Annotated in this window: 79 protein-coding genes and 1 tRNA gene (2 of these 80 only partly in view); 18 read left to right on the forward strand and 62 right to left on the reverse strand. The window is 70.5% G+C overall.

The features are described from left to right. The 3 genes in view from BMX65_RS17260 to BMX65_RS17265 are tightly spaced (each overlapping or abutting the next) and all read right to left on the reverse strand, a layout consistent with a single transcriptional unit that may run on beyond the window. Positions 1 to 93, reverse strand: the beginning of a protein-coding gene (locus tag BMX65_RS17260) for a hypothetical protein (RefSeq protein WP_075001191.1). Its footprint begins 108 nt before the window's first position; the window shows 93 of its 201 coding nt (coding positions 1-93); it begins with the start codon at positions 91 to 93; its stop codon lies off the left edge, out of view. Then, complete coding sequence (locus BMX65_RS32935; protein WP_162637679.1) at positions 93 to 266, reverse strand: hypothetical protein; 174 nt, start codon at positions 264 to 266, stop codon at positions 93 to 95. Before BMX65_RS32935 ends, BMX65_RS17260 begins: the two co-directional genes overlap by 1 nt. After that, positions 263 to 565: a hypothetical protein gene (locus BMX65_RS17265; RefSeq protein ID WP_143081859.1), complete on the reverse strand. Its 303-nt coding sequence runs from the start codon at positions 563 to 565 to the stop codon at positions 263 to 265. The genes BMX65_RS32935 and BMX65_RS17265 overlap by 4 nt, the downstream gene beginning before the upstream one ends. Positions 566 to 797: 232 nt before the next feature. Here BMX65_RS17265 and BMX65_RS17270 point away from each other — a divergent pair, with 232 nt between their 5' ends. From BMX65_RS17270 to BMX65_RS17280, 4 genes are read left to right on the forward strand one after another with little or no spacing between them, the layout of a single operon-like run. Beyond that, a complete protein-coding gene (locus tag BMX65_RS17270) occupies positions 798 to 1,109 on the forward strand; it encodes a helix-turn-helix domain-containing protein (protein ID WP_075001193.1) in 312 nt (103 codons plus the stop codon). Between the two features lie 42 nt (positions 1,110 to 1,151). After that, positions 1,152 to 1,688, forward strand: a complete 537-nt coding sequence (locus BMX65_RS17275) for a GIY-YIG nuclease family protein (RefSeq protein ID WP_075001194.1) — start codon at positions 1,152 to 1,154, stop codon at positions 1,686 to 1,688. Next, positions 1,678 to 1,809 (forward strand): hypothetical protein, encoded by a 132-nt coding sequence (locus BMX65_RS33970; protein ID WP_275435222.1) that lies wholly within the window; start codon positions 1,678 to 1,680, stop codon positions 1,807 to 1,809. Before BMX65_RS17275 ends, BMX65_RS33970 begins: the two co-directional genes overlap by 11 nt. A 37-nt stretch (positions 1,810 to 1,846) precedes the next feature. Next, positions 1,847 to 2,140: a hypothetical protein gene (locus tag BMX65_RS17280; RefSeq protein ID WP_075001195.1), complete on the forward strand. Its 294-nt coding sequence runs from the start codon at positions 1,847 to 1,849 to the stop codon at positions 2,138 to 2,140. Positions 2,141 to 2,506: 366 nt separating this feature from the next. Here BMX65_RS17280 and BMX65_RS17290 read toward each other — a convergent pair whose 3' ends face one another. The 27 genes from BMX65_RS17290 to BMX65_RS17415 form a co-directional block, all read right to left on the reverse strand. Continuing rightward, positions 2,507 to 2,758 carry a hypothetical protein gene (locus BMX65_RS17290; RefSeq protein WP_143081860.1) on the reverse strand — a complete coding sequence of 84 codons (252 nt, stop codon included), beginning with the start codon at positions 2,756 to 2,758 and terminating at the stop codon, positions 2,507 to 2,509. A gap of 100 nt (positions 2,759 to 2,858) precedes the next feature. Beyond that, entirely contained in the window at positions 2,859 to 3,053 is a 195-nt protein-coding gene (locus BMX65_RS17295) for a hypothetical protein (protein WP_075001198.1), read from the reverse strand. After that, on the reverse strand, positions 3,050 to 3,247 hold the full coding sequence (locus BMX65_RS17300; RefSeq protein WP_075001199.1) for a hypothetical protein: 198 nt from the start codon (positions 3,245 to 3,247) through the stop codon (positions 3,050 to 3,052). Before BMX65_RS17300 ends, BMX65_RS17295 begins: the two co-directional genes overlap by 4 nt. After that, positions 3,244 to 3,639 carry an ead/Ea22-like family protein gene (locus BMX65_RS17305; protein ID WP_075001200.1) on the reverse strand — a complete coding sequence of 132 codons (396 nt, stop codon included), beginning with the start codon at positions 3,637 to 3,639 and terminating at the stop codon, positions 3,244 to 3,246. The genes BMX65_RS17300 and BMX65_RS17305 overlap by 4 nt, the downstream gene beginning before the upstream one ends. Then, positions 3,636 to 4,616, reverse strand: a complete 981-nt coding sequence (locus tag BMX65_RS17310; RefSeq protein WP_075001201.1) for a hypothetical protein — start codon at positions 4,614 to 4,616, stop codon at positions 3,636 to 3,638. Before BMX65_RS17310 ends, BMX65_RS17305 begins: the two co-directional genes overlap by 4 nt. Before the next feature lie 28 nt (positions 4,617 to 4,644). Then, a tRNA-Leu gene (locus BMX65_RS17315) sits at positions 4,645 to 4,718 on the reverse strand. Positions 4,719 to 4,726: 8 nt separating this feature from the next. Further along, positions 4,727 to 5,842: a hypothetical protein gene (locus BMX65_RS17320; protein WP_075001202.1), complete on the reverse strand. Its 1,116-nt coding sequence runs from the start codon at positions 5,840 to 5,842 to the stop codon at positions 4,727 to 4,729. After that, on the reverse strand, positions 5,839 to 6,288 hold the full coding sequence (locus BMX65_RS32940) for a helix-turn-helix domain-containing protein (protein WP_075001203.1): 450 nt from the start codon (positions 6,286 to 6,288) through the stop codon (positions 5,839 to 5,841). Before BMX65_RS32940 ends, BMX65_RS17320 begins: the two co-directional genes overlap by 4 nt. After that, on the reverse strand, positions 6,285 to 6,551 hold the full coding sequence (locus BMX65_RS32945; RefSeq protein ID WP_075001204.1) for a helix-turn-helix domain-containing protein: 267 nt from the start codon (positions 6,549 to 6,551) through the stop codon (positions 6,285 to 6,287). Before BMX65_RS32945 ends, BMX65_RS32940 begins: the two co-directional genes overlap by 4 nt. Then, positions 6,545 to 7,498 (reverse strand): hypothetical protein, encoded by a 954-nt coding sequence (locus BMX65_RS17335; RefSeq protein WP_075001205.1) that lies wholly within the window; start codon positions 7,496 to 7,498, stop codon positions 6,545 to 6,547. The genes BMX65_RS32945 and BMX65_RS17335 overlap by 7 nt, the downstream gene beginning before the upstream one ends. Then, positions 7,495 to 8,118, reverse strand: a complete 624-nt coding sequence (locus tag BMX65_RS32135) for an HNH endonuclease (protein ID WP_075001206.1) — start codon at positions 8,116 to 8,118, stop codon at positions 7,495 to 7,497. The genes BMX65_RS17335 and BMX65_RS32135 overlap by 4 nt, the downstream gene beginning before the upstream one ends. A 217-nt stretch (positions 8,119 to 8,335) precedes the next feature. After that, positions 8,336 to 8,737: a hypothetical protein gene (locus BMX65_RS17345; RefSeq protein WP_143081861.1), complete on the reverse strand. Its 402-nt coding sequence runs from the start codon at positions 8,735 to 8,737 to the stop codon at positions 8,336 to 8,338. Between the two features lie 57 nt (positions 8,738 to 8,794). Next, positions 8,795 to 9,076: a hypothetical protein gene (locus BMX65_RS17350; protein WP_075001208.1), complete on the reverse strand. Its 282-nt coding sequence runs from the start codon at positions 9,074 to 9,076 to the stop codon at positions 8,795 to 8,797. Next, positions 9,073 to 9,354, reverse strand: coding sequence for a DUF6011 domain-containing protein (locus tag BMX65_RS34310; RefSeq protein WP_420856832.1), 282 nt, complete (start codon positions 9,352 to 9,354; stop codon positions 9,073 to 9,075). Before BMX65_RS34310 ends, BMX65_RS17350 begins: the two co-directional genes overlap by 4 nt. A 19-nt stretch (positions 9,355 to 9,373) precedes the next feature. Beyond that, a complete protein-coding gene (locus BMX65_RS33565; protein WP_239502175.1) occupies positions 9,374 to 9,592 on the reverse strand; it encodes a hypothetical protein in 219 nt (72 codons plus the stop codon). A 134-nt stretch (positions 9,593 to 9,726) separates the two neighbouring features. Continuing rightward, positions 9,727 to 9,939, reverse strand: coding sequence for a hypothetical protein (locus BMX65_RS17360; RefSeq protein WP_075001210.1), 213 nt, complete (start codon positions 9,937 to 9,939; stop codon positions 9,727 to 9,729). Continuing rightward, on the reverse strand, positions 9,936 to 10,328 hold the full coding sequence (locus BMX65_RS17365; protein WP_075001211.1) for an SLOG family protein: 393 nt from the start codon (positions 10,326 to 10,328) through the stop codon (positions 9,936 to 9,938). Before BMX65_RS17365 ends, BMX65_RS17360 begins: the two co-directional genes overlap by 4 nt. Then, the gene (locus BMX65_RS17370) at positions 10,325 to 10,684 is read right to left on the reverse strand and encodes a DUF4326 domain-containing protein (RefSeq protein ID WP_075001212.1); all 360 of its coding nucleotides are present in this window, start codon (positions 10,682 to 10,684) and stop codon (positions 10,325 to 10,327) included. The genes BMX65_RS17365 and BMX65_RS17370 overlap by 4 nt, the downstream gene beginning before the upstream one ends. Next, complete coding sequence (locus BMX65_RS17375) at positions 10,681 to 10,965, reverse strand: zinc finger domain-containing protein (protein WP_075001213.1); 285 nt, start codon at positions 10,963 to 10,965, stop codon at positions 10,681 to 10,683. The genes BMX65_RS17370 and BMX65_RS17375 overlap by 4 nt, the downstream gene beginning before the upstream one ends. Before the next feature lie 17 nt (positions 10,966 to 10,982). Then, positions 10,983 to 11,855 (reverse strand): deazapurine DNA modification protein DpdA family protein, encoded by an 873-nt coding sequence (locus BMX65_RS17380; RefSeq protein WP_075001214.1) that lies wholly within the window; start codon positions 11,853 to 11,855, stop codon positions 10,983 to 10,985. Then, on the reverse strand, positions 11,852 to 12,364 hold the full coding sequence (locus BMX65_RS17385; protein ID WP_075001215.1) for a VUT family protein: 513 nt from the start codon (positions 12,362 to 12,364) through the stop codon (positions 11,852 to 11,854). Before BMX65_RS17385 ends, BMX65_RS17380 begins: the two co-directional genes overlap by 4 nt. Further along, a complete protein-coding gene (locus BMX65_RS17390) occupies positions 12,361 to 12,720 on the reverse strand; it encodes a hypothetical protein (RefSeq protein ID WP_075001216.1) in 360 nt (119 codons plus the stop codon). Before BMX65_RS17390 ends, BMX65_RS17385 begins: the two co-directional genes overlap by 4 nt. Then, positions 12,717 to 12,920 (reverse strand): hypothetical protein, encoded by a 204-nt coding sequence (locus tag BMX65_RS17395; protein WP_075001217.1) that lies wholly within the window; start codon positions 12,918 to 12,920, stop codon positions 12,717 to 12,719. The genes BMX65_RS17390 and BMX65_RS17395 overlap by 4 nt, the downstream gene beginning before the upstream one ends. Then, the gene (locus BMX65_RS17400) at positions 12,917 to 13,189 is read right to left on the reverse strand and encodes a hypothetical protein (protein WP_075001218.1); all 273 of its coding nucleotides are present in this window, start codon (positions 13,187 to 13,189) and stop codon (positions 12,917 to 12,919) included. Before BMX65_RS17400 ends, BMX65_RS17395 begins: the two co-directional genes overlap by 4 nt. Further along, the gene (locus BMX65_RS17405) at positions 13,186 to 13,587 is read right to left on the reverse strand and encodes an ASCH domain-containing protein (protein ID WP_075001219.1); all 402 of its coding nucleotides are present in this window, start codon (positions 13,585 to 13,587) and stop codon (positions 13,186 to 13,188) included. Before BMX65_RS17405 ends, BMX65_RS17400 begins: the two co-directional genes overlap by 4 nt. Then, the gene (locus tag BMX65_RS17410) at positions 13,584 to 14,312 is read right to left on the reverse strand and encodes a hypothetical protein (RefSeq protein WP_075001220.1); all 729 of its coding nucleotides are present in this window, start codon (positions 14,310 to 14,312) and stop codon (positions 13,584 to 13,586) included. Before BMX65_RS17410 ends, BMX65_RS17405 begins: the two co-directional genes overlap by 4 nt. Beyond that, positions 14,309 to 14,851, reverse strand: a complete 543-nt coding sequence (locus tag BMX65_RS17415; protein ID WP_075001221.1) for a hypothetical protein — start codon at positions 14,849 to 14,851, stop codon at positions 14,309 to 14,311. The genes BMX65_RS17410 and BMX65_RS17415 overlap by 4 nt, the downstream gene beginning before the upstream one ends. Positions 14,852 to 15,573: 722 nt before the next feature. Here BMX65_RS17415 and BMX65_RS34315 point away from each other — a divergent pair. Both BMX65_RS34315 and BMX65_RS17425 read left to right on the forward strand, forming a co-directional pair. Next, complete coding sequence (locus BMX65_RS34315) at positions 15,574 to 15,771, forward strand: type II toxin-antitoxin system prevent-host-death family antitoxin (RefSeq protein ID WP_075001222.1); 198 nt, start codon at positions 15,574 to 15,576, stop codon at positions 15,769 to 15,771. Between the two features lie 15 nt (positions 15,772 to 15,786). Continuing rightward, positions 15,787 to 16,242, forward strand: coding sequence for a GIY-YIG nuclease family protein (locus BMX65_RS17425; protein ID WP_075001223.1), 456 nt, complete (start codon positions 15,787 to 15,789; stop codon positions 16,240 to 16,242). A 93-nt stretch (positions 16,243 to 16,335) separates the two neighbouring features. Here BMX65_RS17425 and BMX65_RS17430 read toward each other — a convergent pair whose 3' ends face one another. The 25 genes from BMX65_RS17430 to BMX65_RS34320 all read right to left on the reverse strand — a co-directional run bounded on the left by BMX65_RS17430 (position 16,336) and on the right by BMX65_RS34320 (position 28,727). Continuing rightward, positions 16,336 to 17,181 carry a hypothetical protein gene (locus BMX65_RS17430; protein ID WP_075001224.1) on the reverse strand — a complete coding sequence of 282 codons (846 nt, stop codon included), beginning with the start codon at positions 17,179 to 17,181 and terminating at the stop codon, positions 16,336 to 16,338. 106 nt (positions 17,182 to 17,287) lie between these two features. Then, on the reverse strand, positions 17,288 to 17,728 hold the full coding sequence (locus BMX65_RS34155) for a WhiB family transcriptional regulator (RefSeq protein ID WP_075001225.1): 441 nt from the start codon (positions 17,726 to 17,728) through the stop codon (positions 17,288 to 17,290). After that, entirely contained in the window at positions 17,725 to 18,174 is a 450-nt protein-coding gene (locus tag BMX65_RS17440; protein ID WP_075001226.1) for a WhiB family transcriptional regulator, read from the reverse strand. The genes BMX65_RS34155 and BMX65_RS17440 overlap by 4 nt, the downstream gene beginning before the upstream one ends. Continuing rightward, positions 18,171 to 18,965 carry a hypothetical protein gene (locus BMX65_RS17445; protein ID WP_075001227.1) on the reverse strand — a complete coding sequence of 265 codons (795 nt, stop codon included), beginning with the start codon at positions 18,963 to 18,965 and terminating at the stop codon, positions 18,171 to 18,173. Before BMX65_RS17445 ends, BMX65_RS17440 begins: the two co-directional genes overlap by 4 nt. After that, positions 18,962 to 19,180, reverse strand: a complete 219-nt coding sequence (locus BMX65_RS17450) for a hypothetical protein (protein ID WP_075001228.1) — start codon at positions 19,178 to 19,180, stop codon at positions 18,962 to 18,964. Before BMX65_RS17450 ends, BMX65_RS17445 begins: the two co-directional genes overlap by 4 nt. A gap of 100 nt (positions 19,181 to 19,280) precedes the next feature. Further along, positions 19,281 to 19,646 carry a hypothetical protein gene (locus tag BMX65_RS17455; RefSeq protein WP_075001229.1) on the reverse strand — a complete coding sequence of 122 codons (366 nt, stop codon included), beginning with the start codon at positions 19,644 to 19,646 and terminating at the stop codon, positions 19,281 to 19,283. Then, positions 19,646 to 20,047, reverse strand: coding sequence for a hypothetical protein (locus BMX65_RS17460; protein ID WP_075001230.1), 402 nt, complete (start codon positions 20,045 to 20,047; stop codon positions 19,646 to 19,648). The genes BMX65_RS17455 and BMX65_RS17460 overlap by 1 nt, the downstream gene beginning before the upstream one ends. Next, positions 20,044 to 20,457 (reverse strand): hypothetical protein, encoded by a 414-nt coding sequence (locus tag BMX65_RS17465; protein WP_075001231.1) that lies wholly within the window; start codon positions 20,455 to 20,457, stop codon positions 20,044 to 20,046. Before BMX65_RS17465 ends, BMX65_RS17460 begins: the two co-directional genes overlap by 4 nt. Further along, the gene (locus BMX65_RS17470) at positions 20,457 to 21,065 is read right to left on the reverse strand and encodes a hypothetical protein (protein WP_075001232.1); all 609 of its coding nucleotides are present in this window, start codon (positions 21,063 to 21,065) and stop codon (positions 20,457 to 20,459) included. Before BMX65_RS17470 ends, BMX65_RS17465 begins: the two co-directional genes overlap by 1 nt. Beyond that, complete coding sequence (locus BMX65_RS17475) at positions 21,065 to 21,418, reverse strand: hypothetical protein (protein WP_075001233.1); 354 nt, start codon at positions 21,416 to 21,418, stop codon at positions 21,065 to 21,067. The genes BMX65_RS17470 and BMX65_RS17475 overlap by 1 nt, the downstream gene beginning before the upstream one ends. Then, positions 21,415 to 21,612 carry a hypothetical protein gene (locus BMX65_RS17480; RefSeq protein ID WP_075001234.1) on the reverse strand — a complete coding sequence of 66 codons (198 nt, stop codon included), beginning with the start codon at positions 21,610 to 21,612 and terminating at the stop codon, positions 21,415 to 21,417. The genes BMX65_RS17475 and BMX65_RS17480 overlap by 4 nt, the downstream gene beginning before the upstream one ends. After that, positions 21,605 to 21,892, reverse strand: coding sequence for a hypothetical protein (locus tag BMX65_RS17485; RefSeq protein WP_075001235.1), 288 nt, complete (start codon positions 21,890 to 21,892; stop codon positions 21,605 to 21,607). Before BMX65_RS17485 ends, BMX65_RS17480 begins: the two co-directional genes overlap by 8 nt. Then, a complete protein-coding gene (locus BMX65_RS17490) occupies positions 21,889 to 22,479 on the reverse strand; it encodes a 3'-5' exonuclease family protein (protein WP_075001236.1) in 591 nt (196 codons plus the stop codon). Before BMX65_RS17490 ends, BMX65_RS17485 begins: the two co-directional genes overlap by 4 nt. Beyond that, complete coding sequence (locus BMX65_RS17495) at positions 22,476 to 23,345, reverse strand: hypothetical protein (RefSeq protein WP_239502174.1); 870 nt, start codon at positions 23,343 to 23,345, stop codon at positions 22,476 to 22,478. The genes BMX65_RS17490 and BMX65_RS17495 overlap by 4 nt, the downstream gene beginning before the upstream one ends. Continuing rightward, on the reverse strand, positions 23,342 to 24,247 hold the full coding sequence (locus tag BMX65_RS17500; protein WP_075001238.1) for a PD-(D/E)XK nuclease-like domain-containing protein: 906 nt from the start codon (positions 24,245 to 24,247) through the stop codon (positions 23,342 to 23,344). Before BMX65_RS17500 ends, BMX65_RS17495 begins: the two co-directional genes overlap by 4 nt. Next, entirely contained in the window at positions 24,244 to 24,753 is a 510-nt protein-coding gene (locus BMX65_RS32950) for a hypothetical protein (RefSeq protein ID WP_075001239.1), read from the reverse strand. Before BMX65_RS32950 ends, BMX65_RS17500 begins: the two co-directional genes overlap by 4 nt. Continuing rightward, on the reverse strand, positions 24,750 to 24,962 hold the full coding sequence (locus BMX65_RS17510; protein ID WP_075001240.1) for a hypothetical protein: 213 nt from the start codon (positions 24,960 to 24,962) through the stop codon (positions 24,750 to 24,752). The genes BMX65_RS32950 and BMX65_RS17510 overlap by 4 nt, the downstream gene beginning before the upstream one ends. Continuing rightward, complete coding sequence (locus tag BMX65_RS17515) at positions 24,959 to 25,267, reverse strand: hypothetical protein (protein WP_075001241.1); 309 nt, start codon at positions 25,265 to 25,267, stop codon at positions 24,959 to 24,961. The genes BMX65_RS17510 and BMX65_RS17515 overlap by 4 nt, the downstream gene beginning before the upstream one ends. Beyond that, on the reverse strand, positions 25,264 to 26,307 hold the full coding sequence (locus tag BMX65_RS17520) for a hypothetical protein (protein ID WP_143081862.1): 1,044 nt from the start codon (positions 26,305 to 26,307) through the stop codon (positions 25,264 to 25,266). Before BMX65_RS17520 ends, BMX65_RS17515 begins: the two co-directional genes overlap by 4 nt. Continuing rightward, positions 26,304 to 27,053 (reverse strand): hypothetical protein, encoded by a 750-nt coding sequence (locus BMX65_RS17525; protein WP_143081863.1) that lies wholly within the window; start codon positions 27,051 to 27,053, stop codon positions 26,304 to 26,306. The genes BMX65_RS17520 and BMX65_RS17525 overlap by 4 nt, the downstream gene beginning before the upstream one ends. Next, complete coding sequence (locus tag BMX65_RS32955; protein WP_075001244.1) at positions 27,053 to 27,499, reverse strand: helix-turn-helix transcriptional regulator; 447 nt, start codon at positions 27,497 to 27,499, stop codon at positions 27,053 to 27,055. Before BMX65_RS32955 ends, BMX65_RS17525 begins: the two co-directional genes overlap by 1 nt. Next, complete coding sequence (locus BMX65_RS32960) at positions 27,496 to 27,918, reverse strand: hypothetical protein (RefSeq protein WP_075001245.1); 423 nt, start codon at positions 27,916 to 27,918, stop codon at positions 27,496 to 27,498. The genes BMX65_RS32955 and BMX65_RS32960 overlap by 4 nt, the downstream gene beginning before the upstream one ends. Then, positions 27,915 to 28,169: a hypothetical protein gene (locus tag BMX65_RS17540; protein ID WP_075001246.1), complete on the reverse strand. Its 255-nt coding sequence runs from the start codon at positions 28,167 to 28,169 to the stop codon at positions 27,915 to 27,917. The genes BMX65_RS32960 and BMX65_RS17540 overlap by 4 nt, the downstream gene beginning before the upstream one ends. Before the next feature lie 86 nt (positions 28,170 to 28,255). Beyond that, entirely contained in the window at positions 28,256 to 28,501 is a 246-nt protein-coding gene (locus BMX65_RS17545) for a hypothetical protein (RefSeq protein ID WP_075001247.1), read from the reverse strand. Then, complete coding sequence (locus BMX65_RS34320) at positions 28,479 to 28,727, reverse strand: helix-turn-helix domain-containing protein (protein ID WP_075001248.1); 249 nt, start codon at positions 28,725 to 28,727, stop codon at positions 28,479 to 28,481. Before BMX65_RS34320 ends, BMX65_RS17545 begins: the two co-directional genes overlap by 23 nt. 176 nt (positions 28,728 to 28,903) lie before the next feature. On the opposite strand from BMX65_RS34320, the gene BMX65_RS17555 reads away from it, so the two are divergent. After that, positions 28,904 to 29,491, forward strand: coding sequence for a hypothetical protein (locus BMX65_RS17555; RefSeq protein ID WP_075001249.1), 588 nt, complete (start codon positions 28,904 to 28,906; stop codon positions 29,489 to 29,491). A gap of 228 nt (positions 29,492 to 29,719) precedes the next feature. Then, complete coding sequence (locus tag BMX65_RS17560) at positions 29,720 to 30,169, forward strand: ImmA/IrrE family metallo-endopeptidase (protein ID WP_075001250.1); 450 nt, start codon at positions 29,720 to 29,722, stop codon at positions 30,167 to 30,169. A 694-nt stretch (positions 30,170 to 30,863) separates the two neighbouring features. On the opposite strand, the gene BMX65_RS17565 is transcribed toward BMX65_RS17560, so the two are convergent. Further along, complete coding sequence (locus BMX65_RS17565) at positions 30,864 to 31,859, reverse strand: LacI family DNA-binding transcriptional regulator (RefSeq protein WP_075001332.1); 996 nt, start codon at positions 31,857 to 31,859, stop codon at positions 30,864 to 30,866. 708 nt (positions 31,860 to 32,567) lie between these two features. Here BMX65_RS17565 and iolC point away from each other — a divergent pair. The 9 genes from iolC to BMX65_RS17610 all read left to right on the forward strand — a co-directional run bounded on the left by iolC (position 32,568) and on the right by BMX65_RS17610 (position 43,205). Beyond that, complete coding sequence (iolC, locus tag BMX65_RS17570; RefSeq protein WP_075001251.1) at positions 32,568 to 33,551, forward strand: 5-dehydro-2-deoxygluconokinase; 984 nt, start codon at positions 32,568 to 32,570, stop codon at positions 33,549 to 33,551. After that, positions 33,541 to 34,422: a Cgl0159 family (beta/alpha)8-fold protein gene (locus BMX65_RS17575; protein WP_075001252.1), complete on the forward strand. Its 882-nt coding sequence runs from the start codon at positions 33,541 to 33,543 to the stop codon at positions 34,420 to 34,422. The genes iolC and BMX65_RS17575 overlap by 11 nt, the downstream gene beginning before the upstream one ends. After that, positions 34,419 to 35,312, forward strand: a complete 894-nt coding sequence (gene iolB, locus BMX65_RS17580; RefSeq protein ID WP_075001253.1) for a 5-deoxy-glucuronate isomerase — start codon at positions 34,419 to 34,421, stop codon at positions 35,310 to 35,312. The genes BMX65_RS17575 and iolB overlap by 4 nt, the downstream gene beginning before the upstream one ends. Further along, entirely contained in the window at positions 35,309 to 37,192 is a 1,884-nt protein-coding gene (iolD, locus tag BMX65_RS17585; RefSeq protein ID WP_075001254.1) for a 3D-(3,5/4)-trihydroxycyclohexane-1,2-dione acylhydrolase (decyclizing), read from the forward strand. The genes iolB and iolD overlap by 4 nt, the downstream gene beginning before the upstream one ends. 34 nt (positions 37,193 to 37,226) lie before the next feature. Next, positions 37,227 to 38,732 carry a CoA-acylating methylmalonate-semialdehyde dehydrogenase gene (locus BMX65_RS17590; protein WP_075001255.1) on the forward strand — a complete coding sequence of 502 codons (1,506 nt, stop codon included), beginning with the start codon at positions 37,227 to 37,229 and terminating at the stop codon, positions 38,730 to 38,732. A gap of 82 nt (positions 38,733 to 38,814) precedes the next feature. Continuing rightward, complete coding sequence (locus BMX65_RS17595; RefSeq protein WP_075001256.1) at positions 38,815 to 39,765, forward strand: TIM barrel protein; 951 nt, start codon at positions 38,815 to 38,817, stop codon at positions 39,763 to 39,765. Positions 39,766 to 39,774: 9 nt separating this feature from the next. Next, positions 39,775 to 41,229 (forward strand): sugar porter family MFS transporter, encoded by a 1,455-nt coding sequence (locus tag BMX65_RS17600; RefSeq protein WP_075001257.1) that lies wholly within the window; start codon positions 39,775 to 39,777, stop codon positions 41,227 to 41,229. 90 nt (positions 41,230 to 41,319) lie between these two features. Continuing rightward, positions 41,320 to 42,339, forward strand: coding sequence for a Gfo/Idh/MocA family protein (locus BMX65_RS17605; RefSeq protein ID WP_075001258.1), 1,020 nt, complete (start codon positions 41,320 to 41,322; stop codon positions 42,337 to 42,339). Further along, positions 42,336 to 43,205 carry a sugar phosphate isomerase/epimerase family protein gene (locus BMX65_RS17610; RefSeq protein WP_075001259.1) on the forward strand — a complete coding sequence of 290 codons (870 nt, stop codon included), beginning with the start codon at positions 42,336 to 42,338 and terminating at the stop codon, positions 43,203 to 43,205. Before BMX65_RS17605 ends, BMX65_RS17610 begins: the two co-directional genes overlap by 4 nt. A 175-nt stretch (positions 43,206 to 43,380) precedes the next feature. On the opposite strand, the gene rbsD is transcribed toward BMX65_RS17610, so the two are convergent. From rbsD to BMX65_RS17640, 6 genes are all read right to left on the reverse strand, one after another. After that, a complete protein-coding gene (gene rbsD / locus BMX65_RS17615; RefSeq protein WP_075001260.1) occupies positions 43,381 to 43,776 on the reverse strand; it encodes a D-ribose pyranase in 396 nt (131 codons plus the stop codon). A 4-nt stretch (positions 43,777 to 43,780) separates the two neighbouring features. Further along, positions 43,781 to 44,722 carry a ribokinase gene (locus BMX65_RS17620; protein ID WP_075001261.1) on the reverse strand — a complete coding sequence of 314 codons (942 nt, stop codon included), beginning with the start codon at positions 44,720 to 44,722 and terminating at the stop codon, positions 43,781 to 43,783. Then, entirely contained in the window at positions 44,715 to 45,533 is an 819-nt protein-coding gene (locus BMX65_RS17625) for an ATP-binding cassette domain-containing protein (RefSeq protein ID WP_075001262.1), read from the reverse strand. The genes BMX65_RS17620 and BMX65_RS17625 overlap by 8 nt, the downstream gene beginning before the upstream one ends. 8 nt (positions 45,534 to 45,541) lie before the next feature. Continuing rightward, positions 45,542 to 46,501, reverse strand: a complete 960-nt coding sequence (locus BMX65_RS17630) for an ABC transporter permease (RefSeq protein WP_075001333.1) — start codon at positions 46,499 to 46,501, stop codon at positions 45,542 to 45,544. 7 nt (positions 46,502 to 46,508) lie between these two features. Further along, entirely contained in the window at positions 46,509 to 47,549 is a 1,041-nt protein-coding gene (locus BMX65_RS17635) for a sugar ABC transporter substrate-binding protein (RefSeq protein WP_075001263.1), read from the reverse strand. Between the two features lie 264 nt (positions 47,550 to 47,813). Further along, positions 47,814 to 48,854 (reverse strand): LacI family DNA-binding transcriptional regulator, encoded by a 1,041-nt coding sequence (locus BMX65_RS17640; RefSeq protein ID WP_075001264.1) that lies wholly within the window; start codon positions 48,852 to 48,854, stop codon positions 47,814 to 47,816. Between the two features lie 843 nt (positions 48,855 to 49,697). On the opposite strand from BMX65_RS17640, the gene BMX65_RS17645 reads away from it, so the two are divergent. After that, positions 49,698 to 50,024: the 5' portion of a MepB family protein gene (locus tag BMX65_RS17645; protein ID WP_075001265.1), read on the forward strand. 204 nt of this gene lie beyond the right edge of the window; only the first 327 of its 531 coding nucleotides appear in the window; it begins with the start codon at positions 49,698 to 49,700; the stop codon falls past the right edge of the window.

The following is a 50,024-nucleotide window of genomic DNA, read 5'->3' on the forward strand; positions in this document are numbered from 1 at the left end:
GGCGCGGCGCCTGGCGGAGGCCCGGTCGGAGGCGGACTGCTTGCCGCTGTACTTGGTGTCGGCGAGTTCGCGGTCACTGCGGAAGAGAGCCATCAGCCGGCCCGCCCCACGTGCTGACGCTGCTGCCCGTCGGTGCGGGGGTGGGCGCAGCAGTTGCGCCACGTTTGCCGGACGATGCCGTCTCCGGAGGTGTCCTCGACATAGCCGCCGCTGCCGTCGCACTGCTGCTCTTGGGTACCGGGCTCGGCCGGCTCGACGGCGGTCACAGCGTCACTCCCTCGTCGAGGGCGATCTGGATGCGGCGGTGGAGCAGGCGCGGCGGGGTCGGCTCGTGCGGGTTGCCGATCACCTTGAGGGCGGCCTCCACGTCGTCGCTCACGGCGGGCCCGTTGCTGCCGTGGATGCGGCGGGCGTGGAGGCCGAGGAGCAGCGGCACGTCGAGAACGCCGGGCCCACCGGCGCGGCTGATCGTGCCGTCGAGCCCGGTGAGGGTAGCGGTGAGGAGCTGGACGACGCGTTGCGTCGGACTGTCGGGGTCGGCGTGGGTGCCGATAGCATCCGGCATGGTCATTCCTCCTGGTAGCGCAGGTAGGGGTGACTCCCGCGCCCGTGTGCGACCACGGGCCGGGGCTTGACGGTGCCCGGTGTGCGACCACCGGGCACCGTCGGTTTGGTGCGGCCCTGGTTCGTGTGCGACCACGAACCAGGGCCTTGTGCATTGGCAGCGTGGGCTGCTTGTCACCAATGTATGGGCACCCATACAATTAGGCAAGCGGCTCCCGAAGATGAGGAACGGGATGACCGAAGAACCCATCGACCAGGAGGCGCAGCGTGTGTTCGACGCTCTCGACGAAGTGGAAGCGATGACCGACCCGCTGGCCCGGGCGCGCGTGATCGGCTTGCTCCTGAAGGACCAAGCGAAGCGCAACAAGAAGTTCCACGAGTACCGGCGGCAGGTCGTCCTCGAACTGCGCGAGCAGAAGGTGCCCTACCGCAAGATCGCCGAACAGTTGGGCGTGTCACTCGGCACGGTCCAAGACATCGAGCGTGGGGCAGGCCGCTGGACACAACGCCCGAGGAAGGACTCGCCGCAGGATGCACCCGAGTAGCAGCGGCCGGTTGGTTCGGCCTCGCCTCCGAGGAGACCACCGATGAGCGCGTCAAGCGACTCCGCCGCCAAGCCCCGCCGTGCCGCTGTGTACCGCCTGTGGGACTCCGAGGGCAACCTCTTGTACATCGGCTCGGCCTACGACCCGGACCACCGTTGCCAGGCCCACAGGCAACAACCTTGGTGGCCGGCAGTCACACGCCGCACCGAAGAGTGGCACGCGGGGCGCCGCAACGCATACATCGCTGAGCTCGAAGCCATAGCGAAAGAACGTCCCACGCACAACTTGATGGGCACGCTGGAGTACCAGACGCCCAGCACCGAAAAGGTTCAGCGCCGGAACGAGCTCGCACCTCTCCGAGGGCGTCTCACCCGAGAAGCTGACCTGCTGGCAGCGAGGGTGACTCGCGAGTCGCGAGCCGCGGGCGCCTCCAGTTACGAAGCAGAGCGGGCTGGCAAGCTGGCAGCGATCGACTTTCTGGAAGACACGGGCCTATTCGATGGAGCGGTCAAATGGCGGCGAAGGCAGGTGGCTTACGATGCGCGCCGCCACGAAGAGGAGCAGCGTGATGACAGCTGAGGAGTCGGAGCCGGTCTACTGGTGGTGCAACTCGTGCGGCGAGGAGGTCCAGGACGAGACCGTCGAGTGCTGCGGTGACGGCGAGATCGTCCCCTCCTACGACGAGAGCGGTGCCCGATGACGGCGGACCACCCCGACTACCGCGAGGAGTGGCGGCCGTGAGCGTGCAGGAGCTGACAGCCGAGCAGATGGCCGAGCTGCGCTGGCAGTTGAACAGCCGCCCCGTGCGGGCCCTCGGCACCATTGCGCGGGGTGAGCCTCTGCCGCCTCTGCCGCGCTGCCCTGGGTGTGGTGCGGTAGCCGAGCGCGTGGATGAGCGGCTTGAGGACCCGCAGTTCGGTGTGTATGAGACGGCGCTGCTGGCCCGGTGGCTGCCATGCGGCCACCGGTTCCGTGGGATCGTCGACCCGTTCGCGGAATCGGTGCGCCCGGGCGGGAGGTGGCGGCCGTGACTGCCCGGCCGCCGCTGGTCACGGACCACTGGTTCCGTGAAGGCCCGGTCCAGCCCGACGGCTCGGACGGCTATTGGATCTGCGGCCGCTGTGGCCAGCACCGGGGCGACCATCTGCAAGTCGAAGGTGACTGGCTGCTGCCCCTGCACGCAGTCGTCCCCATGCGGATTCGGCCGAGGCACTGCAAGGCATGTGGCAGGGAGCGACGCCATACGACGCACACCCCGTGGAGGTGGGAGTCCTTGGGGGCCGCGGAGTGACCGGTCTCGTTCCGCGCCCGTCGGCGGAGTCGTCGGCCGGCTGGCCCGACCCCGGCGACGTGTGAGCGCCCCGCCCGGTTGGGCGGGGCGTCGTCGTGTGCGGCGGTCAGGCCATTGGCTCGCCCGCCTGAGTCGTCGCTTCGATGGCGCGGACTTCCAGCGCGTCAGCGTTTCGGTCCAGGATCCGCGCGAACATCCCGATCGACACGTCTGGGTCGTCTTCGTTTCCGCGCATCACGATCGCCACGGAGCGGAGCAGGTCTACGACTGCCCATGTCGGGAGGAACGTCTCCCCCTGTTCGTTCAGGACGATGTCCATGTGGCTGGCTGTCGTCTCTGTCTGCTCTCCGTCGTCCATGTGCGCCCCCCTGTGTTGTGTTGGTACACGGTATGTGCGGTTCGTTGGGTTGGTGCGGGAGTTGCGCCAGCCCGGCCGGAGGGGGACGGCCGGGCGGGGGTCAGTGGTGGCGGCGGATGCGTGCGGCTTTGAGGGCGGCGAGTTCGGCTCGTGCCCGGTGGCCGGCGGCTTCCCGGTGAGCGGCTTGGGCGCGGCGGGCGTGCCGGCTGGTGTCGACCGCGCACCAGACAGCAGCCGCGGCCAGGGCGAGGGCGACGAAGGCGAGAACGATGTCGGTCACGGTGGGGTCGGTCATGGCTGGCTCCTGTCGAGGTGGTGTGCGAGGTGTCCGCCGTACATGGCGAGAGCGGAGGCGATCTGCTGGCCCCAGCCGTCGGGGTCGATGGGGCGGCCGGCAGCGTCCCATTCGGCGCCGAGGTCTTGGAGGGTGTTCCAGTAGGCGCGGCAGGAGTCACAGGCTGTGGTGATCTCCTGCCGCTCCCACGTCACGGCTGCTCCTGGTTGATGGTGCGGGCGACGGCGAGGGCGTGGGGGCCGCCACCGCCGCGGTGGCCCCACTCGGCGAGGGTGTACGCCTCTTGCTGGGCCGCGTGCTCCAGCCAGTCGGCGAGGGCGAGGCCGATGCCGGGGTGCATGGCGGCGATGTAGGCGGCGTCGGCCCACACGTTGCGGGTCTCGTCCCACGATTCCTGGCTCATCGTCGGCAACCAGGCGCGGAGTTCGGTGTCGTTGCGCTCGCCGGACAGGACGGTCGCGGTGTGCCCGTACTGGCCGAGGTGGGTGTCGTGCTGGCGCCACGGGCCGGGGGTGGCGGCGGTGGCGAGCGCCCGCAGGCGTGCGGCGGCGGTGCGGAGTTCGTCGGCGGGGCTGGGGTCGGTCACGGCTGCTCCTCGATGCCGTGGCAGTCGCATCCGCAGGGGACACCGGTGAACTTGTTGTTGCGGCGACACCTGTCGTGGAGGTGGTCGGCCGCCGCCCGGAGTTCCTCGGCGTGTTCGGTGTGGACGTCGACTACGCGCTCGCACTCGCGGGCCGTCTCACATGCGGTGCTGGTGTACGGCGGCACGTCGATCAGGCGGAGCAGGTGGTCGGGGAGCTGCTCGCGGGTGCTGCCGGGCGGGGGCGGGGTGAAGTCGTCGGTCACGGTCAGCTTCTTGGCGGGCTGGATGACGATGTCTTTGCCGAGGAGGCGGAAGACCTCGCGGATGGTGTCCAGGCTGAGCCCGTTGATCAGTTCGCCGATGGGCGTGGTGAGGTCGATGGGTACCCACGGGGCGGGTGGGGCTGCGTCGCGCCGCGTGCAGCGGCCGGCTCGGACGTGGCCGTCGGCGCACTCCTCGCCGCAGTGGGCGGCGGTTCGGGCGCACGGGGTCTGGCGGCAGGAGCAGTTGGCGCAGTGCTCGCAGAACGGCTGGTTCCGGTAGTTGTGGTAGACGATCTCTTCCGAGTCGCAGCCGACGCAGCGTTCGGCTAGCTGCCAGCGCGTGCCGTGGTCGTTGGCGTGGCTGCCGTAGTGGCCGGGGTGCAGCACGCACTCCTCACGAATGGCGCCGAACGGGTCAGTGGGCGACAGATCGCCGCAGCGCTCGGGCGGTGGGTGCTGTTCGCGGGTGTGGCGTTTCAGTTCGGCGTGGCTGGTGGTGCGGAAGTCGGGGCAGTCCCAGCAGCCGTAGTTGACGGGTGTGGTCATGGTGGTCTCCGGGGTGGTGCGGAAGGTGTCGGGGGCGACAGTCGGTGTGAGGGTTTCGAGAGCCCGGTCGAGGCTGGCGAGCGTCTCGCGCTGCCGGGCGGGGTCGGTGAGTACTCGGCGGGCAAAGGCCCATCCGCAGCAGTCGGGGCTGGGGTTGGGGTTGGTCATCAGGTTCCCTTCAGCGTCGTGTGGGTTGTGCCCGAGGCCGGATTCGAACCGGCACTGAGCCGCTTTTAAGGCGGGCGCGTCTACCTGTTGCGCGACTCGGGCGAAGGCGGTCAGGAGAAGAGGGCGAGTTGTTCGCGCTCGGCGCCCTGCGGAAGCACGACGGGGACCGGGTCCGCCTCCGCGCCCGGCCCGCTGCCGTCGTCGGCTGGGGTGTCGGTGCCGCCGTCCGTGCCGAGGTTGACGATGCGGGCCTGGGCAGGGCGCAGCCGCGCGTACTCGGCGCGGCTGACCTTCCCCGCGAGGAGACTGTCGCCGACGCTGATGCGAGGCATCGGCCGGTGCGGTATCGCGTCCAGGCGCAGCGGCCCGGGTAGGGCGCCGGCCTCGTGGAGTAGGTGGGCGAGGTAGACGGTGACGCGGAGTCGGCACACGGCCTCGGTGACCGGGTCGAGTTCCATGCCGTCGACGCCGGCGAGGATGCGGCGGGCCGCCGCGGCCGGGGGTATGGGTGTCCAGCCGGTGACGCCGTCCATGTGCATCTGCCGCGGGGCGAGTTGGCCGGTGGTGTACAGCTCCCAGAGCATGTCGATGGCGCGGATGAGGAAGTGGCCGGTTCCGCAGGTGGGGTCGATCAGGCGCAGCGTCTCGTTGCGGAACTCCGCGGCGGCGGGGATGAGGGTGCGGTCGAGGATGCCGTCGGCGAGCCACCAGGGGGATTGGGCGAGGGCGTGGGCGAGGCGGCGTTCGTCGGTGACGAGTTGGAGGAGGTCGCCGAGGATCCAGCCGGTGATCGTGCCCGGCCCGCTCTCGACGGGGTAGGCGAGGGTGGGGGCGTCTTCGGCCCACCAGTGGAGTAGGCGGCTGCCGGCGGTCTCACTGGGTGAGGCGTGGCGGACGGGGTTGTCGTAGGCGGGGTCGAGGAGCGTCCAGGCGCAGGGGTGGACGGCGGTGTCGGCGACGGCGTAGGTGAGCCAGGCCAGGTCGGTGCCGCCCTGGGCGAGGAACTGCCGCCGTGCGGGCTGCGCGTCGGCGTTCAGGCGGCCGTCGATGAGGTGGTGGTCGGCTGCCCAGGCGTGGATGCAGGTCATGTACACCCAGCCGGCTGCGGTGCGGTGGGCGTCTTTGCCGGGGATGCTGTTGGCGAGCTGCTCGATCTGGCGCTGGAGTGCGCGGATGAGGGGCCGGCTGGGTTCGGGGCGGGTCTGGGTGAGTGGGGTGCTGGTCATGCGGCGTGCTCCTGTCGCCCGGTGGTGATGTGGGCTGGGGTGATGAGGCCAGCGGCCATGGCGAGGGCGACGGCGTGGGTGGCGGTGCGCGCGCCGAGCCGGTGGTGGGCGGTGCGCAGAAGCCAGCGGACCGTGTCGAGGGAGGTGCCCATCTGGTCGGCGGCGTGCTGCGCGGTGTAGCCGAGGGCGGTCCAGAGCAGGGCTTCGAGCTGCCGGCCGGTCAGGGGGTTGTCGAGGGGGGCGTCGAGGAGTCCGGTGCGGGTGGCGAGGTAGACGGCGTGGGGCATGCTGACCGCGCCGAGTTTGCGCATGACGCGGGTGGCTACGTTCGCCACGCTCTTGGTGGTGAGGTTGATGTGGTGGCCGATCTCGCTGTAGGTGTCGCCGGCCGCGGTTCCGCGGAGGACTTCGAGTTCCGTGTCTGTGAGTCCCCGCGGCCCGGTCACGATGCGGCTCCGTCGTCGCCGATGTCGCGCGGGTCGGTGATGAGGGACACGGCGACGCTGACGCGCATGCCACAGAGTGAGAGGAGGCTGTCGGCCCAAGAGAGGGTGAGGGTGGCCCGACCGGTGAGCATTTGGCTGAGGTGTTTGGTGGACAGATCGAGCCGCCGGGCGGCCTCGGCTTGGCTCAGACCGCTGATGATGAGGGCCGCACGTACCTGGGCGCGGAGATTGTTCTCTGCACTTGATGACGTTGGGGTCAGCACGGGGGCTCCTCGCTGCCGGGGCCGGGGCAGAGGAACGGGTACGGCGGGTTGGTGTCGTGGCAGGCGGGGCAGTCCTCGGCATTGCCGCCGCGGTGCTTGAGTGCGGTCGGCGCTGGCCCGGGGGTCGGCTCGTCGTCGTGTACGGCGCGGATGCGTGCGACAGCGTCGCGCATTCCGGCGAGCGCCACAGGGTTCTTGCCGTGCACGTCGCTGTCGATGGCGTCGCACTCGCCGAGGATGGCGGCGAGCTGGTTCTCCAGTCGGACCTCCACCTCACGCGCCCGGTCACGCTCGCCGCGCAGGCGGGCGCTGTCCTTCTCGGCCGCCGAGATCGCCCCCCGAAGTGCTTCGTCCAGCCCCTCGTTCTCCTCCCGCAGGCGGGCTTCTCGGATGCGGGACTCGGACAGCAGCCGGTACACCGCGTGCTGCTCGGCGTCGGCCACGGGCGTCACGGCGTCGGCGATGCGCCCGTCCTCGCCTGCGTCGAGGGCGTAGAGGCCGCCGGTCTCGTGCAGGTGGCGGACTGCTGCGGCGTACCGGTCGCGGCGTTCGCTGCTGCCGGAGGTGACGCGGACTGCGCCGCCGCCGGGCTGCTGCGCGTCGGCCAGGTGCACGAGCACGGTCTCCGCAGCCGCTTGCGCACGCGCGGCGGGCACCTGCACACCGCAGCCGGCGAGAGCGGACAACACCACAGCACGGAGATAGGCGGGATGGGTGGGGGCCTCGCGGTCCTGTGCGCCCGCCGGCGGCACGCTCTCGGTGCGCTGCGCTTCGGCGGCCAGGCGACGGACCTGTTCCAGTGCCGCATCCACGCCGTTGCAGAAGTCGCAGCCGTCGCCCGGCCGGTAGGAGCAGTTGGCGGCGACCTGCCGCACCGCCCGCTCCACTTCGGCGAGCGCGGCGACTCGGTCGGTGAGCGTGGGGAGGGAAGTGTTGCCGTGATTCATGACGCCACGCCCTGCCCGTCGGCTCGCGTCGCTCCGCTCACAGCCACCGCACAGTCCGCGCAGTACCGCGTCGCCTTGGCCGGCGTGCGCCACAGAACGGCTGGCTTCTCCAGGCCGCATGCAGTCTTCCAGAACCCGGCCTTTGACGGAGCTGCACTGTGAATCGTGGCTTGCTTCACGACGCACAGGCGGTCGGGCCAGGGGTCGTGATCGATGACGATTCCGAGACGGCGACACACAGAAAGTGGATCTTCGTAGCCCTTGGTGAGCCGCTCGGGCAGGATCGTATTGCGTACTTCTTGAACGGTCTGGAAGATCCGCCCCTGTTTGATGTTGTTGCACACGTGGCAGGCCAGGACCCAGTTGTCCTGCGGGTTCCGCGCGATGTACGCGTAGGGCGCGAAATGATCCCAGTTGAGGCGGAGTGTGACGAAACTGTTTTCGCGCAGGATCTCGGCGCCGATGGGTATCTGGCAGTAGAGGCACCGGTTGCGGTGCTCGGCGATCAGCCGCGCACGTTCAGCGGTACGAGGGCGACGGCGGGAGTCGTTGCCACTGATCTGACTGCGCCCGTACACGGTTCTGCGCCAGTCATTTGCGGGGAGTTCAGGGGTGGTCATGGGCGCGCTCCTCGCTGCATGCGGTCGATCGAGTGGCTGTACGCCTCGCTGGCGCTCTTAGAGTGCGAGATAGCCAGGGGCCCCAAGGGCAGTTCAGGCCGGGAGACGGGCGCGCAGACCCCTTCACGGGCCTCTTTCGGGGGCGGCGTATCCACCGGAGCGCCTGTACGGCCGTCCAGCGGGCGCACAGTGCGCGTCTCGGGGATGCTGGGCTCGGTCATCGGGTGCTCCTCTCAGCGTGCATGCGCAGTGCGTCGGACACGGTGAAGCCGTTCACGGTGATCAGCGGTGCCTGCTCCTTCGCGAGGCGCAGCGCCGTGTCCACGTCGAACCGGTGCGCGGCCAGCCACTCGTCGGTGCGCTCGGACGGCACGTGCTCCCAATCCCAGGAGCCGTCGGCGGTGAGGCACTGGCCGTGGCGGACGACGGCCCACCGGTCTCGGCCGCGGTACTCCACCTGGATGGCGAAGAGATGCCGGTCGGTGTCATCGCCCTCGGGCAGACAGGAGACGACGTATCGGGTCGGCTGCACGGTGGGGGCGGGCACGCCGGGCGTGGCGTGGCCCAACTGCTCGCGGATCTCGCGCATCGTCATCGCGCGGCCAGGCTGTGCGGTCATCAGGTTCTCCGGGTGCAGGGGCCCGGCCGCGCACGGCGGCCGGGCAAACGAAAGGGATCAGACAGCAGGCGGACGACCGGGCGTGTCCCCGCCATCCGCACCGAACGACGGCAACTCGTAGGCGGCGATCACCCGCCGCCACGCACGCTCACGCCGGTACGCAGCCACCCGACCAGCAGCCGCCATCACCACCATCGACGTGACGAGCGACGCCCACGGCGGCATCGGCCCCCCGGCCATCAGCCACCACACCGCGTTCACCACCGCAGTGCCGACAGCACCGACGACGAAGCAGCGCACGGCAACGGACAGGAACGGCTCGTTCGGGACAGCGGTCATGGGGGTCCTCCGGGGTAGTGGGCGATGTCGGGTAGGTCGACGGTCGGCCCGCGGCGACGGACACGACGGTGGTTGAGCGGGGAGGTGGCTGGCAGTTCACCGCAGCCCGGCAGTTCGAGCTGGCCGGACACCGCAGGAACCACCCCTTCATGCACCCGCAGTGGCTCCGGCCCGCGAACCGCACGCCGGCACACCGGACCCATACCGGCCGCGAGCGACACGGGGTCCCGAAGTGGTCGGCCGCAGCCACGGCAGCGGCGATGCTGGCTGGTGGACATGGGATGTCCTGTCGTAGATCTACGGTCGGGTTTGGGTTGCGGCTCTTCTGGCCCGCGCGTCGGCTCGGATGTCTGGTCCGGCGGGGTGGGCGTCGAGGGCGGCGTGCAGTGCCTGGTACCAGCCCTCGGCGTACTGCCGTTCGGCCCGCTCGTCCCGCAGCTTCCGTTCGGCACGCTCCAGGCGGGCGCCGAGCGTGTCGCATGTGCAGTCCGCCTCGGGGTCTTGGCTGCGGGCCATGCATCCGGGGAGGAGGCACAGGGCTCCGTCGGGGTCGGTGAACCACCAGCAGCCGGCTGGGACGGTGTCGGGTGTTGTGGGGATGGGGTGGTGGTGGTCGCCGAGGGCGGGCTGGTTTGCGGGGCTGCGGGCCATTAGGCGGCGTCCTGTTCGGGTATGGCGTGGAGGTGCCGGTGGCGGATGTGGGCGTGGTGTGCGTCGAGTGCGGCGAGGAGGTCGGCGCGGTGCTGGGCTTGTTCGGCTTCGGTCCACGCGCTGTGGTAGTCGGCGGGCTGGGGTGTGTGCGGCGGTGGTGTGGGGCGGATGGGTATCTCCTCGGCGAGGAGCCGGTCGTAGGCGGTGGTCATGTGGTCCACCGCCTGACTGGGATCCCGGCTTGTTCGGCGAGTCCGGCGGTGTGGCTGGCGCCGCGGCTGCCGTTGCGGATGAAGGCGAGGCAGAGGTCGGCGCCGAGGTAGACCATGTGGGCGTTGCGGATGAACCCGGCCCGGCGCCCGTTGATCCGCCAGTTGGCGGGGTGGTGTTCCTCGGTGACGCCGTTGACGAAGCCGTTGGCGGTGAGGCACCAGTCGCGGGCTTGGGCGTCGGCACCAGTGGGGCAGACGCCGTGGACGACGACGAGTGACCGGCCCGTGATGAGTGCTTCGTCGCGGGCGTTGTTGAGGGCAGCCCACACCACGTTGGAGGCGGGCCAGTCGCGGGAGCCGGTGACGAGGACGCGGTAGGGGCCGGTCATTGGTCGCCCCCGTTGGCCAACTCCAGGAGCACGTCGGCGTGGCAGGGCTGGTCGAGCGGGCACCAGCACATGAGGTTCCGGCCGGCCAGCTCGCGGCGTGCGCGGGCGATCAGGGTCGGTCGCTCGGCGATCCAGGCGCGGAACAGGAGGGCGGCTTCGGCGCGGGCGTCGCGCTCGTAGTCGAACGTGGCCCAGGTGCTGAGGCTGTCGATCGGGTCGGGGATGCCGTAGAGGCCGTCGGCCTGGCGGACTACTGCGTAGGGGTTGCCCCAGGCGGTGCCGCGTCCGACGTAGATGGCGCCTTCGGGTGCACGCCACCCGCGGGTGCGTTCGCGCTTGATGCGGGTGGGGCTCATGCGGTGACCTCGGCTTCCTGTACGCGCTGCGGGTGGGGTTCGGGGATCGCTCGGCCGCCGACCCGGCAGGGGGTGCCGGGCGCCACCTGGCAGGCGGGGCAGACGGCGGTGGCGATGACCCACGCGGTGATGCGGGCGGGGTGGACGGGCGCGTCGGTGATGCGGCGCCGTCCGCTGCGGGTGGTGCAGGGTGCGCGGTCGTGGGCGCCGCAGTGGGGGCAGGTGACGGCGAGGGCGGGGTGCTGTCCGGTGCGGGAGATGGCGCGGATGTCGTCGGGCATGGGGACGCTGTAGCGACTCACGCTGCACGCTCCAGTCGGTCTTCGACCGGTAGGTCGAGGAGGGAGAGCTGCCGGGGGGCGGTCATGCCCTTCTCGATGGCGGCGAGGACGCCTTCGCGCCAGGCGAGGGCGTAGCGCAGGCAGTTCGCTTCGTTCTTGTGCGGGCCGCGGGAACGCGGAAGCCGGAAGTCGCAGCCGTCGCCGGGGGTGTGTCGGCCCTGGGCGGACCAGGCCATCGAGTCGGCTGTGCCGAGCAGGTGCGCGACGCGCCGGAGCCCCTCCGTCTTGAAGCCGAAGCCGTGCGCCCGGCCCGGGCCGACGATGCCCGCGACGGTGTGGATGACCTCCGCGGCGAGCGGGGTGTCCTGAATGCGGCACACGCTCCCGACACCCACCAGCGGCTCGCGAGTGAGGTCGACGCCGGCCCGCTCGTAGAGGGTGGCGCACTGCTCGTAGGCGGCCGGCCGGTCACCCTGCAGCACGGGGATGATCCGCACCGGGCAGTTCAGCGCGCGGAGCTCGCAAAAGTTCGCCACGGTCCGCCGCTGGTGCTCGGCCACGCTCAGGCGGGTGCCGGGGGCGTGCTTGCCGCCGGGCATGGGGCCGCCGTTGATGATGACGTCCTCGCACATCCAGTCCTGCGGCGCGGCCCACTCCAAGCGGCCGATGTGCTCCGCGTACCGGCGGATCTGTTCCACGTACTGGCGGGGGCTGGGTCCGCTGCCCCAGGTGCCGTGTTCGGACAGTTGAGTGAATCCGCCGGAGTCCAGCGCCCACGGGCCGCGGGCTTCGGGTAGGCGCCGTATGCCGCGCAGAGTTGTGTCGGAGACGAACAGCGGCACGTCGGTGTGTGCCATGAAGTGCGGCTTGGCGCCGAGGTAGAACTTCATGCGGTCGCCTCCGGCCTGCGGGCGCGCCAGGCGAAGATCACCGTGATGGCGGCGGCCGTCATCCAGGCTTTGCCGACGAGTTGGCCGGGCAGGAACGCGAGGGACCCGAAGGCGAGCCACAGGAACACCACGCTGTCGGCGAGGAGACCGACCGCGTTGGAGGCGGCCATCGCGACCAGCAGGCCGCGTCGGCGGAGTGGTTCGTATACGGCGTAGTCGAGCGTCTCGGACAGGGCGAACGCCGCGGTGGAGGCGATGGCCAACTCTGGGGTGGCCAGCAGCCACGACAGCACCGCTCCTGTGGCGATCGCGGCGAGGATGGCGGCGCGTCCGGCGGCTTCCCGCGCGAGGTCACGGAGGACGAGGGCGAGGCCGACCATGTACACGCCGGCGGGTGCGGCATAGCCGAAGCCGACTGGCACGGCACCGACGTGAGTGACGAGCATGTTCGCGGCCGGGATGGTGGCGACGTAGGCGGTGAGGGCAACTGACGCGCGAACGGAGATCATGCGGCACGCTCCTCGGTCTCGGCGCCGATCCACTCGTGGCAGATGGAGCGGTGGACGGTGGCGCGCTTCGACTTGGCGTAGCCGTGGAAGCGGATGACTCCGGCGTGGGCGGCGGCGCGGAAGCGGGGGCCCCAGCAGTTGGGGTGCGGCGGCTCGTCGAGCCCGTCGGCGACGAGGTCGGCGGCTTGGAAGGGGATGCCGAGGGCGGCGAACTTGGCTATGCGGGCGTCGCAGTCGGTGGCCCAGTCGGGGTCGAGCTGGTCGACGCGGGTCATGCCGGTCTGCTTGGCGTGTTCGCCGGCGGCGGCGTTGATGGTGCCGGGGGTGGGCTCGGGGATCTGGAGCTGGCCGGTCATCGGTTGGCCTCTCGGTTGATGGCGCGGATGCAGCGGCGGCAGGTGATCTCGGCGTCGTCGTCGAGCCAGTGGTTGTCGGCGAGGACGTCGATGAAGTAGCCGCAGGCGGTTTCGGTGCCGCCGGAGATCGGCAGCTCGCGGGCGGCGTGGACGGCCCGGCCTCCGTGAAGGCGGACACGGAGCGAGTGCTGGCCGGTCATCGGGCACCGCCTTCGAAGCACTCGCAGTCGCCGATGACCCGTCCCTCGCAGACGTGTTCGGTGAGGGGGGTGCGGGTGTCGGCGTGCAGCCGGTACAGGTCGAGCAGTCCGTCCGCGGCCTGGTACGCCTCCGGGTGGTCGGCTGCCGCGTCGCGCTGGGCTTTCAGCCATTGGTCGATGTCGTCGCCGCGGCGGGGCTGGTGTGGCGGGTTGTAGCCGGGTCCGGTGTGGGTGAGTGCGTCGAGGAGGCGGGCGAGGCTGCGCTTCATGCGGACACCTCCGCGAGCTGCTTCTCGACGGCGGCCAGGACCTCGGCGGGCGGGGTCCAGAAGCCGAGCCGGCCCTTGCACGGCACCGGCTGTTGGAGCGGGCGAACGTTGGAGAGCTGCCAGTGGTAGACGTCCCAGTTGCCCCACGGCTCGCAGCAGTCGGCGTATGCGTGGCAGTCGGTGAGGTTGGCAACGGCGAGGATCGCGCTGCGGGTGTCGGGGTAGTTGCGGCGGGCGGTGTTCTCGCCGAACGGCAGGATGGCGTGGCGGTCGTCGGTGGCGCCGGCGTGGATGAGGATCTGACCGCGGTAGTTCGTCGTCCAGGTGCGGTTCTCGACGCGCTTCGAGCCGTGGGTGATGGCGTCGGCCCAGGGCTGACGGATGGTGAGGGCTTTCATGCGGGCTCCTGGTGGTTGATGGCGTCCATCTGGGCGCGCTGCTCGGGGGTGAGGCGGGCGAGGGCTTCCGCGGCGGCGGTCCGGCGGCGTTCTTCCTCGCGTGCGGCGGCCGGGTCGGCTACGGGTTCACCAAGGGCGGTTCGCTTCCGGGCGCCGTGGGTTGGTCGACGTTTCCCTCCGGGCCACCGGCAGTGCTGGCCGACCCGGGCCTGGCATGCCGGGCACTGCACGCTGAACGGCCGGGGCTTGGCCGCCTCGCGGGCTTCCTCCTCGCCGGGTTCGGCGGGTATCTCCCGGCCGACGCCTTCGAGGACGCGCGCCAGGGCTTGGGGCGAGCCGCCTTCGAGCGCGGGCGGGACCGGGTCGGCGGGCCGATGGCCGTCGGCGGTGGCTGCGATCTGTCCGCGGAGGCGGGCGAGGTAGTTCGGGTCCTCGTCGCCGGGTGGCGGCTCGTACTGGAAGTTCGTGAGGCGGTCGCGGCGGGCTTTGCGGGCGAGGTCGATGATGTCGACGGCCGTGGCGCGGAATCGGTCCTCGGGCTTGCGGGAGGCCATCTCCAGGTAGAAGCGGGTGAGGGCGGCCTCGGCGGCGGCGTAGTTGATGCGGGCGGCGTTGAGGTCTGCGTGCCAGGCGAGGACGTCGGCGTCGCCGACGGTGCGCTGGTCGCGGGCGGCAGCGAGGCCGAGGAACGTTCCCACTTCCTTGTAGGTGATCGTTTCGGTCATCGGTTCTCCTGAGCGCGGGCGGCGTCGGCGGCGGCCTGGAGGCGGCTGCCGACGTCGATGGCCTGCTGCACGCGGGCGTCAGTGGTGGACGGGCGGTGCTGGTTGGGCAGCGCGATGACGTTGCTGGGGGTGGGTTGACCGCTGGCGAACGGCGCGGCCAGTGGCGGCTGGTCGGGTTCGTCGTCGTAGGCGCCGCGACGGAGCCAGGTGGCGGGGTACGGCGTGTACCGGGGGTCCTCAGTCGCGCGTTCGTGGGCGTATGCCTTGGCAGCCTGGACGATGTGTTCGGGGGTGGCGCCGCGGTCGATGGCGGCTATCCACTCCTTGCGGGCGTCTTCGCGGTTGCGCTTGCGGGGGTAGACGAGCCAGAACGCGCCGAAGGCTTCGAGTTGGTAGTCGCGCTGGGGGGCGGCGTTGCCGCTGCTGTCGAGGGCGAGTGGACCGGTGAGGGAATCATCTGCGCGAAGCGCAGGAGTATTTGTTTCTTCTCCCGTATTCGTCTTCCCGTATTCGTTCTTAGACGTACCACCGTGTGGCACGTCGGAGTGACCTGGGGTTTTGCTTGTTTGCGCAGGTCCGGCCGGGATGCCACAGGCTGGTACGTCGGTGCGACCTGCGGTGTTGGGGGTTTGTGCAGGTGACTCCGACGTGCCACCACCTGGTACGTCGGAGTGGGCTTCCGGCGTACCGCCATGTGGTACGTCGGCCCCACCTGCGCCATTGCGCGTTCCCCCAGTTCGGTCCGACGTACCACCATGTGGTACGTCGGTGTGACCTGCGGGCTTCGGGGTTTCCCCTGCTCGCGCCGACGTACCACCGTGTGGCACGTCGGTGAGGGTGAGGATCGTGGTGTGCTGGCCACCGGGGAGTACCTCTCGACTCGGCGTGAGGTAGCCGTGTTCCTTCAGTTCGGCGAAGGCTGCGCGGAACTGGCGGCGGCCGGGGCCCGCCTTGCCGTGGCGTTCGTTTGAGGCGCGCCACAGCGAGTCGGCGGTGGTGTCCCAGCCGTCGGGGCGGCTGAGGAGTTCGACAAGGATGCCGCGGGCCATATGGCTTAGGCGGTCGTCGCGCACGGTGGCGTTGGGGACTTGGAGGAAGTCCCTCGTTGGCCTGGAGTGCCGGATCCTCACGCTTGCTCTTCTCTCGTTCGCACTGATCAGGACGTGGCTGTGAAACCCCCTGGTCAGGGCGGCTCACGGATATCCGTGGGGTCACTAGTGTACACTTGGGTACGCGAAGGTACCACGGTTACTATGTGCGTATGCCTGCGTCCACAAGTGCCGAGATCGGCATCCGAGAACTGAGGGCGTCCTTGTCGGACGTCGTGAACGAGACCGCCGTCCGCGGCCGGATCACCTACGTGACGAGCCGTGGCCGTCGAATCGCAGCGATCGTGCCCGTGCCTGACGCGGAAGCCGTCGAAGCAGACCGAGATCCGGGGGGATCCCCCTCGGACTGACCGAGGGGGAACCCCATGTATCTCGACGACCACCCCACCGCGCTCTACCGCTTCTACGACGGGGACGACGCCCTGCTCTACGTCGGAATCACGCACAACGTGGAGCAGCGCTTCGCAGCCCACGCGGTCAAGGCGCCGTGGTGGCACGAAGCCGCACGCCAAACTGTCGAGTGGTACGACTCCCGCGCTGCCGCGCTCGCAGCCGAGCTTCACGCCATCCGCGCCGAACGGCCGCGTCACAACATCGCGGGTTCGCCCTGGGCGTCTGGACCGCGCGAGCTGACGGGCTGCGAGATCACGGAAGGAGAGGCCAAAGAGTTGGTGCGAGGCTTGGAGCTTGGCGCGGCCCTTGTGGATCCTGTCTTCGTCGTGGATCGCAAGAAGGAGAGGAACCGCGTGGCAGTTCTGGTGTCCCCGGAGTTCTACCGACAGGCAATGGCCGCGGGTGACACTCACCGTCCGCAGACCTGACATCGGCTTCTCCTCTCTCCCCTGGGCCCCGCTTCGGCGGGGCTTCGTCGTGTCCGGTGCCGGGCCCGCGGTGCTGCGGACCCGGCGGTACTGCTACTTCGGGGTGGGGATCTCGCTGCCCGGCTTGTGCACCAGCCGGGCCAGGTCCCGGCCAGCGCGCACGGCGTTCCAAGTGCGGATCAGGTAGGCCATGAAGCGGTCTTCTGCCAGGCGCACGTTGTCGAGTCGCTCGGAGGTGACCCGGGTCCGCAGGGCGAGGATCGGGTGGCCGACGGGCAGCTCGGCGCCGTCGCTGAGCCGCTGGAAGAACCAGGCAGCCTCGGCCGGGTCGATGGTGGTGAACAGGTGATGGCAGGTGCCGAGGACCGACTGCGGAATGTGCGGAAATGCCTGGCGGGTGCGGACCGCGATCTCCGTGGAGCGGCGCAGCTCGGGCCGCTCGACGAGGAGGGCAGCGCACTCGGCGGTCGTTGGGGACTGGCGGCCGGTGAAGCGGCGGTCGCCCTGCTCCCAAGCCCACACCCGGCGGAGGATCGCGGCGAGGGTGACGGCGTTGTCTTCGTTGCGGAGGCCGAGGACGTCGCCGGTGGAACGCTTGCGGCCGGCGTCCATGGTTTCCTGCGAGGCGGGGTCGAGGCCGATGACGACGAACATGTCGACGGCGGTGTCGGCCTGGATGACGGCGTGGAGGCGGTGCTGTCCGTCGAGGACACTGCCGTCGGTGGCGAGCTTGATGGCTTCGCCGTTGACGGCCCACCGTCCGGAGGCCATGTCGCGGGCGTAGTCGCCGACGGCACGGTCCCGCAGCTTGCGGTTGTGGGTGTTGCGCCGCAGGAGGTCCGTGGCGAGGGCGGGTGTGATGGTGATGACCAGCGATGTCGGTCCGCTGGTGGCGAGCAGGTCGAGTTCTGCGGTGCTGGCGGGGGTTACGGTGGTCATTGCAGCTCCTTGTTGAGGTTGTCGGCGGTATCGGCGCCGGTGCGGGGGCCGGTCGTAGGGCGGTCGGCCCCCGCGGTGTGTGTGCTGGTGGTGGGGTCGTGGCCGGTCACGCTGCGGCCTCGGCCTTGGCCCGGTGTGCTGCGTCGCGGCGACGTTTGGCCGCGCGGCAGGCGTCGTCGATCGGCTCGCGCTTCTTCACGTGCCGGTCGTAGGCCGACGCCGTGCCGCACTCGGCCTGCGGCCGGCCGCCCTTGCGCGGGGCTTGCGGGTGGTCCGGGTCCCGGGGCACGCGGCGGCGCAGGATGGTCGCCCGCTCCCGCTCCGTCAGCCCGCCCCACACGCCGAACGCCGCGTCCTGCGGGTTGCTGAGGGCCCAGTTCGCGCACGCCCTGCGGACGGGGCAGTCGTCGCAGATGCTGCGGGCGACGAGGGCCGGCGCTCCCGGCGGCGGGAACATGACCTCCGGGTCGGCCAGCACGCGGCAGGCGGCATGGTCCCGCCAGTCACCGCGGGGCAGGTTGTCGGGGGCGTGGCCGGTGATGCTCATGCGGGCACCTCCTGGGTGCGGGAACGCAGCGCGCGGTAGAGAGAAGCCCGCTGCACGGGGGTCAGGCCGCCCGCGATCCCGCCGCGGCCCCGGGTCGGCATCGCGCCCTCGCCGTGCATGGCCTCGGCCAGGCAGAGGGCCCGGACCGGGCAGCGCAACACGCACACGTTCTGCGCGGCGATGCTCTCGGTGGTGGTGCCGTCGCCGTCCCAGTCCGCGGGGATCGGGGTGGGTCGGGTGCAGGCGCCGTGCCGGTGCCAGCCCTCCGCGGGCCTGGGCCGGTCGATGACGACCGTGGCCTTCCGGGCGCGGGTGGGTTCGTGGCGGAGGCGGAGCACGGTGCGGGTGGACACGCCGAGGTGGGCGGCGATGGCCGGGTCGCTCCAGCCGGCTCGGTAGAGGGTGCGGGCTCTGGTGGCACGCTCCTCGCGGGTCATGTGGGTCATGCCGCCACCGCCTTGGTTGCGGCGCGGTGGGCGCTGCGGGCGTCGAGGCACGGCTGGCAAGCAGGCAGAACACCGTTTTGGAAGTGGGCGTTGTAGCCGCTGGACGTGCCGCAGTGGCCGGTCCAGTCGGGGTACGCCTGCGGGTCGTCGATGGTGTCGTCGTCCCACGCGCCGACCGGAGCCCACAGCTTGGCCTTGGCCTGGTTGAGGGCCCGGCTGTATGCCTGGTTGGCGACACGGTGGTCACGGGGGTCGGTGCGCCACAGCTCGTCGTAGAGGCTGCGCACGCGGCGCGCGGTGGCGATGGTGACGTGCTCCCGTGCGAGGAGCGCCCCGAAGTTGCCCGGGGTCATGTCCAGCCGGGCCGCGAGGCGTGACTGCGGCCAGCCTCTGGCGGTCAGCGCCTGGAGACGGCGCACGGTGCCGACTGCGGCGACGGTGGTCGTGCCCGGCAGGTTCTCCCACGTCGGCTCGACGGAGAGGATCGCCGCGGCGGTGGCCGGCCGGATCTGTGCCGGTGGTGGTGTGCCGCGGTCGGATCGGCCGTGCAGGAGGACGTACACCTGCTTGCGGTCGAGGTGGGCGAGGGCTGCGATGGTGCGCGTACCGATTCCGCAGGCGAGGAGTTCACGCACGTGGGCGCGGGCGGGTTCGGCGTCGACGTAGGGCTGCCAGGTTCCGCGGCGGATGGCGTGGTCGCGGGCGTCGCGGTATTGGGCGGCGGCGAAGCCGCAGGTGTAGCAGCGGCAGCCGTCGAGCTTGTAGCGGGCGTAGCCGTGGGGTCGGGTCACTGCTGCTCGCCTCGCTTTCTCCAGGCCGAGGTGTGGCCGTTGTGCCAGTGGTCGCCGCACTTGTAGGCGCGGAGGGCGGTGTGGGGGTGGATGGCGCGGGCGGCGCGGCGTGCTTCGCGGCGGGTGAGGTAGGACTTCCGGCCGCAGGTGGGGCAGGTGCCGAGGGCGAGGTGTTCGGGTGCGATGTGCGGCGGTGAGGCGTTGAGGTGTTTCATCTGCGGGTCACCTCCTGGTGCGGGTTGGGTGCTGGTGTGGTGGTGTGGTGGCCCGCGCCGGGGGCCTGTGGTCATCCCCGGGCGCGGGCAGTAGGCGGGGTTATGCGGTGTGGCGCCAGCGGGTGGGGTCGGCCCACATGTCGCCTGCGGGGATCGGGTGCGTGGCGATGTCGGCGGGGTGGCTGGTGTCGCGCTCGGCCGGCGGGACGGTGACCGCGCCGGACTCGGCGAGTTCGGCCCGGAGCCGGTGGACCTCGGCCATGGCCTCGGCGAGCTGCCCGGCCAGGTGCTTGGCCCGCTCGTCGGCCGCACGCCGGTCTTCGAGAGCGCCGGACAGCTCGACCGCTGCGGCATCGAACTCGCCGGTGACCTTCACGACCTGGCAGGCGAGGTCAGCGGCTTCGGCTTCGAGGCGCTTCACCTGGGCGCGGAGTGTGGCGCGGGAGGCCAGCCGGTGCGCACCCATCACGACACCCCCAGCTCTGCCGGGTTCGGCCGCAGCAGCATCCGCACACCCTCGTAGCCCTCACGCGGCACCAGCCCCAACTGGCCGGGCGGGTCCGGGATCGGCTGCGGCTCGGACGGGCCGTCGTCCTCGTGCCGGTACTCGACGCAGTGGTACTGGCCGGCTCGGGAGTAGCGGCCGTGCTCGTCGCGCGGACCGTCGAGCCACTGCGCCGGGCGGCGGCCGACGAGGGAGAGGAGCAGCAGCGGGCAGCCGTTGCCCTCGTCGCCCTGTCGTGCGGGCTTGTCGTGGATGCAGGTGTCGCAGTTCGCTGCCATCCAGCCGTAGCCCTCGTCGCTGTTGGCGAAGGGCGCCTCGTCGCGGGACTCGTCCCACAGCTTGTCGTAGTCGCCGGGGATCACGGGGTCACCGCCTTGTTGTGCTTGCAGGGCCACGGCTCGGCGTGGGTGGCAACCTCGTAGGCGTCCTCGAAGCCCGGGGCGAAGGTGGAATGGATCGCGCAGACCACTTCCTCTCCGACCTCCTCGCAGTACGAGTTATCTCTGACGCCGTCGTGGTCGCACTCCATCTCCAGGCACAGCACGTCACCGCTGGCGAGCTTCATCGGCGTGCATGTGGGCTCAGGAGCGGTTGGCCCGCAGGTGGTGCATTCGCGGCGCACGTCAGGCAGGGGGCGGCCAGCGACTGCGGCGGTGAACTCGCTGTCGGTCAGGTCGCCGATCAGGTCGCCGCAGCCGTTGCAGGCGCGCTTGGTCGTGATGGTCTTCGAGCCGTCCGAGTTGACCCGGTCTGGCGTGTTCGGACGAGTCATCACGCGGCCACCGCCTTCGTGGCGGCGTCCCACAGGTCGATGCCGTGGCGGATGGCGTGGCAGGACCACAGGAAGCCGGGCGTGTAGTCGCTGAAGTCCCACTCCGACAGGTCACCGAAGTCCCAGCCTTCGTAGCGGAAGTCCGCCAACGCGGCGCGGGCGCCCGCCTCGTGGCTGATGTCGCCCAGTTCGAAGATCTCGCTGGCGACCTCGCGGCCGATACCTCGCGGCGCTTCACCATCGCGGATGGAGTGGGCGACGTACCGCTTGACCTGCTGCTCGAAGAGGTCCGGGTCGAAGCTCTCGATCTCGTCGCGTCCGGCGCGGACCTTCTCGGACCAGTAGCCCGGGTTGATTTCGCCGGGGAACGCGGTCTTCCGGAACAGGTTGAACATGTCGGGGGTGGCGTCGATGTCGAAGTGGAAGGTCCACCCGGTCTTGACGACGAGGTTGTACGGCCAGGTGATCAGGTGGAAGGCACCGATGCTGCCGTGCTCCGGGGTGGCGAAGTTCAGGTGCCGGTACAGCCCGTCGTCGTGGAGGACGGTCATCTCGTGGTGCTGCGTGTCCCGGGCGAACCGGGCGGCGATCTTCGGGTAGTCGGTCATCACGCCACGTCCAGCAGCGTGACAGGCCGGGCGCCAGGGGCGTCGGGGTCGGACCAGTCCGCATGCCACGCGTACTCCGGCACGTCCCACTCGTCGTCGTCCGGGTCGGGCTTGCGGAAGACGGCCCACCGCTGCTCCAGGCGGCCTGCCCAGTCGGCGGCGCTGGCGGTGAAGTCGTCGGCGATGTTGGGCCAGCCGATGACGGTGCGGGCGTACCGGTTGAAGGCGGCCAACACACGCTTGGGCTCGTGGTGGCCGAGTGCCAGCAGCCTGTCCCCGTCCTCGCCGAGGGACGCCATCTGGATGCCGTAGTGGGTGTCTTCCATCTCGGGGTTGTCGATCAGCTCGGTCATGCGGGGTCCTTGGTGTCGTCGGTGTCGGGCGCCGGAACGGAAGGGGTGAGGCCAAGAGCGGCGAGCACGGTGTCCTTGTCGGTCGTGCTCCAGCCACCGCGCTCGGCGATGGCGTCGACCGACCGGCGGGCCGCGGCCAACAGATGCGGCTGGGTCGGGCCAGTTGGCGGGACCGGCAGGGGAACGTCAACCACGGTCGGCCTCCGCTGTGGTGTGGGTGGCGTTGCAGCCGACGCAGCGGGCCACCTCGCAGGTGATCTCGTGCGGCATGTGGGTGCGGCACCGGCCCGTGCACGGCTGGGTCTCGACGACGAGCCAGCCGTCGGGCACGTCCTCGACGGTCGGCATCGGCGCCGCGACCGGCGCGGACGCCGCGGGGGCGGGCGGGAAGGCGTAGCGGCGGAGCAGCCACACCGGCGCGCAGTAGACGGCGACCACCGTGGCGGCGGCGGCCACACCGCCCGCCCCCGTCACGACCCGCTCCCGGTGACCGCATCGAACACGGCCTTGTGCCAGCGGGCGTCGCCCAGCGCGGTATGCGCCACGTCGTCGCCAGGCGGCTCGACACCAACCGCGCGAGACAGAGCACGCGAGGAGTACGGCAGCGTCACCTCGGCGCCGCGCCCGCAGCCCACCAGGTAGCCCGCGGCGAGGGTCGCGATGTCGACCGGCCGGTAGTGCCACGGCAGCTTGCGGTTGTGCTCCTGGAGCAGCTTCGTCAGGAACCGGATGTCGAAGCCCGGGTTGGAGCCGACGACGACCGCCTGCCACATGGCTTCCTGCACGTCGTGCAGCAGCTCCGGCATGGTCAGCCGCGCGCGGACGGTGCCGTCCTCGTTCATCTCCGCGGCATCCCAGCCGGCGGAGACAGCGAACCGCTCCCGGTAGCGGCCGATGGACAGCGACTCGGGGTCGGCGTGGTAGAGCGGCACCCGCACCTGCCACAGGTACTCGACCTCAGCGCCGTCGGTGTCGCGGCGGATGACGGCGATCTCCCACGCATCCCCGAACCGCGGGTCCAGGTGCGAGGTCTCGGCGTCCGTGAAGGCGAGGGCGGTCATGCGCGGGCCCCCGATCCGGGAGCGGTCGCCTCAGGCCAGTCGACCGACTCGGCGTTCGAAGCCGACGCCCCAGTGATCTCTTCGGCGGTGACCCGCGGCGGCGGGAACGCTTCCTCGACCGTCAGCTCTCGGCGATCGATCGAGCTGTAGAGGATGCCGAGCTCGGTCACGTCGTGCTCGGTCCACTGGGTGGACTTGCGGCCGAACTTGGCCTCGATCTGCTCGATGGCGACCCCGAACCGCTCGAACGCCTTGATGCCGTCGGCGATGCGGGTCGGCAGCGGTACGCCGCCGCCGTTGTGGAGCGTGGCTCGGCAGGCGTCGATCGCCTCTTCCACGAACCAGCCAGGCAGTACCGAGAAGATCGCTTCGCGGACCCTACGGGCGCCGTTGTTGGCGTTGTTCTCGTAGATGTCGCGCAGCTCGGTCAGCTTCTCCGAGCCCTCGCCCTTCTTCTTGTCCCGGCGGTGGGGGACGATGAACGTGCTGCTGACCCGGGAGTTCTTCTCGACGTCCCAGGCGAACGCCTGCATCTCCGACTCGCCGTACTCGTCGTCGCGTCGCATCTCGATCAGGCCGTGCTGCATGTTGCCCCAGATGCGGGCCAGCTCCCGGGCGAGGAACACGGACGGCCCGCTGATGGTCTGCTTGGCGCGGGGGAAGCTGTAGAACGCCTTCTCGGCGAGCCGCTTCTGCCCGCACACGGTGCGCATCTCGGCGATGGCGGCGGCCGGGTTGCGGGGGCACTGCTGGGCGACGACGACGGCGGCCTGGACCTCGGCGGCGGCGCGGGACTGTTCGACTGCGGTGCCCTGCCCTACGCGGGCCGGTGCGGCGGTCGGGGTCATTCGCTCGGGCTGGTTCACAAATACTCCTCGGAGTCGCGGTTCTCCGCGTAGGGCGGCAGGGAGAGGTGTTCGATGGCGTCGGTGTAGCCGGGCCAGCGGCCGGTGGCGGTGCACTCGGCGTAGATCTGGAGGGCGCGGCGGTTGCGGGCGGCGCCGATGCGCATGGCCATCGCGTCGAGTTGGACGACCGTCACGAGGTACGGCGGGGTCTTCTCCTGGACGACGAAGACGAACGCCACGTCCTCGGCCAGGCCGAGGGCCTTGACCCCGGCGCTGTTCCAGGCGGCCTGCTGGTGGTAGCCGTAGGTGTCGACCGTCCGGCGGATCGCCTCCGGCTCGGCCGATGCCGCGGTCTTGTAGTCCGGCACGACCATGCGGCCGGGGCCGGACTGCGGCAGCCAGTCGAGGAGTGCGCGCCGCATCACCCCGGTCGGCGGGTCGCGCCAGAACAGGGCCTGCTCCGGGGCGCCTCCGCGTATCGGGTCGAACAGCACGGAGGCAACCGGGTGGGCGCGGAGTGCGTCCGCCATCGCTGTGACTTGCTCGTACTCGTGGCGGAGCAGCGGGACTCTGCCCATGGCGCGGGCGTCCTCTCGGTCCTCACGCGCGGCGGTCGTGCGCCAGTTGTCTGCCTCGACTACGTGGATGGTGGGGCCGTCGCCGAGTACGAGCCGGTGGGCGGCAGTGCCGTAGTCGAAGGTGTTCCGCGGCTGCCGCCCATGCTGCCGCTCGTGGTGGTAGAGCGCGGGGCAGCCGGGGGGAAGGAGGCGGCGAGCACCAGTGGAGGAGAGACTGCCGCCGGGAACGGGGTCGGCGTGGTAGGCGTCCATGGGGAGGTCGGGGTAGATGCCGGGTTCGGTGATGTCGAGCCCGGCGTCCGGGGCCTGTGTGGCGGCCCCGGCAAGCGCGGCGGTTGTCACGCGGCACCTCCGGTGGTGTGGTCGGGAAGGGTGTAGAAGCGGCGCGGGGTGCCCTCTCCGTGCCGGTCCAGGTGCCCGTCCCGATACAGGTCCGCGAGGTAGCGGCGGCAAGACATCCGGAGGACGTGGGTGCCGGTGACCTGGCGCCAAGCGGGCTTCAGGCGTCCGACGGTCCACTCCCCGCCCTCCCTGCGGATCACTTCCAGCAGGTACCGCCTGACGTGGCGGACCGGGTGGGCGGGGTTGGGGTCGCTGCCGAGCTGGTAGACACGTCCCGCCTTCGTGTCGTGGGGCACGAGGTAGGCGCGGCGGGCGAGGTCCCTGAGGTCGCGGCGGGCGGTGCTCCGGGCGGTGGTGTGCCACGGCGTCGTCGCGTAGATCTGTAGGGCCAGGCCGGTGGTGAGGAAGGGTGTGCCGGTGCGGCGTGCGATGGCGAGGAGGAAGTGGCGGCGGGCCTCGGCGCCCAGTGCGGACCGGGGAACGGCGGACGGCGCGATGGTTGTCATCGGGTTCCTCCGGGGAGGGTGTAGGCCCGCGGGTTGCCGGTGACGGTGGTGAGTCGTCCGGTGCGGGCGAGGTAAGCGAGGTCGGTTCGGGCGGTGCGGCGGCCCGGGGCCAGGCGCTGGGTGCGGTACAGGTCCCAGGCGCGGCTGGTGGTCCAGGTGCCGTGGTCGGCGCGGATGGTGGCCAGCAGCAGGCAGCGGCGTTGGTTCACCGGGGGTCACCTCCGGCGTGGACGGCCGCGAGTGCAGCGGCCTGCCACAGGTCGGCCTCCACCTGGGCGCCCAGCCAGCGGGCGACGACCGCGGTCCCCTCGTCGATCTGCTCGACGCGCGCCTCGAACGCGCCGGCCGGTGCATAGGCGGGCAGCCGGTAGGCGGTGCGGATCCGGTGCGCCGCACCGCGGGCGGAGTAGGCGACCGGGTAGACAGCGACCTGCATCCACATGCCGGGGTGCTCGCGGAGGCGTGCGGCGGCCTGGATGTGGCTGGTGTGGGTGCGCTTGCGGGGACGAGTCACTGCCGCTCACCCGACCCAGCTGCGGACGCGTTCGGGCAGGAGCCGCCGGGCGCGTGGGTCTCGGCGCGGCCGTCGGGGCAGGCGCATCCGGCGCAGTGCGTGCACCAGGACTCCGGCGGCTCCCCGCACCGCTCGCAGGCCCCGCTGACCGACTGCTCCTCGACTGCGTCCGGGCCGGGCGCAGTGGCCTGTGCGTGGTCGGCCTCGGCCACGAGGCGGTACGTCGCGCACGCCTGCACCACGCTCCGGAGCACGTCGGCGTCGTCGTCCTCCGCCCGGTAGTAGCCGAGGGCGGCCGAGGCGATCTCGCCCAGGAACGCCTGCTGGTCGAGCTCATCGAGCCAGGCGAGCCAGGGCAGGCCGTACCACTCCGGGGTGTCGCAGTGCTCGCAGCCGGGCTGTCCGCATCGGCATGCCTGGCGTCGGTCGGCGTCGCGGACGGACTCGCGCTGGTGCGGGCAGTCCTTCTGGGCCTCGTCCCGCTCGGCGGCCTCGGCCTGTCGGTCCAGGACGATGGCCCCGCCGTACAACACCCGCTTGTGATGGACCTGTCCGGCGTCCGGCAGGCCGTCGGCCTCGCGTCGCCAGCGGTCCGCTTCCTCCCGCAGTACGGCGGCGCGGGTGGACTCGCCCCCGGTGGGGGTGTCCTTCCCGGCGTCGTCCCGCTCGGCGGCGTCGGCCAGGCGGCGCAGCTTGTCGGCGAGGCGGAGCACGCCGACGTTCTCCGACACCTGAGCGCTCCGTCGAGGGCCGGTCGTCGTCTCGAACTGGCGCAGACCCTCTGCCGTCTCGGCAGCCTCCCGCAGCACGGTGGCGCGGGACGGGCGTGCCTCCAGCTCGGCGTGCAGCGTGGTGATGAGCCGCTGCTGCTCCTGCATCCACGCGGCGACCGTGCTGCCGCAGACGGCGGCGAGCTGACCGCGCAGTGCGGCGGCCTCGGCGCGGGCGGCGTCACGGTCCGCCGTCAGCTCGACGGTGGCAGCCTCCGCGGTGTGTGCACGGGCCGCGGCCTCATCCCGCGTCATCGGTGTCTCGCTCATGCCGCACCGCCCGTGGTGTGCAGATCCAGCGGCCACCCCGCACGCACCGCACCCGGACCAGCCGGCCGCGACCACAGGCCCGCGTGCTTCCCGTCGCCCATCCGCGGACCACCACTCCGGTCGTGGTCCGCCCGGTACGCCGACTCGTTCGCCTGCTGCAACTCGTCCAGCCGCTCGGCCTGGCGGCTCGCCAGCTCCTGCAACCGGGCCACCTCGCGCCGCAGGCGCTTCGCCTCGGCCGCCTGCGCCGCCATCTCCGGGGCCAACTGCTCGGCCAGCAACGTGCACTGCCTCCCGTACACGTCCAGCCCCGGAACCGAGTCCGCCAGCGACTGCGCCAACGCGTCCCGCTCGTGGACCGCGTGCGCATCGTCGTTGCCCTGCGAGGTCTGCACGCCCGCCGAAGCCGTGGCCTCGACCAGCTCCGTCAGGTCGTCGCCGCACTCGTCGGCCAGGTGCCGCAGCGCGAAGTCCAGGTAGGCGGACAGGTTCACCGTCACCCCGGACGGGATCCGGTCGACGTACACGCGGTGCGGCCCGGACACGGGCATCGACATGGTGGTCCCCTCCTCAGGGGCGGTGGAGCGGACATCGGTCATCGCGCGGCGGTAGGCATGCCGCTGCCACGGGAACCACTTCGACTCGTCGGCGCCGTACAACTCGTGGAAGCGGAAGTCGGCAGCGGCGATCTCGCACTGCGTCTGGTCGACCAGCGGTAGCGACGCCAGACACGTCTCGTCGAACATCACGACGCCACCGCCTCGGCGCCGCTCTCCGGCGCGGAGATCAGACCCATCGACAAGCCCAGCGACAGGGCCTGCGTTCCCGAGGCGGCACCGAGCCGCTGGTACAGGCGACGCCGGTGGGTCTTCACCGAGTCGACCGTGATGTGCATGCGATGGGCGATCGACTCGTTCGTCAGGCCCTGCCCCATCAGCTCCAGCACGCGCTGCTGCTGCTCGGTCAACACGGCCGGCCGGGTCGGGGCGGGAGTCGGCGGGACGTTGCGGCCCCGGGCCCACTGGCGCAGGCGGTGCAACTCGGTCGCCGTCGCCGCCGACTGCAGCAAGCCCGCGTCCGACAGGGCCACGACCACCCGCTCCACCAGCGGCAGAGACGAGGAGTCCCGCACTCCCGCGTAGGCGCGGCTCAGCGCGTCCAGCTCGGTCCGGGTGTAGGTGCGGGTGCTCATGCCGCCACCTCCACCTGCACGGTGGGGCGCAGCGCCATCGGCAGCGGCGGCTCGGCCGGGTCGGAGAGCAGGTGCCTCCACTCGGCGGCCAGACCCTCGGCCCAGCGGGGACCGGTCAAGCCGATGGTGACCGACGCGGACACCTGCACCTGCACGTCGTGCCAGGTGGTGGTGAGCCGGTACATGCGGCGCACCAGCCCGCTGGACTCGAACGTGGCGGACTCGTCCGGCTCGGGTCGGCCGCCGAGGACGGCGGCGTAGGCGTGCAGTGCCGCGCACGGGTGGTCGGAGGCGTACAGGTCGCCGGTGAGAGTGCCGCTGGTGGGGCGGATCCGCCATTCCAGGACGGGCAGTTCGGGGTGGGACTGGACGAGGTCGACGAGGGCCATCGCGGGGCCCATCTGCTCCCGGGTCGTCATCGCTGCACACCGCCCCCGGCGCGCTTCATCTCGGGGGCCGTCCGGGTGAACACCTCGTGGGTGTGGGGGACGCTGACCTCGAAGCCATCGGCCAGGGTCAACATCGCCATGCGCAGCGGGCTGAGCATCTGGACGACCCTGCTGATCTGCTTCCACTGGTCCTCGTGCTTGAGGTACCAGCCCTCTTGCAGCCGGGACGCCTTGCGGTACTGCCCGATCGCGGGCTCCGGGTTCTGGGATGATGGGGTCACAGCCCCTCCTGTCTTCTGTGTTGGATGGGTGTGGGCTGATGGGGTCCCGTTGCTTGGCCGTGGCGGGGCCCCGCCCACAAGGCGGGTTACGCGGCGCGCTCGACCGGAGCTGCCGCCGGGTCGTTCGCCGGGCTCTTCGGGTCCGCGGCCATGCCGGCCGCCTCGAACGCCTCGATCACGTCCCGCTTCCACAGCAGCTTTCGGCCAGGGAGCGTCGGCGGGAGCTGCCTCTTGTGGCGGCGGATGTAGATCGCGTTCTCCGTGGTGCACCAGCGGGCCGCCAGATCGGCCGCCGTGAGGTGGGGGGACTCAGTCCGCTGGGGTGTCTTCATCACGTCTCTCTTGGGTGAGGGCGATCTCTGAGATCGCGGCCCTGGCTGCTCGCTCGCTGCGGAGCGTGAGTGCTATGCGTCTGAGCAGGTCAGGGCTTGGGTTGGCTTGGTCTCGTTCGATCCGTGAGAGCCAGGACGGGGAGACGCCGATCCGGTTGGCGAAGGCCGTGAGGCCGTATCCGCTCTCCTCGCGCTGGCGCCGGATCCGGTATCCCCGCGCTTGCACAACACGAAAGTTAGCGAAAGAACAAGCAAGATCACAAGCCCCCCGCTGCAATTGCAGGTGAAAGAACGCGAAATTGCAGGTCGGAGACTCAAAGGCGCCGGTGCCGACTGAGGTGGACCTTGGTAGGTTGTTTGTCGTTGCTTTTCGTTGCGCGTAGGAGAGTGCGGAGACCCCCCATGGACCGAGACCAGGCGTATGCCGTCCTCGGCACCGCCATCCGCAACAGCAGGGAACGTCAGGGCCTCACCCGTCCCGACGTCGTAGCCCGCATCCAACAGGCGGGCGGCTCGGTCACCATCCGCAGCATCCTCAGCCTGGAGAAGGGCGTCGTCCCCAAGCAGCGGGCCAAGCTCCCCAGCACCGAGCCCGTTGTCGCGGCGCTCGGATGGCGCGCCGGCTGGGCCGACCGCATCCTCGCCGGCGAAGACCCCGAAGTGGTGCTCGCGCCCCTCACGGACGAACTGGCCGCCCTACGGATCGAGCAGTCCCAAGTCACCGCGGCACGCCCGGAGGCAAGCCGCGAAGAGGTCCTCGGCATGCTGCCGGACATCTACGGGTTCAGCCGCAAGGCCGAAGCCCTGGGTGCCGACTCCCGTATCCGGGCCGAGTTCGACCGGCTCGCCGACGAACTCGTCTGGTCCATCCCCGCCACGGCCGAGCCAACCGCGGAGTACGGGCTCGCCGCGGCACGACCCCACGCCGAGGGCGAAGGTGTCCCCGCCGACGATGCGCGGCGCATCGCCAGCGCCATGGACGGCGAGTAGCCGCGGAGCCCTCGCGGCCGGCTCCGGTTTCACCTCGCCCCGAGCGGGCTGGGCCTGGCCTGTCGGCCCGGCGAGACCGCATGTGTCCGGGGTGTGCCTGAAGGCGCAAGAAGTAGAAGAAAGTTGAACGTTTTCCCGTTCTTTCCTTCCCTTGCTCACAGCCCATCAGGTACACCTGTAGGTCCACGCCTCCTCGTGTACTGCGGTAACGCAACGCAAGGGGGCGCCATGTCTGTTGCCGAGTCCTTCTACATCGAGGCCGGTCGACAGTACTCGCCGCACGACGCGGTGGACATGCTGGGCATCTCGATCGCCCGGACCTGGCTGCGCGACACGTGGGGGGCATGGTGCGCAACCAGGCGAAAGATCGTGATCGCCACGGGACTGTCCGTCGTGCAGGAGCGGTGCGTCCTGGCGCACGAGATCGAGCACGTGCTGGCCGACCACGACGGGTGCGCGACCGGGGTCGTGGCGGTCCGTCAGGAGCGGCGCGCCGACATCGAGGCGGCCCGGAAGCTGATCGCGATATCGGATCTGTGCGAGGTGGCCCAGTGGGCCGATGACATCCGTGTCGCCGCGCACGAGTTGCATGTGACCGAGCGCATGCTGCGTGTGCGGCTGCGGGATCTCGACGGGGAGGCGTGGCCGTGGCCGGCCGCGGAGAGGGGCGTCGGGTGACCGGGCGGCCGGGGCGGGCGGGCTGGCGGCGTCTCACGATGTCTCACACATCTCTCACGGCGTGCGGTCCGGTGTCCGCGTGGGATGCCTCTGACCTGCACCGCAGCGACATACAGTGCATCACATGGCGCGTGTGGCGCGCTTGCCGGTGACTGGGGGTCAAGGGGTCGTGGGTTCAAATCCCGCCGTCCCGACTGCGAAGATCGCAGATCGGAAGCCGTTCCAGCATTTGCTGGGACGGCTTCTTTCGTGCATGCGTTTGCTCCCATGACGGGAGCCCTCTGGGACCACTCGCGCTCCCGCGCCCGTCAGCCGTGCCCGTTTCTCCGTCCCACGATCGGGTCGAGGTTGTGCGCGGTACGCCGCTGCTGCGCGCCGTCGTCAGCGGTGCCGTGTCGCCACGCCCCGCCGGGTGGACGGGTATTCCCGGACAGAAGGCGCAAGAGCCCCTGGACCGCACGGGAAGGAAGGGCCGACCCCTATGGGCCTAGCATCTGACGCATTCCGCACCCCTCCCTGGCGCAGGAGAGGGCCTCTGCCCAGACCAGCGCAGCAGTGCGGGTCGTCCCGTGACGCGATCCCGCGCCTGGGACAGGCGGTTGACACTTGAGCACAGGTGGGAGCGTATCCGCGAGAGCGGGAGCGGCCGTGAGCACGGGTCCGTACGCCCAGGCAGGCCGCCGGCCCGCCGGACTCACGACGCCCGGGGCGGGCGGCTGGTGTCCCGTACGACCAGCTTCGGGTCGATCACCGCTTCCTGCGGCTCCACTTCCTTGTTGTCCAGCCGCTGCCTCGCGAAGCGCACGGCGTGCTCGGCCATGAGGACGGCGTCCTGACGGACGGTCGTCAGACCGACGGGCATGAGGTGGGACAGGTGGCTGTCGTCGTAGCCGATGACGGACACCTCCCCGGGGACATCGACACCGGTCCGGCTGAAAGCCATCAACAGACCCATGGCGCAGCGATCGTTGGCCGCCAGGACCGCTGTCGGGAGCGGTTGTCCGGCGTCGCGTTCGGACGCCAGGAGTCGGCCGACGCCGATACCCGACTCCTCCGTGTGGCTGCCCGGGATCACACGGAGCTCGGAACCCAGTCCGTGACGGCGCATGGCGGCGCGGTAGGCGCGGCGCCGCTCGGCCGAACCCGGCCCTCGGCCACCGTCGATGTGGACGATCCGACGGTGGCCCATCTCCACGAGGTGGTCCATGGCCTGCCGTACGCCTTTGCCCTCCGCGCTGCGCACAGAGTCGATCCCTGCCCCCCGCATCCGCCGGGCGACCGAGACGGCCACGGTCCGCTGCCCGAGAGCATCGAGTTCGGCGGCCGTCGCCTCCGGGCCGAGCAGGATCACAGCCTCGCAGCGGTGACTGAGCAGCGCCTCGACGGCCTTCGGCTCGCCCCTGCCCTGGGCCGTCGCGGAGAGCAGGACGTCGTAGCCGTGCCGATCGGCCTCGGCGTAGATGCCCTCGATGAGATCGGCGTGGAAGGTCTGGTGCGCGGTGAACATGACGCCGAGCGCCCGGCTGCGGCCGCGGGCGAGGAGTCGGGCGGCGCTGTCGGGGCGGTAGCCGATCTCGTCGGCGACGCGCAGCACCCGGTCGCGGGTTTCCTGGCCGGCCCCCGGCTGGTTGCGGAAGACGATCGAGACCAGCGCCCGCGAGACGCCTGCCTCCGCGGCGACGTCCGCCATGGTGGGACGCTGCTTGCCCGTCGCATCCACGTGTTGTCTCCCTCTCCCGCACTCTCCGGGCCCCGCGCTCCCGTGCTTCCGACTCCGTCACCCCCGCCGGCCCCGCGTCCGGAGGCCGCCGCATGCGTCGCCCCGCGGACGTCCGGTGACCTCCAGCGGTCGGCCGACGCCGAACAGCCACCGACAGCGGGCCGCCGGCGTCCGGTGCCCCGCGGCCGTCCACCGGGCGCAGACAACCTCCGTCGAACTTCCGGCGCCGACGACCCCCGTCGGACCTTCCAGCCGTCCCAGGGAAGCCACGGAGGAGCGGCCCTCCGTTGATCTGGGCGACCTTCCGGCCTCCGGTCACGGCCGGGCCACGATCCCGATGATCCCGGCAGTTGGACGCTCGCGGTTGCCTTGTCCGGTTACGCCCCGGGCGTTCACTTCCGTCCGGCACGTTATCGCGTGCGCTCACCGTGCGCGCGACCGCCTGCCCCGTTGCCAGGCGGTCGACAGGCCGCTGCCAGGTCGCTGCCGGACTCCTCCGTCGAACGTCGGCCGCGGGCCCTCGTTGAACGCTCGGAAAATCTCGCGGCAACAACCTATTGACATGACATTTGCACAGGCACCATCGTGCTCGAACTAGAGCGCGCTAGTAGAGCGCGACAGTCGAGCCGTCGCCCCACCCTTCCCGGGGTCCTCGGGCGTGAAGGGAATGCCAGCGTGATGTCGTTCGAAGTGCTGACCATGGGCCGTGTGGGAGTGGATGTGTATCCGCTCCAGACGGGCGTCGGGCTGCCGGAGGTCACCTCGTTCGGCAAGTACCTGGGCGGCAGCCCGACCAACGTGGCGGTGGCCGCCGCGCGCTACGGGCACGGAGCGGCTGTGATCACCAAGACCGGCCGCGACCCTTTCGGGGACTTCGTCCGGTCGGCCCTTGCCGATTACGGCGTCAGCGACCGCTTCGTCGGCACCTCGGGCATCGCGCCGACGCCGGTGACCTTCTGCGAGATCTTCCCTCCAGACGACTTTCCGCTGTACTTCTACCGGCTGCCGAAGGCCCCTGACCTGGACATCCGTCCGCAGGAGCTGGACCTGGACACCGTTCGGAGCGCGGAGATCTTCTGGGTGACGGGGACCGGCCTGGCCGAGGAGCCCAGCCGTTCGGCCACCCTGGCGGCGCTGGAGGAGCGGGCGAAGGCGGGTGTGACGGTCTTCGACCTTGACTGGCGTCCGATGTTCTGGCCCGGCGAGGACGCGACGGCCGCTCGTGAGTACTACGCCGAGGCGCTGCGTGACGCCACGGTCGCTGTCGGCAACTCGGACGAGTGCGCGGTGGCCACCGGTGAGCGTGAACCGTACGCCGCCGCCAGGGCGCTGCTGGCCGCCGGGGTGGAGTTGGCCGTGGTCAAGCAGGGGCCGAAGGGCGTGCTGGCCATGGACCGGGACGGCACGGCTGCGGAGATCCCGCCGATGCCGGTGGACGTGGTCAACGGCCTGGGCGCCGGTGACGCGTTCGGCGGGGCGCTGTGCCACGGACTGCTGTCCGGCTGGGACGCCACGCGCACGGTGGAGTTCGCCAACGCGGCCGGTGCGATCGTCGCGGGCCGGCTGGCCTGCTCGGACGCCATGCCCACCGAGGCCGAGGTCGAGGAGAAGCTGCGCGCGGTGAGCGGCCGAACGAGCAACGAGGTGAAAAGTGCTGTCTGACCACGTGAGCCGCATCGTGGAGGCTCGGGTCAACGATCCGGGTGCCATCGCCGAGGCGGCCGCCCGGCGGGTCAAGGCGACCTCCCCGTTCGGCGGGCACGGCAAGGCCATGATCATCGCCGCCGACCATCCAGCGCGCGGTGCCAACGCGGTGGGTTCCGACCCGTTCGCCATGGCCGACCGTTTCGCGCTGCTGGAGCGGATGTGCCTGGCACTGGAGCGGCCGGGCGTGACCGGGGTGCTGGCCACGGCCGACATCCTGGAGGACCTGCTGCTGCTCGGTGTGCTGGACGGCAAGAGCGTCTTCGGGTCGATGAACCGGGCCGGGCTGGCCGGTTCGGTCTTCGAGATCGACGACCGGTTCACCGGTTACGACGCGGAGACGATCGCCGCGATGGGCTTCGACGGCGGCAAGATGCTCACCCGTATCGCCCTCGGCGACCCAGCGACGCCCGCCGCGCTGGCGAACACCGCGCGGGCGGTCGACGAGCTCAACGACCGTCGGCTGATCGCCATGGTGGAGCCGTTCTGGTCCTTCTGGCAGGACGGGCGGATCCGCAACGATCTCTCCCCGGACGCCGTCATCAAGTCCATCACCACCGCTTCGGGCCTGGGCCGGCGCAGCGCCTACACCTGGCTGAAGCTGCCGGTCATGCCCGGCCCCGAGGCGATGGAACGCGTCCTGTCCTCCTCCACCCTTCCCGCGCTGCTGCTGGGCGGCGAGGTCAAGGACCCGGAGGCCGCCTTCGCCTCCTGGGGCCGTGCGCTGAAGCTGCCCACCGCGCAGGGCCTGGTCGTGGGGCGTTCCCTGCTCTACCCCGCGGACGGCGATGTCGCCGGCGCCGTTGACCGGGCGGTGAACCTGCTGTGAGCGACACGAGCACATGCCACCTGCCCGCGGGCACCGCGGCCGAGGGCCCGTACGACCTCCTGATCACGCCCGAGTCGGCGGGCTGGGGCCACTCAGGGCTCAGGACCCTGACCCTGGGGCCGGGCCAGACGCACACGCTGGCCACCGGGGACTCGGAGTTCCTCATCCTCCCGCTGGAGGGCGGCTGCACGGTCAGCGTCGACGGCCGGACTTTCGAACTGGAGGGCCGGATGACCGTCTTCGACTCGGTCACCGACTTCGGGTACCTCCCCCGGGAGTCGGAGGCCGTCCTCAGCAGCGCGTCCGGCGGCAGGTTCGCGCTGCCCTGCGCCCGTACCGAGCGAGGCGGTCTGCCCGCCCGGTACGGGCGCAGGGAGGAGGTGCAGGTCGAGCTGCGCGGCGCCGGGAACTGTTCGCGGCAGGTCAACAACTACTGCCTGCCAGGCACATTCGAGGCCGAGCAACTGCTGGTGTGCGAAGTGCTCACCCCGGGCGGCAACTGGTCCTCGTATCCGCCGCACAAGCACGACGAGCCGCGCCGGGACGAGACCGGCGCTCCGGTGGAGTCGGAGCTGGAGGAGATCTACTACTTCCAGGTCGCGGGTGAGGACGGTTTCGCTTACCAGCGGGTGTACGGCGCCCCCGGGCGTCCCCTCGACGTGCTGGCCGAGATCCGCTCGGACGATGTCGTGCTGATCCCGCACGGCTGGCACGGACCGTCGGCCGCCGCGCCGGGCTACGACCTCTACTACCTGAACGTGATGGCGGGTCCTGGACAGGACCGCGCCTGGCTGATCTGCGACGACCCGGCACACGGCTGGGTGCGCTCGATGTGGGAGGCGCAGGACGTCGATGTGCGGCTGCCCTTCGGAGGGGACCAGGAGCGATGAACACCGTACGACTGACCACGGCCCAGGCTCTCGTGCGCTTCCTGGCCGCGCAGTACAGCGAGCGTGACGGGCATGAGCAGCGTCTGATCCCCGGTGTGTGGGGGATCTTCGGGCACGGCAACGTGGCCGGCTTCGGGCAGGCACTGCTGCAGGCGGCGGTCACCGAGGAGGCCGACCTGCCCTACTACCTGGCGCGGAACGAGCAGGGCATGGTGCACGCGGCCACCGCGTTCGCGAAGATGCGCGACCGGCTGGCGGCCTACGCCTGTACGGCCTCGACCGGGCCCGGCTCGACCAACATGCTCACGGGCGCGGCCTTGGCGACGACCAACCGGCTTCCCGTCCTGCTGCTGCCCAGCGACATGTTCGCCACCCGTACTCCCGACCCGGTGCTCCAGCAACTGGAGGACACCAGGGGAGGGGACGTGACGGTCAACGACGCCTTCCGTCCGGTGTCCAAGTTCTTCGACCGGATCACGCGGCCCGAGCAGTTGGTCCCGGCCGCGCAGGCGGCGATGCGGGTGCTGACCGATCCGGTCGAGACGGGGGCCGTGACCCTGGCGCTGCCGCAGGATGTGCAGGCCGAGTCCTTCGACTGGCCGGAGTCCTTCTTCCGCCGCCGGGTGTGGCACGTGAGCCGCCCGGCGCCGGAGCCCGCGGCGGTCGAGCGTGCCGCGCGGCTGCTGCGCGAGGCGAGGAAACCGCTGATCGTCGCGGGCGGCGGAGTCGTCTACTCGGGCGCGCACACTCAGCTGCGGGCGTTCGCGGAGGCGACCGGCATTCCCGTCGCCGACACGCATGCGGGCAAGGGCGCGGTGGCCTGGGACCACCCGTGCGCGGTGGGCGGCATCGGCTCCACCGGCGCGTACGCGGCCAACGAACTGGCGCGCGAGGCGGATGTGGTGCTGGGCATCGGCACTCGCTACAGCGACTTCACCACCGCTTCCCACACCGTCTTCGGCAACCTGGACGTCGCCTTCGTCAACCTCAATGTCGCCCGGCTGGACGCCGTCAAGCACTCCGCCGAACCCGTGGTGGCCGACGCCAGGCTCGGTATCGAAGCCCTTGCCGGGGCTCTGACCGACTGGCAGGTGTCCGACGACTACCGCCGCCGCACGCGGGAATTCATCGCCCGCACCCGGCAGATCGAGGACGAGTGCTTCGCCCCCGACCGCAACACCCGCGACCTGCCGGCGCAGACCCAGATTCTTGGCGCGCTCAACCAGGCCCTCGGCGACCGGGACGTGGTCATCAACGCGGCCGGTTCCATGCCCGGCGACCTGCAACAGCTGTGGCGGGCCCGCGATCCCAAGGCGTATCACGTCGAATACGCCTATTCCTGCATGGGCTACGAGGTCGCCGCGGGCGTCGGCGCCAAGATGGCCGACCCGACGCGTGAGGTCGTCGTCCTGGTCGGGGACGGTTCGTATCTGATGATGGCCCAGGAGATCGTCACCATGGTCTCCGAGGGGCTGAAGGTGATCATCGTCCTGGTCCAGAACCACGGCTTCGCCTCCATCGGCTCCCTCTCGCAGGACCTGGGCTCGCAGCGGTTCGGCACCAAGTACCGCTACCGCAGCGCCGACTCCGGGCTGCTGGACGGCACCGTGCTCCCTGTGAACCTGGCCGCCAACGCCGCGTCCCTCGGCGCCGACGTCCTCCACGCCGCCACCGTCGAGGACTTCCACACCGCCATGGAGAAGGCCAGGGCGGCCGGCCGCACCACCGTCGTCCACGTCGAGACCGATCTGTACGGGCCCAACCCGCCCGGCCACGGCTGGTGGGACGTGCCGGTCAGCCAGACCTCGGCCCTGGAATCCACCCGCAGCGCGTACGAGTCCTACGCCGCGCACAAGGCCACCCAGCGCCACTACCTCTGAACCCCACTCGCACACCTGTGAGGAAGACCGCACCGTGAAGACCATCCCGCACTGGATCAACGGCAGCTCGACCGAGGGCTCCGGCACACGGACCCAGCCGGTGTTCAACCCGGCCACCGGCGAGCAGCAGGCCCATGTGGCCCTGGGCAGCGCCACGGACGTGGACATCGCCGTCGAAGCGGCGTCCGCCGCCTTCGAGTCGTGGTCGGAGTCGTCGCTCAGTCAGCGCATCCAGGTCATGTTCGCCTTCCGGCAGCTCCTCCTGGAGCACGAGGAGGAGCTGGGCCGGCTCATCTCGGCCGAGCACGGGAAGACGGTCGAGGACGCGCGCGGCGAGGTCATGCGCGGCCGGGAAGTGGTCGAGTTCACCTGCGGCCTCGGGGACGTCCTCAAGGGCAGCTACTCCGACCAGGTCTCCCGCGGCGTGGACGTGCACAACTTCCGCCAGCCCCTGGGGGTCGTCGCCGGGATCACTCCGTTCAACTTCCCCGCGATGGTGCCGCTGTGGATGCACCCCGTCGCGATCGCCACCGGCAACACCTTCGTGCTCAAGCCCAGCGAACGCGATCCGTCGGCCGCCAACTTCGTCGCCGATCTCTACCGGAGGGCCGGGCTGCCCGACGGCGTCTTCAACATTGTCCACGGCGGCAAGGACGCCGTGGACGCCATACTCGACCACCCCGGCATCGAAGCCGTCTCCTTCGTCGGCTCCACCCCCATCGCCAAGTACGTGCACCGCACGGCAACGGAGGCGGGCAAACGCGTCCAGGCCCTCGGCGGCGCCAAGAACCACGCCGTCGTACTGCCCGACGCCGACCTGGACTTCGCCGCCAACCACATCACCGCCGGCGCCTACGGGTCGGCCGGTGAGCGCTGCATGGCCGTCTCCGTGGCCGTGGCGGTGGGCGAGGCTGCCGACGCTCTGGTCGAAGCCCTGGAGCGCCAAGCACGCGAAGTCACGGTCGGTCCCGGCGACGCGCCCGGTACGGACCTGGGCCCGCTGGTCACCAAGGCCGCACAGGAACGCGTCGAGAACGCCGTCGGCACAGCCGCCGCACAAGGCGCCGCTGTCGTGGTGGACGGCCGCGGCCTGAAAGTCGACGACCCCACGTACGCCGACGGCTTCTTCACCGGCCCCTCCCTCCTCGACCACGTCACCGCCGAGATGGACGCCTACCAGCAGGAGCTGTTCGGCCCGGTGCTGGCCGTCGTCCGTGTCGACACCTTCGACGAGGCGATCGAGCTGATCAACGCCAACCCCTACGGCAACGGCACCGCCCTGTTCACCGCCTCCGGCGAAGCCGCCCGCCGCTTCCAGCGCAGGGTCAAGGTCGGCATGATCGGCGTCAACGTCCCCGTGCCCGTCCCGATGTCGTACTACTCCTTCGGCGGCTGGAAGGACTCCCTCATCGGCGACTCCCCCGTCCACGGGCCCGAAGGCGTGCGCTTCTACACCCGCCCCAAGGTCGTCACCACCCGCTGGCCCCGGACGGCGGTGCAGCAGGCGGCCGCCGGGTTCTCCTTCCCCACCTCCGTCTGAGCACATCGCTGGAGCCCGTCCCCCTCTCCCTGTCCCACCCCGTCCCCTCCTCTCTTCTCCCCTCCCGTAAGGACTGATCCACATGGCGACGGCGCCATCCCCGTTCCGTACCGTCGCGGGCAATCTCTGCCTCGGTTCGGCGCCCGACTCCTGGGGCGTCTGGTTCCCCGAGGACGAGCACCAGGTCCCCTGCACTCGCTTCCTCGACGAGTTGGCGCAGGCCGGATACACCTGGCTGGAGCTCGGCCCGTACGGATACCTGCCCACCGACTCCGCGGTGCTCGCCGAGGAGCTCGCCGTGCGCGGGCTGCACGTCTCCGGAGGCACGGCCTTCGGCGGGCTGCACCGTCCCGAGACGTGGGACGAGATGCTGGCTCACGTCCGGAAAGTGGCGGAGCTCACGTCCGCGGCAGGTGCCCGCCATCTCGTGCTGATTCCGCCCATGTACCGGGACGAGAAGACCGGCGACTTCACCGAGCCCCCCGAGCTGACCGCCGAGCAGTGGGCCGGCTTCGGTCGGAACGCCGACCGGCTCGGTAAGCTGTTGCTCGACGAGTACGACATCCGGCTGGTCCTCCACCCGCACGCGGACAGCCACATCCAGACGCAGCCCGAGATCGAGCGGCTGCTCAACGAGTCCGACAGCCGCTACACCAACCTGTGCCTGGACACCGGGCACGTCGCGTACGGCGGCGGTGACAATCTCGACCTCGTGCGCCGCTTCGGCGAGCGCGTGGGATACGTGCACATCAAGCAGATGGACCCGGCGGTACTGGCACAGGTGGCCGCCGAGAATCTCTCCTTCGGGGAGGCCGTCAAGCGAGGCGTGTGTGTGTCACCCCCCGAGGGGGTGCCCGACCCCGCCGACGTGGTGGATGCGCTCTCCCGGCTCGACGCCGAGCTCTTCGTGATCGTCGAGCAGGACCTGTACCCGTGCGCTCCCGAGGTGCCGCTCCCCATCGCGGTACGTACCCGGGAGCACCTGGCCGGCTGCGGCCTGACCGGTACCCGGCGCCCGGACGACAACCGGTAGGAGGCAGCCATGGATGTCAGAGACGAAGCGACAAGAGACGAAGCGACCCCGGACCCGACGCCTTCGGTGCCCTCCACCGCCCTCGACGACGCGCCGCCCGCCGTACGGCGTCGGCTGCGGCTGATCACGTGGATAGCCACCTTCGGCGGCCTCCTGTTCGGCTACGACACCGGCGTCATCAACGGCGCGCTGCCGTACATGACCGACGACCTTGGCCTGACCCCGGTCACCGAGGGCATGGTCACCAGCTCGCTGCTGCTCGGTGCGGCGCTCGGCGCGGTCACCGGCGGGCGACTGTCGGACACGCGGGGACGGCGGAAGAACATCCTGCTGCTGGCCGCGGTGTTCTTCGTCGGTGCACTGGGCTGCTCGATGGCCCCCAGCACCGAGGTCATGATCGCGGCCCGGTTCGTGCTCGGCCTCGCGGTCGGCGGCGCCTCGGTGACGGTGCCCGTCTACCTGGCCGAGGTCTCCCCGGCCGAACGCCGCGGTGCGCTGGTCACCCGGAACGAGCTGATGATCGTCACCGGTCAGCTGCTGGCCTTCTCCTGCAACGCGGCCCTCGCCCAGGTCGGTGGTGAGTCCGGTGGCGTATGGCGGTGGATGCTGGTGCTGGCGACCCTGCCGGCCGTGGTGCTCTGGTTCGGCATGCTGGTCATGCCGGAGAGCCCCCGCTGGCTGGCCTCCAGGGGCCGCTTCCCCGACGCGCTCAAGGTGCTCCAGCAGGTCAGGTCGCAGGCGCGGGCCAGAGCCGAGCTGCGCGAGGTCACCGCGCTGGCGGTCAAGGACGAGCAGGAGAAGCTCGGCGGCTGGAAGGACATGAAGTCCACCCCGTGGGTGCGCAAGCTGATGTTCGTCGGCTTCGGTATCGCGATCGTGCAGCAGATCACGGGTGTGAACACGATCATGTACTACGGCACCGAGATCCTCACCGAGGCCGGTTTCGAGTCGGACAACGCACTGGTCGCGAACATCGCCAACGGTGTGATCTCGGTGCTCGCGACGTTCGTGGGCATCTGGCTGCTGGGGCGTGTCAACCGCCGCCCGATGCTGATGACCGGACAGCTGGGAACCACCACAGCGCTGCTGCTGATCGGCGTCTTCTCGCTGACCATGGACTCCGGCATGGGACGCGCCTTCGCGGTGCTGGCGATGACCATCACTTTCCTCGCCTTCCAGCAGGGTGCGATATCCCCGGTGACCTGGCTGATGCTCTCGGAGATCTTCCCGACGCGGATGCGCGGCTTCGGGATGGGCGTCGCGGCCGTGGTGCTGTGGCTGACCAACTTCGTGATCGGGCTGGTCTTCCCTTCCTTGGTCTCCGGGATCGGGGTCTCCAACACGTTCTTCCTGTTCGTGGTGGCGGGTCTGTTCTCCTTCGCCTTCGTGAAGCTGTTCGTCCCCGAAACCAAGGGGCGCACCCTCGAACAGCTCGAGGACGACCTGCGCGCCCGCTTCTCCTGATCCTTCTCCCGTCTGTCCCGTCCCGGGGGCGCCGTCGGCTGCGGACACCGGCCGGCGGCGCGCCCACGCGACCGTAGAAAGGAATCCTCCATGACTGTGCGCGTAGGGGTCATCGGCGCCGGAATGATCGGCCAGGACCACATCCGCCGGCTCACCGATGTTGTCGCGGGCGCCCAGGTCACGGCGGTCACCGATATCGACAGCGGCCGCGCGGCCGAGACGGCGGTCCGGGTCGGTGCCCGCGCCCTGCCCGACGGCCCCGCACTGATCGCCGCTGACGACGTCGATGCCGTACTCGTCACTTCCTGGGGTCCCACCCACGCCGAACACGTCCTGAACGCCATAGCGGCCGGCAAACCCGTCCTCTGCGAGAAGCCGCTCGCCACGACCGCCGAGGACTGTCTGCGCATCGTCGATGCGGAGTGCTCGTACGGCCGCCGTCTGGTCCAGGTGGGCTTCATGCGCCGCTACGACGCCGGGTACCGGCAGTTGAAGGGAGTGCTGGACGGAGGCACCATCGGCACCCCGCTGATGGTGCACTGCGCCCACCGCAATCCCACCGTGCCGGACGCCTACCACTCCGCCATGGCGGCCCAGGACACGGCCGTGCACGAGATCGACGTACTGCGCTGGCTGCTCGGCGACGAGATCGTCTCCGCCCAGGTGATCACCCCGCGCGCGACCAGCAGGCGGTTCGAGCACCTCAAGGACCCGCAGATCATGCTGTTCGAGACGGCGCAGGGCGTGCGCATCGATCTGGAGGTCTTCGTCAACTGCCAGTACGGCTACGACATCCAGTGCGAGACCGTCGGCGAGACGGGACTGGCCAGGCTGCCCGACCCGGCGGCCGTCGGCATCCGCACCGCCGGGCAGCACGGCAGCGCCGTACTCCAGGACTGGAAGGACCGGTTCGGCGACGCCTTCGACACCGAGTTCCGCGAGTGGATCGCGTCCGTCGAGGCGGGCGGTGAGCCCACCGGCCCGTCCGCCTGGGACGGCTACGCCGCCACCGTCATCACCGACGCGACGGTCCGCTCCCTGGAGTCGGGCCAGCAGCCCGTCACCGTCGACATGAAGCCCCGGCCCGCTCTCCACGGAGGCCCCGCATGAAGATCGCTCTCGACCCCTACATGCTCCGTGCCCTGCCGCCGGACCAGATGGTCCGTACAGTCGCCGAACTCGGCTACACGTACATCGAGTTGTCGCCGCGGGACGACTTCATGCCGTTCTTCCTTCACCCGCGGGCCGACGACGAACGCATCGCCGAGCTGAAGGGCGCGCTGCGGAGGCACGGTGTGCAGCTCTCCTCCGTGCTGCCGCTGTACAAGTGGTCCTCTCCCGACGAGACCGAGCGGCAGGCCGCCGTACGCTACTGGAAGCGGATGATCGAAGTCACGGCCGAGCTGGAATGCTCGCTGATGAACTCGGAGTTCAACGGCCGCCCGGAGCGCGCAGCGGAGAGCGAGGCCGCATTCTGGCGCTCCATGGAGGAGCTGCTGCCCGTCTTCGAACGCGAGGGCATCGCCCTCAACCTGGAGGCGCACCCCGACGACTTCTGCGAGGAGAACACCCCCGCGGTCGATCTCGTACGGGCCATCAACAAGCCCTGGGTGGGATACCTGTACTGCGCCCCGCACTCCTTCCATCTCTCCGGCCCCGCGCAGCGCGGTGCCGACATCGCGGCCATGATGCGCTACGCGGGCGACAAGCTCCGGCACGTACACATCGCGGACACCTTCAACCACAAGGGCTCGTCCGGACTGCGCTACATCCTCAACCCGCCGGGCACACCGGCGCGTATCCACCAGCACCTGGACATCGGCCAGGGCGAGGTCGACTGGGACGCCTTCTTCGGCACCCTGCGCGAGTTGGGCTTCGACGGCGTCGCCACCGCCTGCGTCTTCGCCTGGGAAGAGCGGGCCAGCGACTCGTCGGCCCTGATGCTGGAACGGATCACCAGGGAGCTGGTCGGCTGAGGCAGGCGGCGAGAGCGCTCCGGGCCCAGGGGAGGGAGCGGCCCGCCCCCTCCCCTGGCTGTACATCCTGCGGCGGAGCTTCAGCCAGTCTCATCCTCCAGCTCTCCTGCCGGTATGAGGGAAGAGCATCGACCGAACGCGGGCGGGGCAGCCGGATGGTTCCGCGGGAAACCGGTCATGGGGTGAACGGTACGCCGGCGCGACAGAGCACGTTGGCGTAGAAGGTGTCCTCTCCGGTGCGCACTGCGAACTTGACGTCACCGACCCTGGCCTTGAACTCGTCATGGTCGAGGGGTTCGGGCTCGAGCCCGAACGAGCGCAGCGCGGTGTAGACGGTGGGGTTGATCTCGCGGACTCGATCGGTCACCCAACTGTGCTCGACCACGACCTGTGCGAGCACCGCCTCAGCGATGTCCAGGAACGGGGGCCGACCGTACCGGTAGCCGAGATCCACGGTAGGAATGCCCGGCGGGAGGGGAAGCCCGGCGTCGCTTATGACGAAGGTGTCGGTGTGCCGTAGACCGGCGATCAGGCCGGCCAGTTCGTGGTGGATGATGCCACTGCGTTGCACAGGTTCAGTCCTTTCCCATGGTGGCGGCGATGGCTCGCAGAGTGTCCAGGTCGGCGTGTTGCTGTTGGGCGCCGGGCACACGCACCGCCAGGGAGCCGGCAGCGATGCCCAGCCGAGCGGCCTCCAAGAGCGCGTCACCGGCGGCCAGTCGGGCGGCGAACACCCCGGCGAACGCGTCGCCGGCGCCGGTGGTGTCCACAACGGTGGCGGGGATGGCCGGTAGCGCGGTGGTGGTGCCGTCCGTATCGGTGATGATCGCGCCAGCCCCTCCGAGTGTGGTGACCACCGCCTTGGCACCCCGGCCGCGCAGTGCGGCGTGCGCCCTCCGCACGGCGGCCGGTTCCTTGGCATCCTCCGGACCGGACTGCCCGGAGACCGCTGCCTGCTCGTGTTCGTTCACGATGAGCACGTCGCAGCGGGAGATCAACTCCTGTGGCAATTCGGCGGCCGGGGCAGCGTTGAGCAGGAACCGCCCCCGGCAGGCGACCGCCGCGCGCTGCACCACATCCAACGGGATCTCCAGCTGGGCCAGCACGACCGACGCCTCCGCGCCGGCGCCATCGGTGGAGTCGCCCTCGGACGCCCACTGGAAGTTGGCCCCGGGGACCACGATGATGGCGTTGTCACGGGCCGCCACGGTGATCCACGCGGTGCCGGTCTCCGCGCCGGGCACCGTGGCCACCCCGTGCACGTCCACACCTCTGGCGGTCAGCCCGGCACGGGCCGTTTCCGCCTCGGCGTCGTCGCCGACCCGGGCGATCATCGCGGTCCGCACTCCTCCGGACGCGGCCGCCACTGCCTGGTTGGCTCCCTTGCCACCGAGCGTGACCTGCGCGGTCCGACCGAGGATGGTCTGTCCGGGAGAGGGGAAGGCGTCGGCCACCACGACGTGGTCGATGTTCACCGAGCCGATCACCGCGACGAGCGGCGAGCGGGGCTCATCCATGCGCGGCTCCTTCGACGGCCCCGGTGATCAGGCCGACCAACTCGTCGCCGGTGGCGTCGGCGACAGTCCGCCGGGCGGCGGTCTGCCCTCGGCGAAGCACATACGCGGTGTCCGCCACCCGCAGCACCTGAGCCATGTCGTGGCTGATCAACAGCACGGTCACCGCCGCATCCCGGAGCCGTCGGATCAGCTCCTCCACGGCCGCCGTCTCCCGCACACCCAACGCGGCAGTCGGCTCGTCCATGATGACCAGAGTCTTGCCCCAGTTTGCCGCCCGGGCGATGGCGATGCTCTGCCGCTGGCCGCCGGACATCCGCCGCACCGTGGCCCGTACGTTCGGCACATTCACGTCCAGCCGGGACAGGATGTCCCCGCTTTCGGCGATCATGGACTTCTTGTCCAGCACCCGGAACGGGCCGAATCCGGTGGTCAACTCGCGGTTCAGGTACAGGTTCTGCCACACCGACAGGTCCTCGATCAGCCCGAGGGTCTGGTAGACGGTCTCGATGCCCAGATGCCGGGCGTCGTCCGGTGAGCTGAGCTGGATCGGCTCACCACGGAACAGGATCTGGCCGGTGTCCGGCGGGTGTACGCCTGTCAGGCAGCGCACCAGGGTGGACTTGCCCGCGCCGTTGTCGCCCAGCAGCGCGGTGACCTCGCCGTCGGCCAGTGTCAGATCCACTCCCCGCAACGCGTGCACCGCGCCGAAGGACTTGCGCAACCCGCTGATCTCGACGAGCGGTGGGCTGGTCGGGGCGGCCGAGCCCGAGGTGGAGGGTTCGCCCGCGACGCGGGCCGGAGTGTCCGTCATGTTCGCCTCTACTTCTGGAACCGGGAGATGAAGGCCGCGCCGAGCACGACGACACCCACCGCGACGGGTTGGTAGTACTGAGAGATGCCCAGCAGGGTGAAACCGTTGATCAGGCTCTGCAGCAGCAACGCACCCGCCAGCGAGCCGAGCACGGATGCCTTCCCCCCGAACAGGCTGGATCCGCCGAGCACCACCGCGGCGATGGAACTGAGCAGCAGGTCGGTCTGCAGGCTGGGGTCGGAGCCGCCGGTGCGGGCCACGAACAGCACGGCCGCGATCCCGCAGGCCAGGCCGGAGCTGGCATAGGCGATCAACCGCATGCGGTCGACATGGATACCCGCCCCCCGCGCGGCGTCGATGTTGCCGCCGGTGGACAGCAGGTAGGTGCCGGTGCGGGTGCGGAACAGCAGGAAGCCCACCAGCGCGGCCACCAGGAAGGCCAGCACCCAGAACCAGCGCACCGGACCGATCCCGTCGATCGCCAGAGCGCGCAGGAAATCCGAGTTCACCGGGATGGTGTTGCCGCTGGTCAGCAGCAGGGTAAGGCCGCTGACCACGGACAGCGAGCCGAGCGTGACGATGAAGTCGGTCATGTTCAGCCGAGCCACCAGCAGGCCGTTCATCACGCCCACCGCCAGCCCTGCCAGCAGCGCCAGCGACACCGCCGCGGGCAGCCCCCAGCCCTGGGTGTAGGCGTACCCGAGCACCGCCGCCGACCAGGGCAGATTGGACCCCACCGACAGGTCGATGCCCGCCGTGGTGACCACGAGCTGCTGTCCCATGGCGAGCACCAGCAGGATCGAGGCAGACACCAGCAGGTCGCTGATGTTGGACGTGGTGAGGAAGTCGGGGGTGGCGATGAAGAACGCGATGAACACCAAGCCCAGTCCGATCGGGGCAGCGAACCGCGCCGCTGCCGCGACCGAGAGGTTTACGCCGAGCCGTCCCGGCGCCTGGGTGTCTGCCATGATCAACTCACTTCCCGGCCGAGGCCAGCGGGTTGGCAAACGGCTCGAACGGCTGCGGGAAGGAGCGGAGCGCCTTGTCCGCGTTGCTCGAGTCGATCAGCGCGATCGGGGCGACGATCCGCTTGGGCACGGTCTTGTGGCGGATCTGGTTGATGCATGCCTGCACGGCCAGCTTGCCCTCGGCGTAGGGATACTGCGAGATGGTGCCGCTGAGCTTGCCGGCCTTCACTGCCTTCAGCGCGGCGGTGATGCCGTCCACCGAGATGATGGACACCTTGTCGGTCAACCCGGCGTTGCGCACTGCCTGCGCGGCGCCCAGCCCCATGGTGTCGTTGGCGGCGAAGATCCCGGTGATCTTCGGGTGCGCCTTGAGGATGCTCTCGGTGACCGTCTGCGCCTTGGCCTGGTCGTAGTCGGCGGGCTGAGCGGCTACGATCTTCAGCTTGCCGTCCACCTCCTGCGAGAAGCCCTTTTGGCGGTTGATGCCGTTCTGCTCACCGGCGATGCCCTGCAGGATGGCCACCTCGCCCTTGCCGCCCATCCGCTTCAGCAGCGCCTTCCCGGCCTTCTGCCCCGCGGACAGGTTGTCCGAGCCGATGAACGATGCATAGGACACGCCCGCCTTCTTCGAGGCTTTCGGGTCGATTCGGGTGTCCAGGTTCAGGATCGGGATCTTCTTCCGTGCCACCGGCACCAGCGGGGTGATCACGTTGGTGGCGTTCACCGGCACCACGCCGAAGCAGTTGTAGTTCTGCTTGGCCAGCGTGGACAACTTGGCGTTCTCCCCGGTGCTGTCGGTCTCCGACGCGCCCGCCTGGACCTCCACCTTGACGCCCTGCTTCTTGCCCTCGGCCAGCGCGCCGTCGCGCAGCGCCGCCCAGTAGGGGTTGGTGAAGTTACGGGTGACGATGGCGATGCGTACGTCGTCCTTGTTCTTGTCACCGGAACTCTGCTCGCCCCGGCCGCAGCCGGCCACCACGGCCATCAGGGATACGGCGGCGACGGCCGCGACGGCGGAACGGGGCCGGCGCGCAGTGCAGTTGTACATGGGTATGCCTTTCTTCGCGTCATTGCGTCAGACAGGGTTTGGGTCGGCCCGGCGAGTGGGGCCGCAGGTAGGGTCGGTGCTGCTCCGGCTCACGAGCGGGAAGGCCACGGGACGGGTTGCCGAGCCGCGAACCGTGAGCCACCGCGCCGCTGGAGACCGTCGCACCGAGGAAGATGTCCGGTCAGCCCACATGCGGAGGGGGAGCCGCGCAGGGGCGCCCGGACCTGAATCCGAGTCGGGGGTGCCTGCCGCCCGGTTCAGCCGCTATAAGCGCTGGCCGATCGTCGAGTCGCCGCCGGCCGGGTCGGGACAGCCACAGGAGCCGCGGGCGACGAGCGTGGTGGTATGGGTGATCCGCTGCGTCGGCAGCTCGGGATCGGCGATCTTGGCCAGCAACCACTCGACGGCCGAGCGGCCCAGCTCATCGAAGGGCTGACGCATCGTGGTCAGCGCCGGCACCGTGTACGCGCTGCCGTCGATGCCGTCGAAAGCGCAGACCGCCACATCGTCGGGAACCCGCACGCCCAGTTCGGCGGCGGCCCGCAGCACACCGATGGCCTGCTCGTCGCTGGCGACGAAAAGGGCGTCGGGACGCTGCGTGCCCGCGAGCATACGTCGGCCGGCCCGGTAGCCGTCGGCCCGTCCGAACGGCACGTGTACCAAAGAGCAACCCGCCGGATCCACTCCGGCATCGGTGAGAGCGCGGCGCCAGCCGGCGGCCCGGTCGGCCGTCGGATGAATGCCTTCGAGCCCGGCGATGCAGCCGATCCGCTGCCTGCCGTGGCCGAGCAGGTGGGTGGTGGCCTGGTATCCGCCGTCCTCGTTGTCGGTGAGGACATACGTCGCGCCCGGCAGTTCCAGCTCGCGGTCGAGCACGAGCCGAGGCACGGCCTGCTCGGACAAGTCGGTGGTCCAACTGCGCGGGCCGTGTGCCGGTACAACGATGAGTCCGTCGACCTGCCGGTCGAGCAGAGTCCGGATGTACGCCGCCTCGCGGGCGTCGTCGCCCATCGCGTTGCCCAGCAGCATCGTGTAGCCGGAGGCGAAGCCGACGTCTTCGATCACGCGTGCCAGCTCGGCGAAGAACGGGTTGGAGTTGTCGGGTACGACGAGCCCGATGGTCATCGTCCGGGACGTCTTCAGCGACCGAGCCACCGCGTTGGGACGGTAGCCGAGCTGGTCAATGGCCGCGAGGATCCGCTCACGTGTAGGAGGCGCGACCCTGCGCGGGCCGCCGTTGAGCACGTAGCTGACCAATGCTTCCGAGGTGCCTGCCAGGCGCGCTACGTCGCGGCGAGTGACCATCTCAGTCCAGCTTTCAACACGAGTTGATAGGCTGCAACGACAATCAACACGAGTTGACCGGGTTGCGTTGCATGAATATGGGCCACCGCTCTGCCCATGCGCAAGAGGCCGCCCGAAATTCCTTCGGCAACGCGTTCTGCACTCAGCTCCGGCCTCCGCCGTTCGCCCGCCATCGCGCCACCTGACGACGACGGTGGACTCACCGTCGTCAAGCGACCCGATACCCGGCTGACCTGGCGTTGTTCGGCCGATCACGCAGCTCGTCGGCCGGATGCGGGAGGGCGCTGCCTGCCGGATCCTCAGACTCCCCCGGGCAGTGCGTCACTGGCCGCCCGTCGACCGGCGAAAGCGCGACGTCTCCGTCTCCGACCGACCAGCGGCCACGGCAGCCGCAGGAGCGCTCGCTCTCCCCTGAGCCACCCACCAACTCGACTACACACCGCTCGAAGTACCGGTCATGGACAGCAGCCCGTCCCCCGCCTCCAGCCCCGGGGACGGGCCCGGTACTCACCCACCCTCCCGTCGAGTGGCAACACCACCGTGCCGGCCGGGCCACCAGCATCGGCGGCCGCTCCCGCCCGTGGACCCTCTCGGCCGCAGTCCCGGGTCGGCCCACTCGCCACAAGTGGCAGCCACCCCGGAGGGCCGGACGGTGCAGATGCCCGCAGCCGGACCTCGCAGGGCCTCCCGTCTCCCGGCGCTGATGCCCGCCGCCTGGCGGAGTCGGGCTCCAGCTCCCGGGTCCCGCAGGGAGAGGGACGCCGGGTTCGCAGCCGGCGGTCGGAGGCCGACCAGGTGGGTCCGGAGCAGTGGCACGCGCTCGTGCGATGACAGGATGGCGTCATGGCGACGAATCAGCCGTGGTCCGGGGTTCACGGTGACCTGCTGGCAGCGAAGGCTCTCGTGTACGACCCGAGCGGTTTCGCCTGCTCGCTGCCGGTTCCCGAGCCCGAGAGCGCCGAGTACGCGGCTTGCGCGTTCATGCTGGACGACCGTTCGGTCCGGTTCCGCGCGGCCAAGACCACCCCGACGAAGGCGGGACAATTCGTCACCGTGTGGAAGCGGTCCGGTGAGGGGCCGATCCGCCCTTTCGACGCCGACGACGAGGTCGACCTTTTCGTCATCAGCAGCCGCGGCGAAAGCGGTGAAGGCTTCGGGCAGTTCGTGTTC

The sequence above is a fragment of the Streptomyces qinglanensis genome, from assembly GCF_900111245.1.
Lineage (GTDB): Bacteria > Actinomycetota > Actinomycetes > Streptomycetales > Streptomycetaceae > Streptomyces > Streptomyces qinglanensis.

Bases quoted from the DNA above. Each gene is read 5' to 3' on its own strand.
- BMX65_RS17265 (WP_143081859.1), bottom strand. From the start codon at position 565: ATGCCGGATGCTATCGGCACCCACGCCGACCCCGACAGTCCGACGCAA.
- BMX65_RS17270 (WP_075001193.1), top strand. From the start codon at position 798: ATGACCGAAGAACCCATCGACCAGGAGGCGCAGCGTGTGTTCGACGCT.
- BMX65_RS17275 (WP_075001194.1), top strand. From the start codon at position 1,152: ATGAGCGCGTCAAGCGACTCCGCCGCCAAGCCCCGCCGTGCCGCTGTG.
- BMX65_RS33970 (WP_275435222.1), top strand. From the start codon at position 1,678: ATGACAGCTGAGGAGTCGGAGCCGGTCTACTGGTGGTGCAACTCGTGC.
- BMX65_RS17290 (WP_143081860.1), bottom strand. From the start codon at position 2,758: ATGGACGACGGAGAGCAGACAGAGACGACAGCCAGCCACATGGACATC.
- BMX65_RS17295 (WP_075001198.1), bottom strand. From the start codon at position 3,053: ATGACCGACCCCACCGTGACCGACATCGTTCTCGCCTTCGTCGCCCTC.
- BMX65_RS17310 (WP_075001201.1), bottom strand. From the start codon at position 4,616: ATGACCAACCCCAACCCCAGCCCCGACTGCTGCGGATGGGCCTTTGCC.
- BMX65_RS17320 (WP_075001202.1), bottom strand. From the start codon at position 5,842: ATGACCAGCACCCCACTCACCCAGACCCGCCCCGAACCCAGCCGGCCC.
- BMX65_RS17335 (WP_075001205.1), bottom strand. From the start codon at position 7,498: ATGAATCACGGCAACACTTCCCTCCCCACGCTCACCGACCGAGTCGCC.
- BMX65_RS32135 (WP_075001206.1), bottom strand. From the start codon at position 8,118: ATGACCACCCCTGAACTCCCCGCAAATGACTGGCGCAGAACCGTGTAC.
- BMX65_RS17345 (WP_143081861.1), bottom strand. From the start codon at position 8,737: ATGACCGCACAGCCTGGCCGCGCGATGACGATGCGCGAGATCCGCGAG.
- BMX65_RS17350 (WP_075001208.1), bottom strand. From the start codon at position 9,076: ATGACCGCTGTCCCGAACGAGCCGTTCCTGTCCGTTGCCGTGCGCTGC.
- BMX65_RS34310 (WP_420856832.1), bottom strand. From the start codon at position 9,354: ATGTCCACCAGCCAGCATCGCCGCTGCCGTGGCTGCGGCCGACCACTT.
- BMX65_RS33565 (WP_239502175.1), bottom strand. From the start codon at position 9,592: ATGGCCCGCAGCCAAGACCCCGAGGCGGACTGCACATGCGACACGCTC.
- BMX65_RS17360 (WP_075001210.1), bottom strand. From the start codon at position 9,939: ATGACCACCGCCTACGACCGGCTCCTCGCCGAGGAGATACCCATCCGC.
- BMX65_RS17365 (WP_075001211.1), bottom strand. From the start codon at position 10,328: ATGACCGGCCCCTACCGCGTCCTCGTCACCGGCTCCCGCGACTGGCCC.
- BMX65_RS17370 (WP_075001212.1), bottom strand. From the start codon at position 10,684: ATGAGCCCCACCCGCATCAAGCGCGAACGCACCCGCGGGTGGCGTGCA.
- BMX65_RS17375 (WP_075001213.1), bottom strand. From the start codon at position 10,965: ATGCCCGACGACATCCGCGCCATCTCCCGCACCGGACAGCACCCCGCC.
- BMX65_RS17380 (WP_075001214.1), bottom strand. From the start codon at position 11,855: ATGAAGTTCTACCTCGGCGCCAAGCCGCACTTCATGGCACACACCGAC.
- BMX65_RS17385 (WP_075001215.1), bottom strand. From the start codon at position 12,364: ATGATCTCCGTTCGCGCGTCAGTTGCCCTCACCGCCTACGTCGCCACC.
- BMX65_RS17390 (WP_075001216.1), bottom strand. From the start codon at position 12,720: ATGACCGGCCAGCTCCAGATCCCCGAGCCCACCCCCGGCACCATCAAC.
- BMX65_RS17395 (WP_075001217.1), bottom strand. From the start codon at position 12,920: ATGACCGGCCAGCACTCGCTCCGTGTCCGCCTTCACGGAGGCCGGGCC.
- BMX65_RS17400 (WP_075001218.1), bottom strand. From the start codon at position 13,189: ATGAAGCGCAGCCTCGCCCGCCTCCTCGACGCACTCACCCACACCGGA.
- BMX65_RS17405 (WP_075001219.1), bottom strand. From the start codon at position 13,587: ATGAAAGCCCTCACCATCCGTCAGCCCTGGGCCGACGCCATCACCCAC.
- BMX65_RS17410 (WP_075001220.1), bottom strand. From the start codon at position 14,312: ATGACCGAAACGATCACCTACAAGGAAGTGGGAACGTTCCTCGGCCTC.
- BMX65_RS34315 (WP_075001222.1), top strand. From the start codon at position 15,574: ATGCCTGCGTCCACAAGTGCCGAGATCGGCATCCGAGAACTGAGGGCG.
- BMX65_RS17425 (WP_075001223.1), top strand. From the start codon at position 15,787: ATGTATCTCGACGACCACCCCACCGCGCTCTACCGCTTCTACGACGGG.
- BMX65_RS17430 (WP_075001224.1), bottom strand. From the start codon at position 17,181: ATGACCACCGTAACCCCCGCCAGCACCGCAGAACTCGACCTGCTCGCC.
- BMX65_RS34155 (WP_075001225.1), bottom strand. From the start codon at position 17,728: ATGAGCATCACCGGCCACGCCCCCGACAACCTGCCCCGCGGTGACTGG.
- BMX65_RS17440 (WP_075001226.1), bottom strand. From the start codon at position 18,174: ATGACCCACATGACCCGCGAGGAGCGTGCCACCAGAGCCCGCACCCTC.
- BMX65_RS17450 (WP_075001228.1), bottom strand. From the start codon at position 19,180: ATGAAACACCTCAACGCCTCACCGCCGCACATCGCACCCGAACACCTC.
- BMX65_RS17455 (WP_075001229.1), bottom strand. From the start codon at position 19,646: ATGGGTGCGCACCGGCTGGCCTCCCGCGCCACACTCCGCGCCCAGGTG.
- BMX65_RS17465 (WP_075001231.1), bottom strand. From the start codon at position 20,457: ATGACTCGTCCGAACACGCCAGACCGGGTCAACTCGGACGGCTCGAAG.
- BMX65_RS17470 (WP_075001232.1), bottom strand. From the start codon at position 21,065: ATGACCGACTACCCGAAGATCGCCGCCCGGTTCGCCCGGGACACGCAG.
- BMX65_RS17475 (WP_075001233.1), bottom strand. From the start codon at position 21,418: ATGACCGAGCTGATCGACAACCCCGAGATGGAAGACACCCACTACGGC.
- BMX65_RS17490 (WP_075001236.1), bottom strand. From the start codon at position 22,479: ATGACCGCCCTCGCCTTCACGGACGCCGAGACCTCGCACCTGGACCCG.
- BMX65_RS32950 (WP_075001239.1), bottom strand. From the start codon at position 24,753: ATGACAACCATCGCGCCGTCCGCCGTTCCCCGGTCCGCACTGGGCGCC.
- BMX65_RS17520 (WP_143081862.1), bottom strand. From the start codon at position 26,307: ATGAGCGAGACACCGATGACGCGGGATGAGGCCGCGGCCCGTGCACAC.
- BMX65_RS17525 (WP_143081863.1), bottom strand. From the start codon at position 27,053: ATGTTCGACGAGACGTGTCTGGCGTCGCTACCGCTGGTCGACCAGACG.
- BMX65_RS32955 (WP_075001244.1), bottom strand. From the start codon at position 27,499: ATGAGCACCCGCACCTACACCCGGACCGAGCTGGACGCGCTGAGCCGC.
- BMX65_RS32960 (WP_075001245.1), bottom strand. From the start codon at position 27,918: ATGACGACCCGGGAGCAGATGGGCCCCGCGATGGCCCTCGTCGACCTC.
- BMX65_RS17545 (WP_075001247.1), bottom strand. From the start codon at position 28,501: ATGAAGACACCCCAGCGGACTGAGTCCCCCCACCTCACGGCGGCCGAT.
- BMX65_RS17555 (WP_075001249.1), top strand. From the start codon at position 28,904: ATGGACCGAGACCAGGCGTATGCCGTCCTCGGCACCGCCATCCGCAAC.
- BMX65_RS17560 (WP_075001250.1), top strand. From the start codon at position 29,720: ATGTCTGTTGCCGAGTCCTTCTACATCGAGGCCGGTCGACAGTACTCG.
- BMX65_RS17565 (WP_075001332.1), bottom strand. From the start codon at position 31,859: ATGGCGGACGTCGCCGCGGAGGCAGGCGTCTCGCGGGCGCTGGTCTCG.
- iolC (WP_075001251.1), top strand. From the start codon at position 32,568: ATGTCGTTCGAAGTGCTGACCATGGGCCGTGTGGGAGTGGATGTGTAT.
- iolD (WP_075001254.1), top strand. From the start codon at position 35,309: ATGAACACCGTACGACTGACCACGGCCCAGGCTCTCGTGCGCTTCCTG.
- BMX65_RS17595 (WP_075001256.1), top strand. From the start codon at position 38,815: ATGGCGACGGCGCCATCCCCGTTCCGTACCGTCGCGGGCAATCTCTGC.
- BMX65_RS17600 (WP_075001257.1), top strand. From the start codon at position 39,775: ATGGATGTCAGAGACGAAGCGACAAGAGACGAAGCGACCCCGGACCCG.
- BMX65_RS17605 (WP_075001258.1), top strand. From the start codon at position 41,320: ATGACTGTGCGCGTAGGGGTCATCGGCGCCGGAATGATCGGCCAGGAC.
- BMX65_RS17610 (WP_075001259.1), top strand. From the start codon at position 42,336: ATGAAGATCGCTCTCGACCCCTACATGCTCCGTGCCCTGCCGCCGGAC.
- BMX65_RS17620 (WP_075001261.1), bottom strand. From the start codon at position 44,722: ATGGATGAGCCCCGCTCGCCGCTCGTCGCGGTGATCGGCTCGGTGAAC.
- BMX65_RS17625 (WP_075001262.1), bottom strand. From the start codon at position 45,533: ATGACGGACACTCCGGCCCGCGTCGCGGGCGAACCCTCCACCTCGGGC.
- BMX65_RS17630 (WP_075001333.1), bottom strand. From the start codon at position 46,501: ATGGCAGACACCCAGGCGCCGGGACGGCTCGGCGTAAACCTCTCGGTC.
- BMX65_RS17635 (WP_075001263.1), bottom strand. From the start codon at position 47,549: ATGTACAACTGCACTGCGCGCCGGCCCCGTTCCGCCGTCGCGGCCGTC.
- BMX65_RS17640 (WP_075001264.1), bottom strand. From the start codon at position 48,854: ATGGTCACTCGCCGCGACGTAGCGCGCCTGGCAGGCACCTCGGAAGCA.